At 70.1% G+C, this 57,234-nt stretch carries 49 protein-coding genes and 1 pseudogene (2 of these 50 only partly in view); 44 read left to right on the forward strand and 6 right to left on the reverse strand.

Annotated features, from left to right (window positions below; genetic code table 11):
- The 4 genes from flgK to H9L41_RS09715 all read left to right on the forward strand — a co-directional run.
- A protein-coding gene (flgK, locus tag H9L41_RS09700) for a flagellar hook-associated protein FlgK (protein WP_028446750.1) crosses the window boundary here: on the forward strand, positions 1–2,294 show its 3' portion. Its footprint begins 166 nt before the window's first position; only the last 2,294 of its 2,460 coding nucleotides appear in the window; the start codon falls outside the window, past its left edge; the stop codon is at positions 2,292–2,294.
- Between the two features lie 31 nt (positions 2,295–2,325).
- Positions 2,326–3,720, forward strand: a complete 1,395-nt coding sequence (flgL, locus tag H9L41_RS09705; protein WP_028446751.1) for a flagellar hook-associated protein FlgL — start codon at positions 2,326–2,328, stop codon at positions 3,718–3,720.
- Between the two features lie 682 nt (positions 3,721–4,402).
- Positions 4,403–5,014 (forward strand): TetR/AcrR family transcriptional regulator, encoded by a 612-nt coding sequence (locus H9L41_RS09710; RefSeq protein WP_034607152.1) that lies wholly within the window; start codon positions 4,403–4,405, stop codon positions 5,012–5,014.
- 53 nt (positions 5,015–5,067) lie between these two features.
- A complete protein-coding gene (locus tag H9L41_RS09715; RefSeq protein WP_169730199.1) occupies positions 5,068–5,946 on the forward strand; it encodes an alpha/beta hydrolase in 879 nt (292 codons plus the stop codon).
- Positions 5,947–6,138: 192 nt separating this feature from the next.
- Here H9L41_RS09715 and H9L41_RS09720 read toward each other — a convergent pair whose 3' ends face one another.
- The gene (locus H9L41_RS09720) at positions 6,139–6,741 is read right to left on the reverse strand and encodes an arylesterase (RefSeq protein ID WP_028446753.1); all 603 of its coding nucleotides are present in this window, start codon (positions 6,739–6,741) and stop codon (positions 6,139–6,141) included.
- Between the two features lie 91 nt (positions 6,742–6,832).
- Here H9L41_RS09720 and smc point away from each other — a divergent pair, with 91 nt between their 5' ends.
- The 4 genes from smc to H9L41_RS09740 all read left to right on the forward strand — a co-directional run bounded on the left by smc (position 6,833) and on the right by H9L41_RS09740 (position 13,508).
- Positions 6,833–10,354, forward strand: a complete 3,522-nt coding sequence (smc, locus tag H9L41_RS09725; RefSeq protein ID WP_028446754.1) for a chromosome segregation protein SMC — start codon at positions 6,833–6,835, stop codon at positions 10,352–10,354.
- Between the two features lie 572 nt (positions 10,355–10,926).
- Positions 10,927–11,667: a substrate-binding periplasmic protein gene (locus tag H9L41_RS09730; protein WP_028446755.1), complete on the forward strand. Its 741-nt coding sequence runs from the start codon at positions 10,927–10,929 to the stop codon at positions 11,665–11,667.
- Between the two features lie 126 nt (positions 11,668–11,793).
- Positions 11,794–12,726 carry a substrate-binding domain-containing protein gene (locus tag H9L41_RS09735; protein ID WP_028446756.1) on the forward strand — a complete coding sequence of 311 codons (933 nt, stop codon included), beginning with the start codon at positions 11,794–11,796 and terminating at the stop codon, positions 12,724–12,726.
- Positions 12,723–13,508, forward strand: a complete 786-nt coding sequence (locus H9L41_RS09740) for a transporter substrate-binding domain-containing protein (protein WP_028446757.1) — start codon at positions 12,723–12,725, stop codon at positions 13,506–13,508. Before H9L41_RS09735 ends, H9L41_RS09740 begins: the two co-directional genes overlap by 4 nt.
- A gap of 122 nt (positions 13,509–13,630) precedes the next feature.
- On the opposite strand, the gene H9L41_RS09745 is transcribed toward H9L41_RS09740, so the two are convergent.
- Complete coding sequence (locus H9L41_RS09745) at positions 13,631–13,798, reverse strand: hypothetical protein (RefSeq protein WP_157462014.1); 168 nt, start codon at positions 13,796–13,798, stop codon at positions 13,631–13,633.
- Positions 13,799–14,499: 701 nt separating this feature from the next.
- Here H9L41_RS09745 and H9L41_RS09750 point away from each other — a divergent pair.
- The 9 genes from H9L41_RS09750 (at position 14,500) to H9L41_RS09790 (ending at position 23,528) form a co-directional block, all read left to right on the forward strand.
- Entirely contained in the window at positions 14,500–15,129 is a 630-nt protein-coding gene (locus H9L41_RS09750) for a chemotaxis protein CheC (protein ID WP_187523779.1), read from the forward strand.
- Complete coding sequence (locus H9L41_RS24530) at positions 15,126–15,458, forward strand: PAS domain-containing protein (protein ID WP_265583981.1); 333 nt, start codon at positions 15,126–15,128, stop codon at positions 15,456–15,458. Before H9L41_RS09750 ends, H9L41_RS24530 begins: the two co-directional genes overlap by 4 nt.
- Before the next feature lie 311 nt (positions 15,459–15,769).
- A complete protein-coding gene (locus tag H9L41_RS24535; protein ID WP_265584034.1) occupies positions 15,770–16,318 on the forward strand; it encodes a sensor histidine kinase in 549 nt (182 codons plus the stop codon).
- 159 nt (positions 16,319–16,477) lie between these two features.
- Positions 16,478–16,825 carry a helix-turn-helix domain-containing protein gene (locus tag H9L41_RS25690; protein ID WP_051319115.1) on the forward strand — a complete coding sequence of 116 codons (348 nt, stop codon included), beginning with the start codon at positions 16,478–16,480 and terminating at the stop codon, positions 16,823–16,825.
- A 16-nt stretch (positions 16,826–16,841) separates the two neighbouring features.
- A complete protein-coding gene (locus H9L41_RS09765) occupies positions 16,842–18,059 on the forward strand; it encodes a type II toxin-antitoxin system HipA family toxin (RefSeq protein WP_169730200.1) in 1,218 nt (405 codons plus the stop codon).
- A 251-nt stretch (positions 18,060–18,310) separates the two neighbouring features.
- Entirely contained in the window at positions 18,311–19,375 is a 1,065-nt protein-coding gene (locus H9L41_RS09770; RefSeq protein ID WP_028446759.1) for a cell division protein ZipA C-terminal FtsZ-binding domain-containing protein, read from the forward strand.
- Between the two features lie 461 nt (positions 19,376–19,836).
- Positions 19,837–22,092, forward strand: coding sequence for an NAD-dependent DNA ligase LigA (gene ligA / locus H9L41_RS24545; RefSeq protein WP_245589220.1), 2,256 nt, complete (start codon positions 19,837–19,839; stop codon positions 22,090–22,092).
- A 111-nt stretch (positions 22,093–22,203) separates the two neighbouring features.
- Entirely contained in the window at positions 22,204–23,088 is an 885-nt protein-coding gene (gene galU / locus H9L41_RS09785; RefSeq protein ID WP_028446761.1) for a UTP--glucose-1-phosphate uridylyltransferase GalU, read from the forward strand.
- Positions 23,085–23,528, forward strand: coding sequence for a GNAT family N-acetyltransferase (locus H9L41_RS09790; protein WP_028446762.1), 444 nt, complete (start codon positions 23,085–23,087; stop codon positions 23,526–23,528). Before galU ends, H9L41_RS09790 begins: the two co-directional genes overlap by 4 nt.
- A gap of 500 nt (positions 23,529–24,028) precedes the next feature.
- Here H9L41_RS09790 and H9L41_RS24550 read toward each other — a convergent pair whose 3' ends face one another.
- Positions 24,029–24,268, reverse strand: coding sequence for a hypothetical protein (locus H9L41_RS24550; RefSeq protein WP_265584087.1), 240 nt, complete (start codon positions 24,266–24,268; stop codon positions 24,029–24,031).
- 71 nt (positions 24,269–24,339) lie between these two features.
- Here H9L41_RS24550 and H9L41_RS09795 point away from each other — a divergent pair, with 71 nt between their 5' ends.
- The 15 genes from H9L41_RS09795 (at position 24,340) to H9L41_RS09865 (ending at position 37,710) form a co-directional block, all read left to right on the forward strand.
- Positions 24,340–24,861 (forward strand): S-methyl-5'-thioinosine phosphorylase, encoded by a 522-nt coding sequence (locus H9L41_RS09795; protein ID WP_265584035.1) that lies wholly within the window; start codon positions 24,340–24,342, stop codon positions 24,859–24,861.
- A gap of 275 nt (positions 24,862–25,136) precedes the next feature.
- Positions 25,137–25,652, forward strand: coding sequence for a peptide deformylase (locus H9L41_RS09800; protein WP_308419634.1), 516 nt, complete (start codon positions 25,137–25,139; stop codon positions 25,650–25,652).
- 3 nt (positions 25,653–25,655) lie between these two features.
- A complete protein-coding gene (locus tag H9L41_RS09805; protein ID WP_051319116.1) occupies positions 25,656–27,131 on the forward strand; it encodes a tetratricopeptide repeat protein in 1,476 nt (491 codons plus the stop codon).
- A gap of 56 nt (positions 27,132–27,187) precedes the next feature.
- A complete protein-coding gene (gene pseB / locus H9L41_RS09810) occupies positions 27,188–28,192 on the forward strand; it encodes a UDP-N-acetylglucosamine 4,6-dehydratase (inverting) (RefSeq protein ID WP_028446765.1) in 1,005 nt (334 codons plus the stop codon).
- A 167-nt stretch (positions 28,193–28,359) separates the two neighbouring features.
- On the forward strand, positions 28,360–29,532 hold the full coding sequence (pseC, locus tag H9L41_RS09815; RefSeq protein WP_028446766.1) for a UDP-4-amino-4,6-dideoxy-N-acetyl-beta-L-altrosamine transaminase: 1,173 nt from the start codon (positions 28,360–28,362) through the stop codon (positions 29,530–29,532).
- A 74-nt stretch (positions 29,533–29,606) separates the two neighbouring features.
- Positions 29,607–30,317 carry a pseudaminic acid cytidylyltransferase gene (gene pseF, locus H9L41_RS09820; protein ID WP_028446767.1) on the forward strand — a complete coding sequence of 237 codons (711 nt, stop codon included), beginning with the start codon at positions 29,607–29,609 and terminating at the stop codon, positions 30,315–30,317.
- The gene (gene pseG / locus H9L41_RS09825) at positions 30,314–31,375 is read left to right on the forward strand and encodes a UDP-2,4-diacetamido-2,4,6-trideoxy-beta-L-altropyranose hydrolase (protein WP_028446768.1); all 1,062 of its coding nucleotides are present in this window, start codon (positions 30,314–30,316) and stop codon (positions 31,373–31,375) included. Before pseF ends, pseG begins: the two co-directional genes overlap by 4 nt.
- Before the next feature lies 1 nt (position 31,376).
- Positions 31,377–31,943 carry a UDP-4-amino-4,6-dideoxy-N-acetyl-beta-L-altrosamine N-acetyltransferase gene (gene pseH / locus H9L41_RS09830; protein WP_084300386.1) on the forward strand — a complete coding sequence of 189 codons (567 nt, stop codon included), beginning with the start codon at positions 31,377–31,379 and terminating at the stop codon, positions 31,941–31,943.
- A gap of 51 nt (positions 31,944–31,994) precedes the next feature.
- Positions 31,995–33,047, forward strand: a complete 1,053-nt coding sequence (gene pseI, locus H9L41_RS09835) for a pseudaminic acid synthase (protein ID WP_028446770.1) — start codon at positions 31,995–31,997, stop codon at positions 33,045–33,047.
- Positions 33,044–34,039 (forward strand): Gfo/Idh/MocA family protein, encoded by a 996-nt coding sequence (locus tag H9L41_RS09840; RefSeq protein WP_028446771.1) that lies wholly within the window; start codon positions 33,044–33,046, stop codon positions 34,037–34,039. Before pseI ends, H9L41_RS09840 begins: the two co-directional genes overlap by 4 nt.
- Positions 34,032–35,114, forward strand: coding sequence for a glycosyltransferase family protein (locus tag H9L41_RS09845; RefSeq protein ID WP_028446772.1), 1,083 nt, complete (start codon positions 34,032–34,034; stop codon positions 35,112–35,114). Before H9L41_RS09840 ends, H9L41_RS09845 begins: the two co-directional genes overlap by 8 nt.
- Before the next feature lie 80 nt (positions 35,115–35,194).
- Entirely contained in the window at positions 35,195–35,485 is a 291-nt protein-coding gene (locus H9L41_RS09850; protein WP_028446773.1) for a plasmid mobilization protein, read from the forward strand.
- Positions 35,485–35,703 carry a hypothetical protein gene (locus tag H9L41_RS09855; RefSeq protein WP_028446774.1) on the forward strand — a complete coding sequence of 73 codons (219 nt, stop codon included), beginning with the start codon at positions 35,485–35,487 and terminating at the stop codon, positions 35,701–35,703. The genes H9L41_RS09850 and H9L41_RS09855 overlap by 1 nt, the downstream gene beginning before the upstream one ends.
- Positions 35,704–35,845: 142 nt before the next feature.
- Positions 35,846–37,144, forward strand: a complete 1,299-nt coding sequence (locus H9L41_RS09860; RefSeq protein WP_028446775.1) for a DegT/DnrJ/EryC1/StrS family aminotransferase — start codon at positions 35,846–35,848, stop codon at positions 37,142–37,144.
- Entirely contained in the window at positions 37,141–37,710 is a 570-nt protein-coding gene (locus H9L41_RS09865) for a GNAT family N-acetyltransferase (RefSeq protein ID WP_028446776.1), read from the forward strand. The genes H9L41_RS09860 and H9L41_RS09865 overlap by 4 nt, the downstream gene beginning before the upstream one ends.
- Here H9L41_RS09865 and H9L41_RS09870 read toward each other — a convergent pair.
- Complete coding sequence (locus H9L41_RS09870; RefSeq protein ID WP_187523781.1) at positions 37,620–38,651, reverse strand: hypothetical protein; 1,032 nt, start codon at positions 38,649–38,651, stop codon at positions 37,620–37,622. The genes H9L41_RS09865 and H9L41_RS09870 overlap by 91 nt on opposite strands.
- 94 nt (positions 38,652–38,745) lie before the next feature.
- On the opposite strand from H9L41_RS09870, the gene H9L41_RS09875 reads away from it, so the two are divergent.
- The 10 genes from H9L41_RS09875 to H9L41_RS09920 all read left to right on the forward strand — a co-directional run bounded on the left by H9L41_RS09875 (position 38,746) and on the right by H9L41_RS09920 (position 52,850).
- On the forward strand, positions 38,746–43,476 hold the full coding sequence (locus H9L41_RS09875; protein WP_157462016.1) for a methyltransferase domain-containing protein: 4,731 nt from the start codon (positions 38,746–38,748) through the stop codon (positions 43,474–43,476).
- Positions 43,477–43,823: 347 nt separating this feature from the next.
- Positions 43,824–45,290, forward strand: coding sequence for a flagellin N-terminal helical domain-containing protein (locus tag H9L41_RS09880; RefSeq protein WP_308419635.1), 1,467 nt, complete (start codon positions 43,824–43,826; stop codon positions 45,288–45,290).
- Between the two features lie 77 nt (positions 45,291–45,367).
- On the forward strand, positions 45,368–45,763 hold the full coding sequence (locus H9L41_RS09885) for a flagellar protein FlaG (RefSeq protein ID WP_051319070.1): 396 nt from the start codon (positions 45,368–45,370) through the stop codon (positions 45,761–45,763).
- A gap of 34 nt (positions 45,764–45,797) precedes the next feature.
- Positions 45,798–47,786, forward strand: coding sequence for a flagellar filament capping protein FliD (gene fliD, locus H9L41_RS09890; RefSeq protein ID WP_028446522.1), 1,989 nt, complete (start codon positions 45,798–45,800; stop codon positions 47,784–47,786).
- Between the two features lie 37 nt (positions 47,787–47,823).
- Entirely contained in the window at positions 47,824–48,306 is a 483-nt protein-coding gene (gene fliS / locus H9L41_RS09895) for a flagellar export chaperone FliS (RefSeq protein WP_084300314.1), read from the forward strand.
- Positions 48,293–48,634 (forward strand): flagellar protein FliT, encoded by a 342-nt coding sequence (fliT, locus tag H9L41_RS09900; protein WP_028446521.1) that lies wholly within the window; start codon positions 48,293–48,295, stop codon positions 48,632–48,634. The genes fliS and fliT overlap by 14 nt, the downstream gene beginning before the upstream one ends.
- A 68-nt stretch (positions 48,635–48,702) precedes the next feature.
- Positions 48,703–49,047, forward strand: a complete 345-nt coding sequence (locus tag H9L41_RS09905) for a DUF2802 domain-containing protein (protein ID WP_187523782.1) — start codon at positions 48,703–48,705, stop codon at positions 49,045–49,047.
- A 10-nt stretch (positions 49,048–49,057) separates the two neighbouring features.
- Positions 49,058–50,254, forward strand: coding sequence for a flagellar hook-length control protein FliK (fliK, locus tag H9L41_RS09910; RefSeq protein WP_028446519.1), 1,197 nt, complete (start codon positions 49,058–49,060; stop codon positions 50,252–50,254).
- Positions 50,254–50,589, forward strand: a complete 336-nt coding sequence (locus H9L41_RS09915; protein WP_051319068.1) for an EscU/YscU/HrcU family type III secretion system export apparatus switch protein — start codon at positions 50,254–50,256, stop codon at positions 50,587–50,589. Before fliK ends, H9L41_RS09915 begins: the two co-directional genes overlap by 1 nt.
- A 776-nt stretch (positions 50,590–51,365) precedes the next feature.
- Positions 51,366–52,850: a flagellin N-terminal helical domain-containing protein gene (locus H9L41_RS09920; RefSeq protein WP_028446518.1), complete on the forward strand. Its 1,485-nt coding sequence runs from the start codon at positions 51,366–51,368 to the stop codon at positions 52,848–52,850.
- A 414-nt stretch (positions 52,851–53,264) separates the two neighbouring features.
- Here the strand turns inward: H9L41_RS09920 and H9L41_RS09925 are convergent.
- A pseudogene (locus tag H9L41_RS09925) lies at positions 53,265–54,109 on the reverse strand (23S rRNA (adenine(2030)-N(6))-methyltransferase RlmJ).
- A 156-nt stretch (positions 54,110–54,265) separates the two neighbouring features.
- Between H9L41_RS09925 and cysD the strand changes: the two are divergent.
- Together cysD and cysN are read left to right on the forward strand one after the other, a co-directional pair.
- A complete protein-coding gene (gene cysD, locus H9L41_RS09930; RefSeq protein ID WP_028446516.1) occupies positions 54,266–55,189 on the forward strand; it encodes a sulfate adenylyltransferase subunit CysD in 924 nt (307 codons plus the stop codon).
- Between the two features lie 108 nt (positions 55,190–55,297).
- Positions 55,298–56,752 carry a sulfate adenylyltransferase subunit CysN gene (cysN, locus tag H9L41_RS09935; RefSeq protein WP_028446515.1) on the forward strand — a complete coding sequence of 485 codons (1,455 nt, stop codon included), beginning with the start codon at positions 55,298–55,300 and terminating at the stop codon, positions 56,750–56,752.
- Between the two features lie 348 nt (positions 56,753–57,100).
- Here cysN and H9L41_RS09940 read toward each other — a convergent pair whose 3' ends face one another.
- Positions 57,101–57,234, reverse strand: the final stretch of a protein-coding gene (locus tag H9L41_RS09940) for a DMT family transporter (RefSeq protein ID WP_028446514.1). 754 nt of this gene lie beyond the right edge of the window; 134 of the gene's 888 nt are visible here — the last part of the coding sequence; its start codon lies off the right edge, out of view; it ends in the stop codon at positions 57,101–57,103.

The following is a 57,234-nucleotide window of genomic DNA, read 5'->3' on the forward strand; positions in this document are numbered from 1 at the left end:
GCCGCGGCGTGCAGGTCACCTCGATCACCCGCGTCTACAACGAATTCCTCGCCCGCCAGGTGCAGACCGCCAAGTCGCAGGACGGCTACCTGTCCAACCTGCAGTCGCACATCGCCGACCTCGACAACCTGCTGGCCGACCCGACCGCCGGCCTGTCGCCCTCGCTGCAGGATTTCTTCCGCGGCGTGCAGACCGTCGCCAACAATCCGCAGGACACCACCGCGCGCCAGTCGCTGCTGGGCCTGTCGGAATCGATGATCACCAAGCTCAAGACCGTCAACGAGCGCATGACCACGCTGCGCAACGACGTCAATACCGAGATCCGTTCGTCGGTGGCCAGCATCAACTCGATCACCAGCCAGATCGCCAAGCTCAACGAGCAGATCAACCTGGCCAAGGGCAGCAGCGACGGCCAGGCGCCGAACGACCTGCTCGACCGCCGCGACCAGCTGGTCAAGGACCTGAACGGCTACGTCAAGTCGACCGTGATCAAGCAGACCGACGGCAGCTACAACATCTTCATCGGCAACGGCCAGAACCTGGTGGTCGGCACCCAGTCGTTCACGCTCGGCGCGGTGCAGGCGCCCGACGATCCGAGCCGGCTCGACGTGGCCTACCAGCAGTTCGGCTCGACCACGGTGATCCCGAGCAACCTGATCACCGGCGGCTCGCTCGGCGGCGTGCTCGAATTCCGCACCGATGTGCTCGACGAGGCGCAGAGCTCGCTCGGCCGGGTGGCGGCCGCGCTGGCGCAGACGGTGAACGCCCAGCACCGCCGCGGCCAGGATCTGAACGGCCAGTTCGGCGGCAATTTCTTCCAGATCCCGGTCGAGCAGACCAGCGCGCAATACCGGATCGGCGCCAACAGCCGCACGCTGACCGCCGAGCTGACCTCGGACCAGCCCTTCATCGAGAGCGATTTCAACGTCGCCTTCGATGGCACCAACTACACCATCACCCGTCTGACCGACGGCCAGACCGCCACCGCCACGCCGGCTGCGATCCAGAGCGCCGGCGGCCAGGTCGCCTTCGGCGTGCGCTTCAGGCTCGACGGCGACCTGGCCGCCGGCGAGGACTTCGGCGTGAGCTTCCTGCCGGCCGCCTCGCACGTGCTCAAGAACGCCAACAACAAGGGCGACGGCGAGTTGCAGGTCTCGATCAAGGATTCGAACCAGCTGGCCACCAGCGACTACGAATTCATCTACGACGGTCCCGACTACCGCGTGGTGCGCAAGGAAGACGGCACCACCTTCAATATCAACGCCTCGACCTGGAATACCCCGCCGGTGGTGATCGACGGCCTGCAGTTCCGCCTCAACAGCGGCACCATGCAGCCGGGCGACCGCTACACCATCCAGCCCACGCGCGATTTCGCCGACAACATGTCGGTGATGATCAAGGACACCGCCAAGGTGGCCGCGGCCGCGCCGATCCGCACCTCGAGCGACACCGCCAGCATCGCGGTGAGCAAGACGCCGACCTCGGCCGGCACCATCGCCGCCGTCACCGGGGTGATCAACGCCCAGGGCGGCGCGGCGGCCAAGAAGATCGAGCTGGTGTTCACCTCGGCCAGCACCTACGACGTGATCGACAGCACCACCGGCAATACGGTCGCCAGCGGCCAGTCGCTGGTCGGTGGCCAGGCCACCTACAACGGCTGGACCGTCAGCATCGCCGGCGCCGCCTCGGGCGACCGCTACGTGGTCGATCCGCGCCGCAACACCGGCTCGGCCACCATCTCGGCCGGCACCGTCACCTCCTCGCCGGTCGACATCGACCTGAAGGACCCGGTCTCGCTGGTGTTCACCTCGCCGACCACCTTCGAATTGCGCGACCCGGCCACCGGCAACGTGCTGCAGGCCGCCCAGCCCTATACCGCCGGCGGCGACATCAGCTTCAACGGCTGGACCGTCAAGGTCTCGGGCGTGCCCTCGCCCGGCGACGGCTTCCTGGTCGAGCCCAATGCCGGCGGCAAGGCCGACGCCCGCAACATGCTGGCGATGGGCGAACTGCAGACCAAGAACACCCTGGCCGGCGGCACCGCCAGCTACCAGGGCGCCTACAGCAAGCTGGTGGCCGACGTCGGCGTGCGCGCCAACCAGGTCAACATCAACCAGGAAGCGCAGGCACAACTCTTGCAACAGGCCGAGACGAAGCTGTCCGAATCGTCGGGCGTGAACCTCGACGAAGAAGCGGCCAACCTGCTGATCTTCCAGCAGGCCTACCTTGCCTCGAGCCGTACCATCCAGATCGCCCAGCGGGCGTTCGAAGAAGTCCTGACCATCGGCCGCTGAGGCCGGCGACCGGGCTTAGGAGCACTGCACCATGCGCATCGCGACCAGTTCCATCTACAACAGCGGCGTGTTCAGCATGAACAACCGCCAGGCCGACCTGTACAAGCTGCAGAACCAGCTGTCGACCGGCCGCCGCATCCTCACGCCGGCGGACGATCCGGTGGCGGCCGCGCGCTCGCTCGACCTGTCGCAGGCCACCCAGGTCAACGAGCAGTACATCGACAACGTCAAGTACGCCAACAGCACGCTGGCGCTGACCGAGGACAATCTGCAGCAGGTCACCGCGGTGATTCAGGACATCCAGGAACTGGCGGTGCAATCGGGCAATCCGGCGCTGACCAGCAGCGAAAAGAAGATGCTGGAGTCGGACATCCGCGGCAAATACCAGCAACTGATCGGCCTGGCCAACACCACCGACGGCAACGGCCTCTACCTGTTCTCGGGCTACAAGGGCGACACCAAGCCGTTCAACGAGCAGAGCTACGGCAACGTGCGCTACGACGGCGACCAGGGCCAGCGCTCGGTGCAGGTCTCGCCGTCGCGGCAGATCCCGGTGTCCGATTCGGGCGCCGACGTGTTCGTCAAGATCAAGACCGGCAACGGCACCTTCACCACCGGCACGGGCGGCAACGCCGCCGGCGGCGCCAACCAGGGCACCGGCATCGTCAGCCCCGGCGTGGTCAGCGATCCGGTCAAGTGGGCCAACGCCAACAACAACGACACCTACCGCGTGCAGTTCCACGTCGTGCCGGACCCGACCGACCCGACCAAGACCGTCACGCGCTACGACATCATCGACAACGACACCAACTCGGCGAACTACAACCGTTCGCTGATCGACGGCTACGACTACACCAACGACGTGCCGGCCGGCGGCCGCACCGACGGCGCCGGCAACCCGAACGCCTATCCGCGCAGCTACACCGCCGGCGGCGACATCACCTTCGCCCAGCAGCCGGGCGAGACCTCGGCGCTGTATCCCAACTGGGACTTCGGCGGCAAGATCTCGGTCGACGGCGTGCCGAAGGATGGCGACAGCTTCAAGCTCGAAGGCAGCCGCGACCAGGATCTGTTCAGCACGATCGGCGACTTCGCCGCCGCGCTGACCAACTACGCCGACAACAGCACCTCCGGCGCCGACTTCCAGAACCGGCTCAACGCCACGCTCTCGAACCTCAACAACGCGCTCAGCAACGTGCTGACGGTGCAGGCCAACGTCGGCTCGCGCATGAAGGAGGGCGATTCGGTGCAGACCACCACCGAGGATCTGAACGTGCAGTTCAAGACCACGCTGTCCAAGCTGACCGACCTGGACTACGTGAAGGCGATCAGCGATTTCTCGGTGACGCAGACCTATCTGGATGCGGCGCGGCAGTCGTTCTCCAAGGTGCAGGGCTTGTCCTTGTTCCAGTACATCGGCGGGTAAAAGCCTTGTGAGCTTGCCGGTGTTCGTGATGGCCTGATCCTGCAATGAAGCGCCCGGCAAAGCCGGGCGTTTGCGTTCAGTGCGGCTTGAAACTCCGGCTTTCCCTGATTCATCCCGACTCCCCCGCCCTCGCCGCCGCGAGGGAGCCTCGCTAGCGCTCGTTCGTGTCTTTTTCGACCGATTCGTCATCCTCGCGCTGCCGCTGCTGCTAGTGCCGTCGGTCGGGATTTACTCCCGACAGCGGCGGCAGATTCATGCGTTGCCGGCGGCAATTCCTGCCTGCCGTAGGAGCGGCTTCAACCGCGAATGGCCGGAATATGGCTACGGCCTGAGTACCCACCGGCCCGCTCCCTCTCCCACCGGGAGAGGGCTGGGGTGAGGGAGCGCCGGTCGAGTGCCCATTAACCGGCGAATGTTCTCCATCAGCCGAGTAGGTCGGACTTCAGTCCGACGGCGATCTTCCTCACTGGCGCTGTCGGACTGAAGTCCGACCTACCGGATTGCATCGCACGACGTGGAGAACGCAGGCGCGGCCTCAGCTGCGGATCGCCCGGCTGCGCCACGGCCTGTCCGCGGTTGAAACCGCTCCTGCAGATGCCGTCCCGCCATCGCCGCGACGAGCGGCTTTTCATAACACGAACGATCGTGCTATTTTGCTTGCAATCCACTGCGAGACCGACCGATGCCCCGCACCGCCAGCAAGGGTGAAGCCACCCGCGAAGCCATCCTCGACGCCGCCATCGACCTGGCGCGCGAGGTCGGGCTGTCGGCGCTGACCATCGGTGCGCTGGCCGAGCGGGCCGGCATGAGCAAGAGCGGACTGTTCGCCCACTTCGGCGCCAAGGAGGAGCTGCAGCTGGCCGTGCTGCGCGCTGCCCAGAGCCGCTTCGACGACGAGGTGTCGCGCATCGCCTTCCAGGCGCCGCGCGGCTTGCCACGGCTGCGCGAATTGTTCGAGCGCTGGCTCGGCTGGGCCGCCGCGCAGCGCCAGCCCGGCGGCTGCCTGATGATCGCGGCCGCCAGCGAATTCGACGACCGGCCCGGCCCGGTACGCGACTTCCTGGCCTCGCAGCAGCAGGGCTGGCTGCTCGGCCTGGGCCGCACCGTCCAGTTCGCGGTGGAGACCGGCGAACTGCCGGCCGACACCGATACCGAGCAGTTCGCCTTCGAATTGTTCGGCCTGATCCTGTCGACCCATCACCACGTCCGCCTGCTGTCCGATTCGCGCTTCGTCGCCCGCGCCCGCCAGGGCCTGGAACGCCTGATCTCGGCCCCGCCGCGCCAACCGTCCTGAAACCCAACTGATCCCCGACCGAGGAGTCCGCCATGAACACCGCCAGTTTGCCCATGAATAGCACGAACGTTCGTAAATTTATCGCCCTCAATTCGCTGCGCACCGGCCTGGGCCTCGCCGCGCGGCTGTCGCGGCCGTTGGCGCTGGCCTGGGCCGAGCGGCTGTTCCTCACTCCGCCGCGGCACGATTGGCCGGCGGCCGAGCAGGGCTGGCGCGACCGCGCCGAGCAGGGCGTGCTGCACACCGCCGGCCTGCCGCAGCCCGAATGGGACGGCAAGCCGATGCGCACCTACCGCTGGGGCGAGGCGCGCCGCGGCAAGGTGGCGGTGCTGCACGGCTGGGGCGGCAGGGCGACGCAGTTCCACGCCTTCGTCGCGCCGCTGGTGGCGGCCGGCTACCAGGTGATCGGCATCGATGCGCCGGCCCATGGCGCCAGCGCCGGCCGCCAGGCCTCGGTGCTGCATTTCGCCCATGCGCTGGAACGGCTGCTGCGCAACGAAGGCCATGTCGACGCGCTGATCGCCCATTCGCTCGGCGGCCCGGCCGCGATCTACGCGCTGGCGACCGCGCGGCTGGACGTCGACCGCGTCGCGCTGATCGCGCCGGCCATCGACGTGGCCGCCTATGCGCGCCAGGTGGCGCGCCTGCTGGGCCTGGACGACGGCCTGCGCGACGCGATGCAGCTGCGCATGGAGACCCGCTTCGGCATCCAGTGGCGCGAGCTGCACGGCGCCGCCCGCGCCGCCCAACTGCGCCAGCCGGCGCTGATCGTGCACGACCGCGGCGACCGCGAAGTGCCGAGCGCGGCCGGCGTCGCCATCGCCGAAGCCTGGCCGGGCGCGCAGCTCCAGCTCACCGACGGCCTCGGCCATAACCGCATCCTGCGCGACGCGGCGGTGGTGGAGCGGGTGATCGAGTTCGTGCGCGGCTGATGTGCGGGGCCGGGTAGGTCGGGCTTCATGCCCGACCGCGATTTGAATTCACGGCGCTGTCGGGCATGAAGCCCGGCCTACCTTGCCGCGCAGCTGGGTAGGGACGGCTGGCTTCGTAGGCTGGTTGAGGTGCTGCAGGAGCGGCTGAAGCCGCTCCTGCAGGGTTTTCCATCAGGCCGGGCAGCGAGCGGCTCACACGGCGCCGCTGTCGCGCAGCGCCTCGGCCACCGCCTCCGCCATCTGGCGGTAGCCCTCGGCGTTCGGGTGGATCGGGTCGCTCTTGAGCGCGCGCTGGCCGAGGATGTCGGCCAGCGCCTCGTCCTCCAGCGGCAGCCGGTATTCCTTGGCCAGCTCGGCATAGAACGGCGGCACCGCGATGCCGAGGCCGGGCCGCGGCGTGGCCACCAGCAGCACCGGCAGGCGGCGCTGGCGCGCCAGGTCGAGCATCGCGCGCAGATTGGCCACCGTCTCCGGCTCGGGCTTGTGCTGCAGGAAGTCGTTGCCGCCCAGGCACAGCAGCACCAGCGCCGGCTTGTGCTCGTCGAGCGCCTCGGCAAATCTTGCCGCGCCGTCGGCGGTGGTGTTGCCCGGGATGCCGGCGTTCTCGACCCGGCGCTGGACCAGCCCGGCCAGCACGGCCGGGTAGCTGGTCTCCGGCGTCGCGCCGGTGCCGTAGGTCAGGCTGTCGCCGAAGGCCAGGATCACCGCGTCGGGCGGCAGGCGCTGCAACTTGGGCTGGCCGCCGCAGGCGGCGAGCAGCAGGGCGAGGAGGCAGGCGAGGGCAAGGCGGAACATGGCGTCACTCCGGGCGATGGCGCGATCCTGGCAGCAGGCCGCATCGATTACAATCCGCCGGTTTCCGCCACCCTCCGCCGCCTCCCGCCCCGTGCGCCTCACCCACGTCCGCCTCGCCGGTTTCAAGAGCTTCGTCGACCCCACCGCCATTCCGGTGCCGGGCCAGCTGGTGGCCGTCTGCGGCCCCAACGGCTGCGGCAAGTCCAACGTGATCGACGCGGTGCGCTGGGTGCTGGGCGAATCGAGCGCCAAGCAGCTGCGCGGCGAATCGATGCAGGACGTGATCTTCAACGGCTCGACCACGCGCAAGCCGGTCGGCCGCGCCTCGGTCGAGCTGGTGTTCGACAACGCCGAGGGCCGCGCCGCCGGCGCCTGGTCGCAGTACGCCGAGATCAGCATCAAGCGGCTGCTCACCCGCCAGGGCGAGTCGTCCTATTTCATCAACAACCTGCAATGCCGCCGCCGCGACATCGCCGACCTGTTCCTCGGCACCGGCGTCGGCACGCGCGGCTATGCGGTGATCGAGCAGGGCATGATCAGCCGCATCATCGAGGCGCGGCCGGAGGAGTTGCGCGCCTTTCTCGAAGAGGCCGCCGGCGTCTCCAAGTACAAGGAACGCCGCAAGGAGACCGAGGCGCGCATCGCCGACACCCGCGAGAACCTGGCGCGCGTCGACGACATCCGCCAGGAGCTGGCCGGCCAGCTCGACAAGCTCGAAGTGCAGGCCGGCGTGGCGGCGCGCTTCCACGAGCTCAAGCAGCAGGTCACCGAGAAGCAGAACCTGCTGGCGCTGCAGCGCAAGCTCGACGCCGAGCGCGACGAGGCGCAGGCGCGCGCCGCGATCGCCGCCGCCCAGACCGCGCTGGAATCGCAGACCGGCCGGCTGCGCGAGATCGAGGCCGCCATCGAGACGCTGCGCGAAACCCACTACGACGCCACCGACCGGGTCGGCGAGGCGCAGACCGCGCTGGCCGACGCCAGCGCCAGCGTGGCCCGGCTCGAACAGAAGCTGCTGCACCTGCGCGAGACGCGGCAGCGGCTGACCCAGCAGCAACAGCAGGCGCGCCAGCGGCTCGACGAGATCGGCCGCCAGGCCCAGGCGCTCGAAGCCGAGCGCGAGGAGTGGCAATACCGCCGCGACGAGGGCGCGATCGGTCACGAGGACGCGCAGGCCGCGCTGCTGGCCGAACAGGACGCCGCGCCGCGGCTGGAGGCCGCCTACAAGCAATGCGAGGCGGCGATGGCCGAGGCGCAGCTTGCGTTCTCGCATGCGCGGCAGACGCGCCAGCTGGCCGAGCAGCAATTGCAGCATCTCGAGCGCTCGCTGGGCCAGCTGCAGCAGCGGCGCGAGCGGCTGGAGGGCGAACAGCGCAGCCTGCCGCGTCCCGATGCCGAGGCGCTCGACGACAAGCGGCTGGAGCTGGAGGAACTGACGCTGGCGCTGGACGAGCAGCAAGGCCGGCTGGCGGCGCTGGACGAGGCATTGCACCAGGCCGAGGAAGCGCGCGGCGGCCATCGCCGCGAGGTGGAACGGCTGCGCGCCGAGCGGGCCGAGGCGACCGCGCGGCGCGATGCGCTGGCCAAGCTGCAGGCCCAGGCCGCCGCCGACAAGTCGCTCGACGCCTGGCTGGCGCGCCAGGGCCTGGCCGAGGCGCCGCGGCTGTTCAAGCTGCTCGACATCGCGCCGGGCTGGGAGACCGCGGTCGAGGCGGTGTTGCGCGAACGGATGAACGCGGTGCTGGGCGGGGCGCGCGAGGACGGCCCGGCGCCGGCCCGGCTGACGCTGCTCGCACCGGATGCCGCGGCGGCCGATGCCGCGGCGCGAGGCGAGGGCGCCGCTGCGGCAGCGGCCGTGGCCTTGGTGCCGCTGGGCGAGCATGTCGGCTCTACCCATCCGGCGGTGGCGGCGGCCTTGCGCGACTGGCTGGCGCAGGTCTGGTGCGTCGACGACGCGGCCGGCCTGCCGGCGGCGCAGCCGCTGCTGCCGCCGGGCGGCCTGGCGGTCAGCCCGGCCGGCCATGCCGCCAGCCGACACGCGCTGCATTTCCATGCGCCCGACAATGCGCTGGCCGGCGTATTGCAGCGCGAACGCGAACTGGGCGAGCTGAACCGCCTGCTCGAACAGGCCGGCCCGGCGCTCGAGGCCGAGAGCGCCGCGCTGCACGCGGCCGAGCAGCGGCTCGGCGAGCTGCATGCCGAGCTCAAGCACGCGCGGCAGAAGCTCGACGCCCTGCGCCAGCAGCGCGGCGAGCGCCAGGTCGAGGTGGCGCGGCTGACCCAGGCGCAGGAGCAGGCGCGCTCGCGCGCCGAGGCGCTGGCGCGCGAGCTGGCCGAGCTGGCCGACGAGGCGGCCGAGCTGGCGCTCGAGCGCGAGAAAGTGCGGACCGAGATGGAGACTGCGGCAGCCGAATTGCCGGCGCTGGAACGCGCGGTCGACGGCGCCAAGCTGGCCCGGGTCGAGGCCGAGACCGCGCTCGACATCCAGCGCAGCCGGCTGCGCCAGGCCGAGCGCCAGGCGCAGGAAGCCGGCTTCGCCCGGCAATCGGCCGAGGCGCGGCTGAACGAGCTGGCGCGGCGCGGCGAGGACCTGGCCGGCCAGCGCGAGGAGGCGCGGCTGCGGCTGGAGGAAGCCAGCTTCGACCTCGAAGGCATCGACGAGGGCGAATTCGACGTCGGCTTCCAGGACGCGGTGAACCGCCGCGCCGAGATGGAACGCGCGCTGGCCGCCATGCGCGACGCGCTCAACGCGGCGACCAATGCGCTGCGCGAGAAGGAAGCCGAGAAGCAGCAGGTCGAGCAGGGCTTCGACCCGCTGCGCGACAAGGTCGGCGAGTTGCGGCTGAAGGAACAGGAGGCGCGGCTGGCGCTCGAGCGCTTCAGCCAGGAGCTCGACGAGGCCGGCGCCGACGTCGCCGCGCTGATGCCGCTGATCGGCGCCGGGCTCAAGGTGCAGTCGCTGGTCGGCGAGATCGGCCGGCTCAGCCAGGCGATCAACGCGCTGGGCAACGTCAACCTGGCGGCGCTGGAAGAGCTCAACGCCGCGCGCGAGCGCAAGACCTACCTCGACGGCCAGGCGGCCGACCTGACCGAGGCGATGGAGACGCTGGAAAGCGCGATCCGCAAGATCGACCGCGAGACGCGGGCGATGCTGCAGGAGACCTTCGACGCGGTGAACGGCAGCCTGCAGGAGCTGTTCCCGGCGCTGTTCGGCGGCGGCCATGCCGAGCTGATCCTGACCGGCGAGGAGATCCTCGACGCCGGCATCCAGATCATGGCCCAGCCGCCGGGCAAGAAGAACGCCACCATCCACCTGCTGTCGGGCGGCGAGAAGGCGCTGACCGCGCTGAGCCTGGTGTTCTCGCTGTTCCGCCTCAACCCGGCGCCGTTCTGCCTGCTGGACGAGGTCGACGCGCCGCTGGACGACGCCAATACCGCGCGCTTCTGCGAGATGGTGAAGCGGATGGCCGAGAAGACCCAGTTCCTCTATATCAGCCACAACAAGATCACCATGGAGATGGCCGACCAGTTGGTCGGCATCACCATGCAGGAGCAGGGCGTGAGCCGGGTGGTGGCGGTGGATATCGAGCAGGCGCTGCAGATGCGCGAGGCGTGAGGCGCGAGGCTACGAAGATGGGATGGCTTGCGGTTGCTGATCAGCGCCGGCGGCTGCCGACGCGACAGGGGCGGCGCCGATGCCTTGGTGCTGGTCGGGGCGATCAAGTGAGATTGCGGGCGCGCTCGATGAAATTCCGGCTAGCAGGCGGGTGGGACAGTCCCCATTTCCTGCGGATTATCGTCTTCCGTCCCATTTTTTCGGCGCCGTAAATCCGCCATGGCCCACTTCCCGGGCATTTCACCCTCGCTGCCCGCCGGTCGCCAGCTGGCGGACGGATCGATGCCCATACCGTCTCCGCCTGCATCAGATCCAGCAGCCGCGCCAGGTTGTCGGCAGCGAAGGTAAACAAGGCCTGTCTCCGTAGATCGCGCTCGTCGTTGGCGACTGGAGCGGGGGGCCGGCCTGCAGGGTCTTGTCGCGGCTTTCGCCTTCTGCTGGGCTTGCGGGCGCATCCGGTCCGCCGGTGGGCGATTCCTGCCGTAACGGCGCCCGTGGTCTAGTCTCAAGCGGACTGCCCCATCGGCGGTCACGCTTCCGGCAAACCACAACAGACAACAAGGATATTTCCAATGCGCCAACCGACGCTCGCCGCCGCCCTTGCATTGTCCCTCGCGCTGGCCTGCCAGGCCGACTCCCTGTCGCTGGTCACCGGCAACGACTACGCGCCCTTCGCCGACAGCAAGCTGCCCAACGGCGGCCTGGCGGCCGAGGTGGCCGTGAAGGCGTTCGCCGAGTCCAAGACCGAAGTGAAACTCGACTGGTCGCCCTGGGCCAGGGGCTATGAAGAAGCCAAGTCTGGGCGCTATGCGGCGACCTTCCCCTACGTGAAGTCGGCCGAGCGCGAGAAGGATTTCATCTACTCGGCACCGATCTACGAAATCCAGCAGCGCGCGTTCGCCAAGCCGGGCAGCAAGTTCGACTTCGGCCATGTCGCCAGCCTGGCCGGCAGCACGGTCTGCGTCCCGCTGGGCTGGGCGCCGTCCGCGTCGCTGCTGCCGCTGATCAAGAGCGGGCAGATCAAGAAGAGCGAGCCCAAGGACATCTCGACCTGCGCCCAGATGGTGGCGGCCGGCCGCGCCGACTATTTCGTCACCGACCAGTTCCAGGGCCGGACGGCCATCAAGGGCGCCAATCTGCCGGCGGATGCGCTGACCGCTTCGTCGGTGGTGCTGGAGTCGGAGACCCTGCACCTGATCGCGGGCCGGGCGACGCCGCAGGGCAGGAGCGTGATCGCCGCGTTCGACAAGGGCCTCGAGACCTTGCGGAAGAACGGCGGATACGACCGGATCGTGGCGGCCCATACCCGCTGAAAGCGCGCGGCCGCCGGCCGATGTCCGGCGGCCGCGACCCGTCTGCCGTTCGTACCCTGATGCGGCGCCGTCCCCATATGGGCTATGTTGGATTCACGAATCCATCGGTAGGCATGAGGTGACGCGATGAATCGACGCCAGTTTGGCCAGGCTGCGCTGTGCCTGGCCTTGCCGTCCCTGCCTCTGGCCGCGCCGGCCCGGCCGCTGGTCGGCATGGTGCTCAAATCCATGCGCAACGAGTTCTTCGTGCAGATGGCCGACGGCGCCCGTGCGCACCAGCGCCGGCGGCAGGCCGACTACGAACTTGCGGTGGCCGGCGTGCAGGAAGAGACCGATGTCAAGGGCCAGGAAACGATCGTCCAGCAACTGCTGGCCCGCCGCGCCGGCGCCCTGGTGGTGGTGCCGGCCGATTCGGTCGCCATGCTGCCGATCCTGATCCGAGCGGTGGCGGCGGGCACCCTGGTCATCAACATGGACAACAAGCTGGACGACCGGGCGCTGGCTGCGGCGCAGCTGAACATCCCCTTCGTCGGTCCGAGCAATTTCGCCGGCGCCCGCAGCGTCGGCGCCCAGGTCGCCCAGGGCCTGCCGCCGGGCAGCCGGATCGGGCTGGTCGAAGGACCGCCCGGCTCGATCAATGCCAAAGCGCGCAGCGACGGCTTCCGCGAGGCGATACGGGCCGCCGGCATGGAGATCGCCGGTATCCGCTCCGGCTTCTGGGAGGTGGCCGGCGGCGAGAAAGCCGCCCGCGAACTGCTGGAAGCCGAACCGAAGCTGCGGGCCTTGCTCTGCGGCAACGACAACATGGCGATCGGCGCGGTGAAGGCGGTCGAAGCGATGGGTCTGCACGGCAAGGTCGCCATCGCCGGCTACGACAACATCCCGGCGATCCGGCCCTATATCGCCGACGGCCGCGTGGTGGCGACGGCCGACCAATATCCGGCCAAGCAGGCGGAATACGCGCTGGAGCTGGCGATCAAGTCATTGGCCAGCGGCGCCCGCCAGGAAGACCTGCCCGGCATCGTCCCCACGCCGGTCCAGCTGGTCACGCGCAAATGAGCGGGACGCGCCACCTGCGCCGCGGCCTGCTCGCGCTGGCGGCGGCCGCGACCTTGGGCCGGGCTGCGGCGGCCGAACGGCTGGACGTCTACGGCGAGCCCTACCCGCCGTTTCTGCTCGATCGGCAAGGCACGCTTGCCGGCCCCTATGCCGAGGCGTTCGCCGCCCTGCTGCGGCAGCAGGGCATCGAGGCCCGTTTCGTCTCGATGCCCGTCAAGCGATTGATGCTGCAGCTCGAAAGCCAGCCCAACAGCTGCGGGCTTGCGCTGAACTTCGCGCCCGGCGCGGCCGAGACGCTGAACTACCTGGGCCGGGTGGCGCCGATCACCGTATCGGTCTACGCCAATGCCGGCCAGTCGGTCAGGCTCAGCAACATCGAGGATCTCCGCCGCTACCGGGTCGGCGCGATCGATATCGCCGAGCTGCGCGACCTGCTCGACACGGCCGGCATCGCCTACGAGCCGTTGGCGCAGTCGAGCCGGGGGTTTTCGATGCTCGGCGCGCATCGCTTCGACCTCTTGCTGAGCGATCTGCTGCCCGAGCTCGACGCCGGCGGTGCCGGCATCGTGCGGGTGTTCACGCTGGCCCGATTCGAACGCTGGGTCGCCTGCAACAGCGGCATCGCGCCGGCTACCGCCGGCAAGCTGCGCAAGGCGCTGGCGGAAGGCCTGTTCGCCCAGTCCGTCCAGCCCATCTGGGCGCGCTACCGCCTGCAGGCCTACTACGACGATGTGCGTGACGGCTGGGTAGCGATCCCCAAGGCCCGCTCCGGCAGGAAATGAGGCGGGCGCCGGCGGCGCCTGCCGGCCGTCCCGGTCCCCGGGACGGGGACTCGCGGCAAGCTCCGCCGGTCATGCTCGCTCGGTCTTCATCCCCTCGGCTCCACCCGGTCGATGACCCGCCCCTAATTGGCCGCGAGGCTCGGCTGCCGCGCCTTGCCCAGCCGGCCGGTGGTCGCTCCGGACACCACGTCGACATCGCTCAGGTCGGCGTTCGCACCGGCCAGGCTGCGCTGGGCATCGGTCGCGTCGAAGACCTTGTCCGACAGGCCGTCCATCGTGTGGCCCGGCATCGCCGTCTCGTCGGCGAAGACCTTCAGCGTGCCGACGAAGGCGCGGCCCTTCTTGCCGTCGCGGCGGATCGAGGTCGGCGACGGCAGCGGCGGCGTCGAGGTCGGGCGGGTGCGCCGGCGCGCGCGAATGCGGGCTGCTGGGCGAGGCCGGGCGGCTGGACGACGCGGAAGCGGTGCAACCGATCTTCCTCCCGGGATTTTCGAGCGCCGACGCGCTGTCCGACATCTCGGGCCGCGGCGTAGGCTTGCCGACACCCTGCCGTGGCGCGGCGAGGTGCTGCCGGGCGCCGGCCCGGCCCATACCACCCCTACTCGAAGGAGGAATGCCATGAGCGCCCACAAGCGCGCCCTGATCGTCGACGACAGCTCGATTTCGCGGCCGATGCTGAAGGACCTGCCGCGGGCCCCGCGCCCGGACCGGGAGGCCTGGCAGGCTGGCAGCGGCGCCGAGGCGCTGCTGCGCGTGCGCGAGGTGCCGCCGGACCTGATCACGCTCGACCTGAACATGCCCGGGATGGACCGCCTCGAAGCCGCCCGCCTGCTGCACGACGCCTGCCCGACGCCAAGATCGCCATCGTCGCCGCCCACATCCGGGACCGCGTGCGGCGCAAGGTGCAGCCGCTCGGCATCCTGTCCGGGGCGATGGCGGAAAAGCCGATCAACCAAGCCGGGGTCCGCAAGATCCTGTTCGGGCTGTGATCATGGATACCCGTTTCAGCGATCTGCACAGGGAGCCCCTGGCCGAGGTGTTCGACATCGCCATGGGCTGCGCCGCGCCGGCCATGGGCCGCATCGTCAACGCGGAGGTGAAGCTCGGCGTGCCGCAGGTCAGGCTGGTGCCGCGGCAGGCCGTCGCGGCCCTGCTGGGCGGGACGGAGCAGAAGGTCTACAGCATCACCCAGGTGCTCGAAGGCGATTTCGACGCCTTCGCGATGCTGGTCTTCCCCGAGGCCAACGGCCTGGAACTGGTGCGGCTGACGGTGGGCGAGATCGCCGACGGCGAGTCGATCACCGAGCTCGAGCGCGAGGCGCTGACCGAGATCGGCAACCTCATCCTCAATGCCTGCACCGGCACCGTGACCAAGCTGCTGAAGGGCGAATTCCACGTCTCGCTGCCAGTGTTCAGGGCCAGCACCTACGGCGACCTGCTGGCCCGCAGGACGGCGGCCGGCTGGCCGACGACGTGGTGGTGCTGCTGCACATCGATTTCTGCGTCGAGCAGCATTCGATCAACGGCCATCTGGCCTTCGTCCAGGACATCGTGTCGTTCCCGGCCTGGTCGAGCGGATCGACCGCTTCATCGCCGAAGCCCGGCAGGGCTGACGGCATGAGCAGCGCCGATCGCATCGCCGCGGCGCCCGACACTTCGGTCGCCACGCTGTTGTCGAGCCTGTCGCTGGGCATCGTGGTGCTGGACCAGGCGGCCAACGTGCTGCACTGGAACGATTGGGTCGCCAAGCGCGCCGGCATCGCCGCCGCCGAGGCCTGCGGCCGGCCGCTGTACGCGCTATGGCCCTCGCTCGAGGGGGCCGGGTGCAGGCCGGCATCGAGCAGGCGCTGCAGCTGGGCCAGCCCACGCTGCTGTCCGGCTCGCTCAACCGCGACCTGCTGCCGCTGTACGCCGATCCCTCGCGGCGGCCGCAGGGCCTGCTGCGGCTGACCATCAGCATCACCGCCTTCACCTCCGAGCCGCACGGCCGGCAGTGCCTGATCCAGATCACCGACGTCTCGGCCGCGGTCGAGCGCGAGGCCGCGCTGCGGCGCAAGGCCCAGCTGCTGCGCGACAGCCTGGCGCAGCAGGCCAGCATGCTGCGCCAGCTCGAGACCCACAACGACCAGCTCGACCTGCTGGTGCGCGAGCGCACCGCCCAGCTCAACGAGCTGGCCAAGTACCTGCAGGACGTGTCCGAGCAGGAGAAGGCGATGCTGGCGCGCGAGCTGCACGACGAGCTCGGCGGGCTGATGACCGCCATGCGGATCGACCTCCACAGCTCGATCAAGCTGATCAAGGACAGCAACCCGACCGTGCACCACAAGCTGTCGCGCGCGCTCGAGTACCTGGACTCCAGCATCAACATCAAGCGCAGCATCATCGAAGGCATGCGGCCCACCACGCTGACCCACCTGGGCCTGGCGACCGCGCTGCGCTTCCTGGCCGACGAGATGTCGCAGGTCAACGGCTGGCGGCTGGAGCTCGACCTGGACGAGGATATCTGCGCGCTGCCCGAGGATGCCTCGCTGGCGCTGTACCGGGTGGCGCAGGAGTCGCTGACCAATATCGCCAAGTACGCCGGCGCCGGCCACGTCTCGATCGGGCTGTTCCGCAGCGGCCGCATGATCCGTCTGGCGATCCGCGACGACGGCAAGGGTTTCAACCTGCAGGAGATCGACAGGCCGCGCAGCCACGGCCTGGCCGGCATGCGCAGCCGCATCGAGGCGCGCGGCGGCCGCTTCGAGATTTCGACCACCGAAGGGCAGGGCGTCGCCATCCAGGTGTCCCTGCCGGTCGAGACGGCCTGACGACGTGCCGCCCTGGACCGGCGCTGCGCCGCCGAATCGCTCCGGCCCGGCGCCGTTGCACCGGCTTGCCATATGGAAAGTTCATAAATGATCTTTTTTATAAAAAAAACATCGTTTATGATTTCTGACAGGTGCAATGGCTTGGAAACGGGGGCGGAAATGGTGCGCAAGGCACGCGAGGGATTCCTGAGCGAGGAGGCGAACGCCATGCTGCGCACGCTGGGCGAGCACATCCGCCTGGCCCGCAAGCGGCGGCGCTGGACGCGGCCGGAGCTGGCCAGCCGCACCGGCGTCTCGGTGCCCACGCTGGCGCGGCTGGAGAGCGGCTCGGCCAATATCGGCATGCACCAGCTGATGGCGGTGCTCACCGCCTTCGGCCTGGTCGCCGACGTCGCCGCGCTGGCCAACCCGGCGACCGACGCCGAGGGCGCCCGGCTGGAAGCGCTGGCGCGGGGCCGCGCCGCGGCCGGCGTAGCGGCGCAGCCGCCGATCGACACTGATTTCTGAGCCGATGGCGGCGCCGTTGACCCAAGCCTATGTATTCGCCCAACTGGCCGGCGATCCGCGTCCGGTCGGTACCGTGCGGCTGACGCCGGGCGGCTACGAGTTCGGCTATGCCCGCAGCTGGCTCGGCCGCAGCGATGCGTTCGCGCTCGACCCGATCCACCTGCCGCTGCGCGAGCAATCGTTTCTCGGCACGCAGCTGTTTTCGGCGCTGGCCGATTCGCTGCCGGACGACTGGGGCCGCCGGGTGTTCGCAGCGATCCACCGCCAGCAGCCGGCCAACGAGGTCGAGGCGCTGCTGGTCACCCGCGGCACCGGCGTGGGCTGCCTGCTGTATTCGGGTTCGAAGGAGCGGGTCAAGCCGCCGGCGGCGGTGCCGGCCTTCGCCGACCTGGCGCGCATCGCCCAGGCCGCCAGCGAGGTCGAGGCGCGCCGGGTGGTGCAGGACGAGGGCCTGGTGCGGCTGCTGTGGTTCGGCTCCAGCATGGGCGGCGCGCGGCCCAAGGCGACCGTGGCGCACGAAGGGCGCGAATGGATCGCCAAGTTCGCCCGCGAGGGCGACCTGTTCGACCACGCCCTGGCCGAGAAGGCCTTCCAGCTGATGGCCGCCGACGCCGGCCTGCCGGTGATGGAAAGCCGGGTGGTGGCGGTGGCCGGCGGCAACGTGCTGCTGATCGAGCGCTTCGACCGCCGCCCCGGCGGCGAGCGGCTGCACTACATCAGCGCGCGCACGCTGCTGTCGATGTACCGCATCGGCGCGGCCGACGAGCGCGGCGACTTCAGCTACGCCGGCATCGCCGACGGCCTCAAGCGCTGCGCCTTCGAGGCGGTGGCCCAGCTGCGCCAGCTCTATCGCCGCATGGCCTTCAACCTGGCCATCGCCAATACCGACGACCACTTGCTCAACCACGGCCTGCTCTACCTGCCGGGCCGCGGCTATGGCCTGGCGCCGGTGTTCGACGTGGTGCCCAATCCGCGCCAGCCCGAGCTGCACGCGATCGGCCTGGGCAGCGACGGCCGCCGCGCCTCGCTGGCCAACCTGTTGAGCCGGCACGCGAAGTTCGGCCTGGACCGGCATGCGGCGGTCGAGGAAATCGCCGCGGTGCTCGCGGTGGTGGGACGCTGCGACGAATATTTCGAACGCGTCGGCATGGCGGCGGTCGATCGGGTCATGCACGGCGCCCTGTGCCGCCGCTACGGCCAGGCCGAGCTCGACGCCGCGGCCGCGGCGGCATGACGACTTGGCTTGCGCGCGCGCCATCCGCTAAGCTCGGCGCTGGCCGGGCCTTGCCCGCCCAGCGCCGGTGAAAGGTGAAACGTGAAAAGTGAAACGTGGTGATCGGCCGCGTTTCGTTGCCGCTCCGGCCGGCGGCACGTTTCACCCGGAATCGATCTGCCGGAAGTTAAGAAGCGCGGAAGGCGGCAATGCGCCACGTTTCACGTTTCACCGCCGCGCAGCGGCATCACGTTTCACGGACTTTCATATACATGAGCGAATTCCACTGGATCACCCTCGGCCTCGGCGCCGCCCTCGTCGGCGCGGTCTGGGGCTTCAACGCCTGGCAGGAATGGCGCTTCAAGAAGCGCGCCGCCGCCGCGTTCGCGCGCAGCCATCCGGACGTGCTGCTCGATACGCCGAAGAACATGGTGCGCCAGGGCGAGACCGGCATGCGGCTGGAGCCGACGCTGGAGCCGGCCGCCACGGTGCTGGGCGAGCCGCTGGCGCCGGTGCCGGAGATGGTCGACCTGGCCGACAGCGTCGCGCTGGCGGTCGCCATCCTCGATCCGGCGCTCGACTACGTCGCCGAGGTCCACCCGGGCGACCTGGTCGACTACGCTGCGGTGCCGTCGATCGAGGTCGGCAAGCGGGTGCGGGTGCTCGGGCTGTCCGACGCCGACGAGTGGGAAGTGATCCGCCCCGGCCACCGCTACCAGGAATTTCGCATCGGCCTGCAGCTGGTCGACCGCCAGGGGCCGGTCAGCGAGGCGCAGCTGGTGATGTTCTGCGAGCAGGTCAACGCCTTCGCCGACGCCCAGGGCGGCGTCGCCACCTTCCCGCGCCGCGAGGACAAGCTGCGCGTGGCGCAGCAGCTCGACGGCTTCTGCGCCGAGGTCGACATGCTGATCGGCCTCAACGTGGTGTCCAGCCGCAACCCGTTCGCGCTGAGCCGGGTGGTGGCGATGGCCGAGGCGGCCGGCCTGGTGCTCGAGACCGACGGCGTGTTCCATGCGCGCTCCGATTCGGGCAAGCCGCTGTTCACGCTGGCCGATCGCCATCACCGGCCGCTCGACGCGCTCGACGACACGCCCTCGGTCACGCTGTTGCTCGACGTGCCGCGCGTGGCCGGCGGCGAGCAGGCCTTCGACCGGATGGCCGACCTGGCGCAGCAGATGGCGCTGACGCTCGGCGGCGACCTGGTCGACGACGACAACCGTTCGCTCAAGCCGGCCGACCTAGCGGCGATCCGCAAGCAGCTGGTGTCGATCTACGCCAAGATGGACGACCGCGGCATTCCGGGCGGCGGGGTCGCGGCGCTGCGGCTGTTCGCGTAGGGCCCGGCGGGCGCATCGAGTTTGGCCTGGGCTCGATCTGTTGCGCGGCTCCCGGCGGAGCCGGGAGTTCGAGGGCGGTGAGTGCTCGACCTCAGGCCCTACCCTGATCGATTCCTGCTCCCCCGCCCTCGCCGCCGCGAGGGGCCTCGCTGGCGCTCGTCAGCGCTTCGTAGATAATTTCGTTTTCGTACATGGTTGGCAAATGACCGACCGGGTAGGTCGGGCTTTATGCCCGACGGCGCCGCCGATCGAGGTCGCTGTCGGGCATAAAGCCCGACCTGCAAGGCTCGCCGATCCGGTGCAGCCTGGAGTCGATCCCGGCCGTTTCCAGGTCGGTCGGAATTCATTCCGACGGCGACCTAGGCCAAGCGTGTCGTCGGAATGGATTCCGACCAACTCTGCAACAATTCATCGACCGGTTCCATCGCGTGGCCGGCGCATTTCCTCTGAGTGAACTGACCGTGTCCCAAGTTACAGAACGCGCCGCCGAGCTGCGCACCCTGCTCAACCGCTACGCCCGCGAGTACTACCTGCTCGACGCGCCCAGCGTGCCCGATGCCGAGTACGACCGGCTGTTCCGCGAACTCGAGGCGATCGAGACCGAACACCCCGAGCTGAAGACCGCCGATTCGCCGACCCAGCGCGTCGGCGCGCGGCCGCTGACCGGTTTCACGCCGGTGCGCCATGCGGTGCCGATGCTGTCGATCCGCACCGAGACCGACTCCGGCCCCGGCGGCGCGGCCAATTTCGACGCCCGCGTGCGGCGCGAGCTCGGCCTCGGCGAGACCGACCCGCCGGTGCGCTACGCCGCCGAGCTCAAGTTCGACGGCCTGGCCATCAGCCTGCGCTACGAGCACGGCGTGCTGGTGCGCGCCGCCACCCGCGGCGACGGCGAGACCGGCGAGGAGGTCACCCAGAACATCCGCACCATCGGCCAGATCCCGCTGCGGCTGGCCGGCGTCGAGGCGCCGGTGCTCGAGGTGCGCGGCGAGGTCTACATCCGCCGCGACGCCTTCGAGGCGCTCAACGCGCGCCAGCGCGAGGCCGGCGAGAAGACCTTCGTCAATCCGCGCAACGCGGCGGCCGGCGCGGTGCGCCAGCTCGATCCGCGCATCGCGGCGAAACGGCCGCTGAGCTTCTTCGCCTATGGCCTGGGCGAGGTCGTCGGCTGGCCGCTGCCCGACAGCCACGGCGGCATGCTCGACGCGCTGGCGGCGATGGGCCTGCCGGTCTGCGCCGACCGCGCGGTGGTCGAGGGCGCCGACGGCCTGGTCGAATTCCACCAGGCGATCGCCGCCCGGCGCGACGCGCTGCCGTTCGACATCGACGGCGTGGTCTACAAGGTCGACGAGCTGGCGCTGCAGGCGCGGCTCGGCTTCGTCACCCGCGAACCGCGTTGGGCGGTGGCGCACAAATACCCGGCGCAGGAGATGCTGACCACGGTCGAATCGATCGGCGTGCAGGTCGGCCGCACCGGCGCCATCACGCCGGTGGCGCGGCTGGCGCCGGTGTTCGTCGGCGGCGTCACCGTCACCAACGCCACGCTGCACAACATCGACCGCATCCGCCAGCTCGACGTGCGCGCCGGCGACACGGTGATCGTGCGGCGCGCCGGCGACGTGATCCCGGAGATCGTCGACGTGGTGCTCGAGCGGCGGCCGCTGGTCGACGCCGTCGAGGCGCGCCGGCGCGGCCTGCGCGGCGGCTCCTCGCGCGCCAAGCAGGATCGCTGCCGCCGCGTCGGCCCGCGCTTGCGCGGTCTGCTGGCCGAACGCGGCGCCGGCCGCGTCCTCAGCCGCGACGGCGAGACCGGCAAGGCCGCCTGCCTGGTGCCGCGCCATGCACCGTTCAAGATGCCGCGCGCCTGCCCGGTCTGCGGCTCGCACGTGGCGCGCGAGCCGGGCGAGGCGGCCTACCGCTGCACCGGCGGGCTGGTCTGCCCGGCCCAGCGCAAGCAGGCGCTGCTGCACTTCGCCGGCCGCCGCGCGATGGATATCGAGGGCCTGGGCGACAAGCTGGTCGAGCAGCTGGTCGACGTCGGCCTGGTGCGCAGCCCGGCCGATTTCTACAGGCTCGGCGTGCTCAAGCTGGTCGAGCTCGACCGGATGGCCGAGAAATCGGCCGTCAACGTGCTCGACGCGATCGAGAAGAGCAAGGCCACCACGCTGGCGCGCTTCATCTACGCGCTCGGCATCCGCAACGTCGGCGAGGCGACGGCCAAGGATCTGGCGCGCCACTTCGGCAAGCTCGACGGCCTGATCGAGGCGGCCGGCCAGGACGACGAGGCGGCCGCGCTGGCGGCGCTGCAGGCGGTGCCCGAGATCGGCCCGATCGTGGCGCGCTCGCTGCGCGACTTCCTGCTCGAGCCACATAATCGCGAAGCGATCGAACAATTGCGCGCGGCCGGTGTCCATTGGCCCGAGTCCGACCCGAGCGAGGCGGCGCTGGCAGGCCCCTTGCTCGGCAAGACGCTGGTGATCACCGGCACGCTGCCGACGCTGGGCCGCGACGACACCAAGGCGCTGATCGAGGAAGCAGGCGGCAAGGTGGCCGGTTCGGTATCGAAGAAGACCGACTACCTGGTGGCCGGCGAGGCAGCCGGTTCCAAGCTCGACAAGGCACGCGAGCTCGGTATCGCGATCCTCGACGAGGCCGGCCTGTTCGCCCTGCTGGGCAAGCCGGCCCCGGCCGTCACCGGCGATCTCTTGTCGGATTGATCCCGGCGAAGGCGCGAGGGACCGCCGCCGGCGTACGTAGTCCGCCGGTTTGCGCTACCATCGCGCGCCTTTCGCAATCGAAGCCATTTCAAGATCCCGCGAGCCCAAGCCATGCAAAAAGTCACCAAGGCAGTCTTCCCCGTCGCCGGCCTCGGCACCCGCTTCCTGCCGGCCACCAAGGCCAGCCCGAAGGAGATGCTCAACGTCGTCGACAAGCCGCTGATCCAGTACGCGGTCGAGGAGGCGGTCGCCGCCGGCATCACCGACCTGATCTTCGTCACCGGCCGCAACAAGCGCGCGATCGAGGACCACTTCGACAAGGCCTACGAACTCGAGACCGAGCTCGAAGCCAAGGGCAAGAAGGCGCTGCTCGACGTCGTGCGCAACATCCTGCCGCGCAACGTGAGTTGCGCCTACATCCGCCAGCCCGAGGCGCTGGGCCTGGGCCATGCCGTGGCCTGCGCGCGGCCGCTGGTGGGGGACGAGCCGTTCGCGGTGATCCTGGCCGACGACCTGATCGACGCCGAGGTGCCGGTGATGCGGCAGATGGTCGACGTCTACGACAGCACCCAAAGCTCGGTGATCGGCGTGCAGGAAGTGCCGCGCTCGGAGACCGGTTCCTACGGCATCGTGGTGGCCGACGGCAACAGCGAGGGCTATCCCAAGCTCACCGGCATCGTCGAGAAGCCCAAGCCCGAGGAGGCGCCGTCGACGCTGGCGGTGGTCGGCCGCTACATCCTCAGCCCGCGCATCTTCCGCCACCTGGCCAAGGCCGCGCCGGGCAAGGGCGGCGAGATCCAGCTGACCGACGCGATCGCCGCGCTGCTGGAAGAGGAGCGGGTGCTGGCGCTGCCCTTCACCGGCACGCGCTACGACTGCGGCTCCAAGCTCGGCTACCTGCAGGCCACGCTGGCCTACGCGGCGCGCCACGCCGAGATCGGCGCCGATTTCCGCGCCTACCTGCAGCAGTTCTGCGAGACGGGGAAGCTGCCATGAACCTGCGCACCCTGCAGCCCGGCGAAGACCTGGACCAGGCTGCGCGCCTGTTCGACGCCTATCGCCAGTTCTACGGCCAGCCGAGCGACCTGACCGCGGTGCGCACCTGGCTCAACATGCGGCTGGCGGCCGGCCAGTCGGTGGTGATGCTGGCCGAGGAAGCGGGCAGGGCGGTCGGTTTCATGCAGCTCTACCCGACCTTCTGCTCGGTCGCGCTGGCGCCGATCTGGGTGCTGTACGACCTCTACGTGGCGCCCGAGGCCCGCGGCCTCGGCGTGGCCGACGCCCTGCTGCAGGCCGCCGCGCGCCATGGCCGCGAGCACGGCGCGGCCTACCTGCAGCTCAGTACCGCGCACGACAACGCGGTCGCCCAGGCGGTCTACCGCCGCAACGGCTGGCAGCACGACGAAGTGTTCAGAACGTATACGCTTGCTTTGTAGAACCGTCCGTTCAGGTCTGCCTGCTGCTCAGGCGCCCGGCAAAGCCGGGCGCTCGCCGTTTGTGCAGGCTGAACCGGCAGGCGCGTCCCTGCTTCATCCCAACTCCCCCGCCCTCGCCGCAGCGAGGGAGCCTCGCTGACGCTCGTCAGCGTCCATTTCGATCCTCCGCGCACCTCGGCGCGAGTCCCCGCTTTTGTAGGAGCGGCTTTAGCCGCGAATGGCCGAGGTGGGCGCGGCCGCGTTTCGCGGCTAAAGCCGCTCCTACCCAACCCCTCGAACCCCCTCGATTGCGGCGTCGGCAACCGGCATGAGCGCAGCGACATGCCTAGCCGCAGGCTCGACGGAGCGCGAACGAGCGTCAGCGAGGCTCCCTCGCGGCAGCGAGGGCGGGGGGAGTAGGGATGGATTAGGAAAAGCGCGCACGTCGGTCGAGCACTCTCGGATCGCGAGCACCCGGCTCCGCCGGGGGCCTGAACCGCCCGTTCAAATTTCCATCAAATTCAGCTCAAAGCCAGCGCGCTTGCCGGTTCCAGGGGTTTCGCGCCTACAATGGCAGCGACGACATTCATTACAAAGGGATAGGGCGCATGCTCGCCATCATCGGCGGAACCGGACTCACCCGGCTCAAGAACCTGCAGATCACCCACCGTCAAGTCATCCGCACGCCCTACGGCGAGCCTTCGGGCGCGCTGACTTTCGGCGAGATCAACGGCCACCAGGTGGTCTTTCTCGCCCGCCATGGCTACGGCCACACCATCCCCCGCATGAGATCAACTACCGCGCCAACATCTGGGCGCTGGCCGAGCAGAAGATCAAGCGGGTGGTCTCGGTCTGTACCGTCGGCGGCATCCGCGACGACCTGCCGCCGGGCGCGCTGGCGGTGCCGGACCAGATCATCGACTACACCTACGGCCGCAAGCACACCTTCTTCGAAGGCGGCGACAAGCCGGTCACCCACATCGACTTCACCGAGCCGTACTGCCCCAAGCTGCGCGCGCGCATCCTGCGGGCCGCCAAGCTCAGCCACCAGCCGATCGTCGACGGCGGCTGCTACGGCGCGACCCAGGGGCCTCGGCTGGAGACGGCGGCCGAGATCCGCCGCATCGCCCAGGACGGCGGCGACATGGTCGGCATGACCGGCATGCCCGAAGCCGCGCTGGCGCGCGAGGCGGGCCTCAGCTACGCCGCCGTCGCGGTGGTGTCGAACTGGGCGGCCGGCCGCGGCGACAGCGCCCACCAGGTCGACCTGGCCGCCGCCGAGGGCGTGTTCCACGAGGCGATCGAACACGTGCACCGCGTGCTTGAAGCGCTGGTCAAGGTCGACGGCGACTGAATGAACTCTCGACTGGCCTGTTCCAACGCACTGGTGAGCGTAAGCGGAGCCCCCTCTGGACCACCCCACGAGGTCTCCGACTTCGCGGGGGACCGCCGCCGGGGGACCGCCATCGGGGTCCGACGGCGGCGAGGGCGGCGAGGGCGGGGGGATGGATCAGCGAATCGATTGATTTGGCACGGATGGGTGGCACCCGGCTTCGCCGGGTGTTGAACTGAACGTTGGGCACCGGAAATATTCAGAGCTTCCACATGGCAATCAGACCGATCACGAGAATGGGTGACCCGCTGCTGCTGCGCGTGGCCGACCCGATCGAACCGGAGGAATTCGGTTCGGCCGAACTGCTGGCGCTGATCCAGGATCTCAAGGACACCATGGTGGCGCAGAACGGCGCCGGCATCGCCGCGCCGCAGATCGGGGTGTCCAAGCAATTGACCATCTTCGGCGGCTTTAAGAGCCCGCGCTACCCGGACGCCGAGCCGGTGCCCTTCACCATCCTGTGCAACCCGCTGCTGACGCCGATCGGCGAGCAGATGGAAGACGACTGGGAAGGCTGCCTGTCGGTGCCCGGCATGCGCGGCGTGGTGCCGCGCCACACCCAGCTGCGCTACCAGGGCTTCGACGAGCGCGGCCAGCCGATCGACCGCACGGTGTCGGGCTTTCACGCGCGGGTGGCGCAGCACGAGTGCGACCACCTGTTCGGCATCCTCTACCCGATGCGGATCCGCGACATGAGCCGCTTCGGCTTCACCGACGTGCTCTTCCCCAACCAGCTGCCGCCGGAGGACTGAACCATGAATCCCGCCTTCGATGCCGCCATCGCCGCCTACAACGAACGGCGCTGGCAGGACACCATCGGCCACGCCACGGCTGCGCTCAACGTCGAGCCGCACAATCTCGACGCGCTCGAAGTGTTCGGCCTCGCCTGGTTCCGCCTGGGCGAGGTGCGCAACGCCATCGAGGCGCTCGAGTACTGCCACCAGAAGGAACCGGACAATCCGCGCTACGCCAGCAACCTCGGCGAGCTCTACCGCGCCGCCGGCCGCTACGACGAATCGGTCGCCATGCTGTCGCGCGCGGCGCAGAACGCGCCCGACGCGCTCGAGGTGCTCGAACGCGCCGGCCTGACCTGCCTCGACCTGGGCGAGATCGACGGCGCGATCAAGGCGCTGGCCAAGGTCGCCGAGCTCAAGCCCGGCATCGCGGTCACCCACTTCAACCTGGCCGAGGCCTACCGCCGCGCCGGCCGCTACGGCGAGGCGGCGGCCGGCTACCGGCGCGCGCTGGCGCTCGATCCCGGGCTGCTGGAGGCGCAGCAGCAGCTGGCGCTGAGCCTGCTGGCGGACGGCGACTACCCGGCCGGCTGGCAGGCCTTCGAATGGCGGCTCGACCCGGCGCTCAGCGTGCAGCCGGACCTGGCCGAGCCGCGCTGGCAGGGCCAGATCGAGGCCGGCCGCAAGGTCTTCGTCTACAGCGACCAGGGCCTGGGCGACGCCATCCTGTTCGCCCGCTACCTGCCGCTGATCGCCGACCAGGGCGTGGCGCTGGTGGCGGAAGTGCCGGCGCCGCTGCTGAGCCTGTTCCGCGCCAGCTTCGCCGGCATCGAATTCGTCGCCGCCGGTGCCGAACGGCCGGCCTGCGACTGGCAGATCGCGCTGGGCAGCCTGCCCGGCCTGTTCGGCACCACCGTCGACAGCGTGCCCAACATCACGCCCTACCTGCGCGCCGGCGAGGCCCGGCTGGCGGCCTGGAAGGCCCGGCTCGACCCGTACCGCGACTCGATCCGCGTCGCGGTGCGCTGGGCCGGCAACCCCGATGCGGCCGGCGTGCGCCAGCGCGACTGCCCGATCGAGCGCTTCGCCGAACAGTTCGCCGACGTGCCGCACCTGACCTTCGTCAACCTGCAGCTCGACCGCCGCGACGAGTTCGCCACGCTGGCGCGCTACGGCCGCACGGTCGACCTGTGCGACGAGATCGCCGATTTCGAGGACACCGCCGCGCTGCTGGCCAACGTCGAGCTGGTGATCTCGGTCGACACCGCGGTGCTGAACCTGGCCGGCGCGCTCGACGTGCCGGCCTGGGGCCTCTTGCCGCACGCGCCCGAATGGCGCTGGCACGGCGTCGACCGGCGCTCGCGCTGGTACCCGGGCGTGGTGATCCATCCTCAGGCGCGCGTCGGCGACTGGACCGCATCGCTGGCGGCGACGCGGCACGCGCTGCTGGCCCACCTCAACGCGGCGCTGACGCCGGCGCCGGACGCGGCCCAGTAGGGCCGCCCGCGCGGTCGGCCCGATTCGGCAGGACCACTCAGACAGAGGACGGAGCGATGTTCGACAACAAGGCGATCCTGATCACCGGCGGCACCGGCTCGTTCGGCCGCAAGTTCATCCGCACGCTGCTGGCGAGCGAACGGCCGCCGCGCCGGGTGGTGGTGTTCTCGCGCGACGAGCTCAAGCAGTTCGAGATGCAGCAGGAATTCAACGCGCCGAGCATGCGCTACTTCCTCGGCGACGTGCGCGACGGTGACCGGCTGCGCCAAGCCATGCGCGGCATCGACTTCGTGGTGCACGCCGCCGCGCTCAAGCAGGTGCCGGCGGCCGAGTACAACCCGACCGAATGCATCCGCACCAACGTCTCGGGCGCCGAGAACGTGATCAACGCGGCGATCGAGAACGGCGTCGAGAAGGTGATCGCGCTGTCGACCGACAAGGCGGCCAGCCCGATCAACCTGTACGGCGCCACCAAGCTGCTGTCGGACAAGCTGTTCGTGGCCGCCAACAACATCGCCGGCGGTCAACGCACGCGCTTCGCCGTGGTGCGCTACGGCAACGTGGTCGGCTCGCGCGGCTCGGTGGTGCCGTTCTTCGAACGGCTGATCCGCGACGGCGCGACCGAGCTGCCGATCACCGACGCGCGCATGACGCGCTTCTGGATCACGCTGGAACAGGGCGTCGACTTCGTGCTGAAGAACTTCGTGCGCATGCGCGGCGGCGAGGTGTTCGTGCCCAAGATCCCGTCGATCCGCATCGTCGACCTGGCCTGCGCGATGGCGCCCGGCCTGCCGCACAAGCTGGTCGGCATCCGCCCCGGCGAGAAGCTGCACGAGCTGATGGTGCCGCTGGACGATGCGCGGATGACGCTGGAGTTCGCCGACCATTACGTGATCCAGCCGTCGGCGCGCTTCACCAACGTCGACGTCGACTTCGCGCTCGACGGCGCCGGCGAGCAGGGCCGGCCGGTGGGCGAGGAGTTCGAATACCGCTCGGACACCAATCCGCACTTCCTGGGGCTCGACGAGATCGCCGCGCTGAACAATCCGGACGTCCCGTGATGCGGAACCTGCAGTACAGGCGCCCGGCCGAGCCGGGCGCTCGCGGTCAGTGCGTGCCCGGACGGGCTCTCGCTGATCTGTCCCGACTCCTCCCGCCCTCGCCGCCCCGGGTCCCCGCAAAGTCGGAGACTTGACGGGGTGGGCCAGAGGGCGCTTTTGAGAATGCGATGATTCCCTACGGCCGCCAGCAGATCGACCAGGACGACATCGACGCGGTGGTGGCGGTGCTGCAGTCGGACTGGCTCACCCAGGGCCCGACCATCGGCCGCTTCGAGGCCGCGCTGGCGGCGCGCTGCGGCGCGGCCCACGGCGTGGCGGTGTGCAATGCCACCGCCGCGCTGCACCTCGCCTGCCTGGCCGCCGGCCTCGGTCCGGGCGACCGGCTGTGGACCAGCCCCAACACCTTCCTCGCCTCGGCCAACTGCGGCCGCTACTGCGGCGCCGAGGTCGATTTCGTCGACATCGACCCGGCCACCTGGAACATGGACGCGGACCTGCTGGAGGCCAAGCTCGAAGCCGCCGACCGGCTCGGCCGGCTGCCCCGCGTGGTGGTGCCGGTGGCCTTCTCCGGCCAGAGCTGCGACATGGCGCGCATCCACGCGCTGTCGCGCCGCTATGGCTTCAGCGTGATCGAGGACGCCTCGCACGCGGTCGGCGCCAGCTACCTGGGCCGGCCGGTCGGCTCGGGCGACCATGCCGACATGACGGTGTTCAGCTTCCACCCGGTCAAGATCGTCACCACCGGCGAGGGCGGCATGGTGCTGACCAACCGGCCCGAGCTGGCCGCGCGGCTCGAGCAGCTGCGCAGCCACGGCATGACGCGCGACCCGGCCCGCATGACCGAGCCGAGCCACGGCCCGTGGTACTACCAGCAGACCGAGCTCGGCTTCAACTACCGCATCACCGACCTGCAGGCCGCGCTGGGCCTGTCGCAGCTGGGCAAGCTCGACGCCTTCCTGGCCCGCCGCCGCGCGCTGGCGGCGCGCTACGACGCGCTGCTGGCCGATCTGCCGCTGACGCTGCCGACCCGCCAGCCCGGCGCCGAATCGGCCTGGCATCTCTACGTGGTGCGGCTGCGGCTGGGCGAGATCGGCCGCGGCCACCGCGAGGTGTTCGAGGCACTGCGCGCGTCCGGCATCGGCGTCAACCTGCACTACATCCCGGTCCACCTGCAGCCCTACTATCGCGCGCTGGGCTTCGCGCCCGGCGACTTCCCCGAGGCCGAGCGCTACTACGGCGAGGCGATCAGCCTGCCGCTGTACGCCGGCCTGACCGATGCCGAGCAGGACCAGGTGGTCGGCGCGCTGCACGCTGCGCTGCGCAAGGCGCCGGCAGCCTAGGCGCAAGGATCGCCGGCCCGGCCGGCGGTGTGTCCAATCCGGCCGCCATCGGCGGCCCAGCAGGCGGCAACCGCATGAGCAAGATCGCCCTGATTCCCGCGCGCGGCGGCAGCAAGCGCATCCCGCGCAAGAACGTCAAGCCGTTCCACGGCCTGCCGATGATCGCCCACTCGATCCGTGCCGCGCTGCGCTCGGGCCTGTTCGACCGGGTGGTGGTCAGTACCGAGGACGCCGAGATCGCGGCGGTGGCGCGCGCCCACGGCGCCGAGACGCCGTTCGAGCGGCCGCAGGCGCTCGCCGGCGACCATGCCGGCACGGTGCCGGTGATCCAGCACGCGATCGAGGCGCTGCGCCGCCAGGGCGATGCGCCCGAATACCTGTGCTGCCTCTACGCCACCGCGCCCTTCGTGCAGCCGGTCTATCTGCGCCAGGGCTTCGAGGCGCTGGCGGCGCGGCCCGACAAGTCCTACGCCTTCCCGGTCACCACCTTCGCCTTCCCGGTGCAGCGCGCGGTGCGCATCGACGCCGCCGGCTGCATCGACGCGCTCTACCCGGAATACCGCGACACCCGCTCGCAGGACCTGGAGGAGGCCTACCACGACGCCGGCCAGTTCTACTGGGGCCGCAGCGAGGCCTGGCTGCGCGGCGACGTGGTGTTCTCGCCGTGCGCGCTGCCGATCGTGCTGCCGCGCTACCTGGTGCAGGACATCGACACCGCCGAGGACTGGCAGCGCGCCGAGCTGATGTACGCCGCGCTGCTGCGCACCGGCGAGATCGACGGATGAGGCTGCTGTTCCGCGCCGACGCCTCGCGCCGGATCGGCAGCGGCCACGCGATGCGCTGCCTGACGCTGGCGCGCGCGCTGCGCGGCCAGGGCGCCGAGCCGTGCTTCGCCAGCCGCCTGCTCGACGGCCACCTGGGCGAGGCGATCGCCGCCGAATTCCCCTTCGTTCCCTTGCCGGCGACTTATCCGGGCGACGACCCGGCCGGCGCCGCCGAAGCCGCCATCGACGGGCAGGCCGACCTGGCCGCTCTGGCCGGGGCGCTCGACGGCCGCCGCTTCGATTGCTGCGTGGTCGACCACTACGGCCTCGACGCGCGCTGGGAGCGCGGGGCGCAGGCCTTCGCCGACCGGCTGATGGCGATCGACGACCTGGCCAACCGGCCGCACGCGGCGCGACTGCTGCTCGACCAGAACCTGACCGCCACGCCGGCCGCCTATGCCGGCCTGCTGCCGCCCGATTGCCGCAGCCTGCTCGGCCCTGGCTACGCCCTGCTGCGCGAGGAGTTCGCCGACGCCGGCGAGCGCGCCTTCGCCGCGCAGGCACGCCGCGTGCTCGTCAGCTTCGGCGGCGCCGATCCGACCGGCGAGACGCGCAAGGCGCTGCGCGCGCTGGCTACGCTGGACGGTCTCGAGGTCGAGGTGATCGCCGGTGCAGCCAACCCCGCCTTCGAGGCGATCGCGGCCGACTGCGCGGCGCACGGCTGGCGGCTGGAGCGGCAGGTGAACGACATGGCCGCGCGCATGCGCGCGGCCGAGATCTTCGTCGGCGCCGGCGGCGCGACCAGCTGGGAGCGCGCCGCGCTGGGCCTGCCGACGGTCTGCATCGCGGTAGCCGACAACCAGCGCGCCAACGCCGAGCTGCTGGCGGCACGCGGCGCGCAGGTCTACCTGGGCCCGGCCGATGCGGTCGACGAGGCCGCCATCGCGCAGGCGGTGGCGGAACTGGCCGCCGACCGCGGCCGCCGCGCCGCGATGGCGAGCGCCGCGCGGGCGCTGGTGGACGGGCAGGGCACGGCGCGCGTCTGCGCCGCGCTATGGGCGATGAACGGGGAGCATTGAAATGGGCAAGGCCAATGTCGACGAAGTGCGCTTCGAGCCGCTGACCGAGCAGCCGGCCGAGGTGATCGAGCGGATCCGCCAGCTGCGCAACGCCGAGGGCGTGCGCCGCTACATGTACAACGACCACCTGATCTCGGCCGAGGAGCACGCCGGCTGGATCGCCGGCCTGCAGGGCAATGCGCGCGAGCGGGTGATGGTGGTGCGCTACCACGGCGAAGTGGTCGGCCTGGTCGCGCTGCGCGCCATCCGCTGGCCCGACAAGGCCGCCGACTGGGCCTTCTACCTGAGCGAGGAGATGCAGGGCAAAGGCGTCGGCGGCGTGGTCGAATTCAAGCTGCTCGACCTCGCGCTGATCGAGCTGGGGCTGGAGAAGCTCAACTGCGAAGTGCTCGAGACCAATCCCAAGGTGATCGAGATGCACCAGAAATTCGGCTTCGTCGCCGAGGGCGTGCGTCGCGCCAACGTGGTCAAGGACGGTGGCCGGCTCGACGTGCACCTGCTCGGCATCACCGCCGGCGAATGGCAGGCCGCGCGGCCGCGCTTCGCCAAGCTGTTCGGCGCCGGCTGACGCGCCGGCCTTTTCCGAGTCCAAAGAATCGAGTCTCACCGGAGCATCGCCATGCCCAGCTTCCACATCGGCCCCCGCCCCATCGGCCAGGACGCGCCCCCGTTCGTGATCGCCGAGATGAGCGGCAACCACAACCAGTCGCTCGACCGCGCGCTGGCCATCGTCGAGGCGGCGGCCCGCAGCGGCGCGCATGCGCTCAAGCTGCAGACCTATACCGCCGACACCATGACGCTCGACCTCGACGAGGGCGAGTTCCACATCGGCGACCCGGCCAGCCTGTGGGCCGGCACCTCGCTGTACAAGCTCTACCAGGAGGCCTACACGCCGTGGGAATGGCATGCGCCGATCTTCGCGCGCGCCGCCGAGCTCGGCATGCTGGCCTTCTCCACCCCGTTCGACGAGAGCGCGGTCGACTTCCTCGAAACGCTCGGCGTGCCGGCCTACAAGATCGCCAGCTTCGAGAACACCGACCTGCCGCTGATCCGCAAGGTGGCCGCCACCGGCAAGCCGATGATCATCTCGACCGGCATGGCCACGGTGGCCGAGCTCGACGAGAGCGTGCGCGCCGCGCGCGCCGCCGGCTGCCGCGACCTGGTGCTGCTCAAGTGCACCAGCACCTATCCGGCCTCGCCCGAGAACACCCACCTGCGCACCATTCCGCACCTGCGCGAGCTGTTCGGCTGCGAGGTCGGGCTGTCGGACCACACCATGGGCGTCGGCGCCGCGGTGGCGGCGGTGGCGCTCGGCGCCACGGTGGTGGAGAAGCACTTCACCCTGCGCCGCGCCGACGGCGGCGTCGATTCGACCTTCTCGCTCGAGCCCGAGGAGATGGCCAGCCTGGTGACCGAGACCGGCCGCGCCTGGCAGGCGCTGGGCCAGGTGCGCTACGGCGCCACCGCGGCCGAGCAGAAATCGCTGGTCTATCGCCGCTCGCTCTACGTGGTGCGCGACATGGCCGCGGGCGAGGCCTTCGGCCCCGACAACGTGCGGGCGATCCGGCCGGGCCTCGGCCTCGCGCCCAAGCATCTCGAACTGGTGCTCGGCCGCCGCGCGCGCACCGCGCTCAAGCGCGGCACGCCGCTGAGCTGGGATTGCCTGGCATGACGCTGACTGCGGCGGTGATCGGCTGCGGCCGCATCGGCGCCGGCTTCGCCGCCGCCTCGGCGCGCGTCGGCGTGGCCAGCCATGCGGCGGCCTATGCCGCGACCGCCGGGGTGCAACTGGTTGGCTTGTCCGATCCGTCGGCGCCGGCGCGCGGCGAGGCGGCCGCGCGCTTCGGCGTGCCGGCCTGGGCCGACCATCGCGAGATGCTGGCGGCCGTGCGGCCGGCGCTGGTCAGCGTGGCTTCGCCCGACGCCACCCATGCGCAGGTGCTGGCCGAAGTGCTCGACGCGCCCGGCGTGCGCGGCGTGCTGGCCGAGAAGCCGCTGGCCGCCACGCCGGCCGAAGCTGCGGCGCTGGTGGCGCAGGCGCGCGCGCGCGGCGTCGTGCTGGCGGTCAATTACGGCCGCCGCTATTCGGCGCCGATGCAGGCGCTGGCGGCGCGGCTGCGCGGCGGCGAATTCGGCCGGCTGCGCGCGCTGACCGGCCATTACACCAAGGGCGTGGCCCACAACGGCAGCCACTGGTTCGACTGGGCCCGGCTGCTGGCCGGCGAGATCGCGCGGGTGCAGGCCTTCGACGACGGCATGCCGGCTTTCGAGGGCGACCCGACGCCATCGCTGCGGCTGGAATTCGCCGGCGGCTGCGGCGGTTGGCTGCAGGCGCTGTCGTTCGAGGACTACGCGCCGTTCGAGCTCGACCTGTTGACCGAGCGGGCGCGGCTGCGCTTCGGCGAATCGGGCCATGTGGTCGAGATTTCGGCCACCGGCGCCAGCCCCGACTATCCCGGTTACCGGCAACTGTTGCCGCTCGAGCGGCAGGACGGCCTGCTGACCGACGTGCTGCTGCACGCGGTGGCCGACCTGGCCGCGGCGGTGGCCGGCGGCCGGCCGCCGCTGTGCAGCGGCGCGGACGGCCTGGCCGCGCTGCGGGTGGCCGCGGCGGCGGTCGACAGCCTGGACCGCGGCGCCGCGGTCGAGGTGGAAGGTGACTGAAGCCGCCGTGCTGGCCGTGGCCGGCGACCCGGGCGGCGCCAATGCGCTGGCGCCGGTGCTGGACTGGCTGCAGGGGCAGGGCGTGCGGCTGCATTGCGCCGGCTACCGCCAGGCGCCGGCGCTGTGGACCGCGCGCGGCCTGGCGGTCGAGACGCTGGCCGAGGCCGGCTTCGACCCGGCCGCCTGGCTGGTCGCCCGGCGGCGCGAGCAGGGTGCCGCGCTGCTGCTGACCACCACCTCGGCCAACGGGCTCGACTACGAGCGCGCGCTGTGGGACGCGGCGCGGGCGGACGGCCTGCCCAGCCTGGCGCTGCTCGACTTCTGGTCCAACTACCCCTTGCGTTTCCGCGATCCGGCCGGCGCCTGGCACTGGCCCGACTGCATCGCCGCCATGGACCAGGCCAGCGCCGAGGCGCTGCGTGCGCTCGGCGCGCCGCAGGCGGCGGCGACCGGCCAGCCCGCGCTCGACCGGCTGGCCGCATTGCGCGCCGGCTTCGACCCGGCGCGGCGCGCTGCGCTGCGGCAGCAGGCCGGCGCGGCCGGCACCGCGCTGCTGTATGCCTCGCAGCCGCTGGCCGAGCTGCACGGCGGCGAAGCGGCGGCGCGCGCGGCGCTCGGCTTTTCGGAACGGGATGCCTGGCGCGACCTGGCCGCGCAGTTCGACGCCATGCCGGCGCCGCCGACGGTATGGCTGCGGCCGCATCCGCGCGAGCGCGCCGACGACTGGCGGGCCGAAGCCGCGCGCCATCCCTGGGCCCGCCTGCTCGAAGGCGGCGACAGCCATGAATGGGCGCTGGCGGCCGACGGCGTGCTCGGCATGGGTTCGATGCTGCTGCTCGAGGCCTGCCTGCTCGGCCGGCCGGTGCTCAGCTACCAGCCGGGCCTGCCGGGCGAGGACGCGCTGCCGTCCAACCGGCTCGGCTGGAGCCGGGCGGTGTATCGGCGCGACCAACTGGCCGCGGCCTTGTCCGACTGGCTGGCACGGCTGCCGGCGCCGCAGCTGGCGCCGCCCGACGGACTGGCGGCCGAGCGGGTCGGCCGGCTGGCGCTGCGCCTCGGCGGCATGGCCGTCTGAAACGACAGGCGCGCACCCCTTGCGGCGGCGGTCGTTTGCCCTATAGTGGACATGTGCAGCACATGTGCAGGAGAACTAGCATGGCAACCGCAACCGAACGCATCCCGGTCCTGGTCACCGCCCAGGAGAAGCAGCGCATCGCCAGCCTGGCCAAGGCCTCGGGCGTGTCGATGGGCGAATACCTGCGCCGCGCCGCCGACCGCTACGCGCCGGCCGAGGAAGAGGCGCTGCTGGACGGCATGATCGACCAGGTGGTCAAGGCCACCGAGCAGGCCGGCGCCGCGATCGACGAGGCGCTGCGCTTCGTCGACGAATCGGACCGCCGCATCGCCGCGCTCGAAGCCGCGCCCGCCGCCCGGAAGGCCGCCTGATGAGCATCGCCGACAAGATGTGGGACGCGCTGGCGACCGTGATCAAGATGAACGACAAGGTCGAGCGCATGGCCGGCGCGATGAAGCACCAGCAGACGCGGATCGAGCAGCTGACCGAGCGGGTGATCCGGCTCGAGGCGATGCTCGAGATCGCGCTGGCGCAGCAGGGCGTGCGCGCGCCGCAGCCGCCGCGCCAGCAGCTCGAGGACCGGCCCTGAATGGACCTGGACAACCGACCGGTAGGAGCGGCTTCAGCCGCGAATGGGCATTCGTGCGAGCCTGGCCGGCTCGCGGCCGAAGCCGCTCCTACCGGAGCATGCGGGCCGTTGGCGGCTGCGCGGACACGCTAGAGGAGCGAAGATGGAACGATTGGCGCTATTGGGCGGCCAGCCGGTGCGCAGCGCACCGCTGCCGCAGTACCGGACGATCGGCGAGGAGGAGAAGCAGGCCGTCATGGCGGTGCTCGACAGCGGCGTGCTGTCGCAATTCCTCGGCACCTGGTCGATGGATTTCTACGGCGGCCAGCGCGTTCAGGCGCTCGAACGCGCCTGGGAGGCCTTCTTCGGCACCGCCCACGCGGTCAGCCTCAACTCGGCCACCTCGGGCCTGTTCGCCGCGGTCGGCGCGGCCGGCGTCGGCCCCGGCGACGAGGTCATCGTCTCGCCCTACACCATGAGCGCCTCGGCAGTGGCGGCGGTGGTCTACGGCGGCATCCCGGTGTTCGCCGACATCGATCCCGACCACTTCTGCCTGACGCCCGCCACCATCCGGCCGCTGATCACGCCGCGCACGCGGGCGATCATCGTGGTCGACCTGTTCGGCTACCCGGCCGACATCCCGGCCATCGTGGCGCTGGCGCGCGAGCACGGCATCGTGGTGATCGAGGACAACGCCCAAGGCCCCGGCGCGCGGCGCGACGGCCGCTACGCCGGCAGCCGGGCCGACATGGCGGTGTTCAGCCTCAACTACCACAAGACCATCCACTCGGGCGAAGGCGGCGTGGTCACCACCGACGACGCGCGGCTGGCCGAGCGGCTGCAGCTGATCCGCAACCACGCCGAGGTGGTGGTGCAGCAGAAGTCGCCCGACATCGCGGCCGAGGAGCTGGTCAACCTGGTCGGCTACAACTACCGCATGACCGAGATCGAGGCCGCCATCGCCGCCGAGCAGCTGAAGAAGCTGCCGGCGCTGGTGGCCGCCCGCCAGGCCAACGCGGCGCGGCTGGCGGCGGCGATCGAGGGCCTGCCGGGGCTGACGCCGCCGCGGCCCGGGGCGGAGGTCGAGCACGGCTGGTACGTGTTCCCGTTCAAGTACGACGCGGCCGCCACCGGCGTGCCGCGCGCAAAGGTGGCCGCTGCGCTGCGGGCCGAGGGCTTCCCGGTCGGCGAGGGCTACGTCAAGCCGCTCTACACCCAGCCGATCTACCGCAAGGGCATCGCCCTCGGCCGCGACGGCTTCCCGTTCGCCCAGGCGCGCGCGGCCGGCACGCTGCCCGACTACGGCTCGGCGCTGTGCCCGGTGACCGAGCGCATGCATGCCGCCGAACTGCTGACCGGCGACTTCTGCCACGCCGGCTGGAGTACGGCCGACCTCGACCAGCTGATCGCCGCCTTCCGCAAGGTGTTCGGCCAGCTCGACGCGCTGCGGGAGGCCGCATGAGCCTGCCGCCGCTCCTGACCGGGCCGCGGCTGGCGCTGCGCGCGCTGTGCCCGGCCGACGCCGACGGCCCCTACCCGGGCTGGCTCAACGACGGCCAGGTCTGCGCCGGCAATTCGCACGGCGTCTGGCCCTACGGCCGCGAGCAGGCGCGTGACTTCATCGCCCGCGCCGCGACCGCGCGCGACGCGCTGACGCTGGCGATCACGCTGCGCAGCGACGGCCGTCACGTCGGCAACGTCGGCCTGCAGGGCATCCATCCGATCTACCGCAGCGCCGAGTTCGCCATCCTGCTCGGCGACCGCGCCGCCTGGGGCCAGGGCTACGGCCTGGAGGCCGCCCGGCTGATCGTGGCGCACGGCTTCGCCGCGCTCAACCTGCACCGCATCCACTGCGGCACCTTCGCCGACAACGCCGGCATGCTCGCGCTGGCGGCGCGGCTCGGCATGCGCGAGGAGGGCCGCCGCGTCGAGGCCGCCTACAAGAACGGCCGTTTCGTCGACGTGATCGAATTCGGCCTGCTGCGCGACCAGTTCGTCGCGTCCGCAGCCGCAACGGGGAATTCCTGATGAGCGCACACGCATCCCTGCCGGCCGAAAGGCCGGTGTTGGCCGAAAGGCCGGCGTCGGCCGACAGCCTCGCCGACCTGCTGGCCCTGCTCGACGGCCGGCGGCCGCCGCTGGCCCGCCAGCTCGCGATCCTGGCGATCGAGCGGGCCTGCCAAGGCCGGCCGCTCCGCCACGCCGATCCTGACGCCGATCCCGCCGCCACGGCGCCGGTCGCCGCCGGCGAATGCCTGGCGCTGGCCAGCAGCGCGGCCGACTGGCCCGAGCGGCTGGCCCGGCTCGACCCGCAGCTGGAAGCGGGCGCCTGGCTGCTGTTCGAGCTGGCCGCGCCGGACGACGGCGCCGACCGCCGCAGCACCGAGCTGGCCTGGTGGGCCGACCGCCACGGCTACCGGGTGATCGCGGCCACGCCGTTCGATGGCGTCGGCAGCGGTGCCGCCAACCGCTGGCTCGGCGCGCTCGGCCAGCGCCATGCCTGGCAGCGGCTGCTGGGCTGGGCGATGGCCGATGCGCGGCTGGCCGACTTCATCGGCTGGCTCGAACGCGAGCTGGTCTGGCCGATGCCGATCGAGGCGACCGGCCGTTGCCTGGCGGTGCTGCAGAAGGGCGCCGACCGTGCCGCCAACGCCGACTGGCTGGCGCGCCAGCAGGCGAGGGCGGCCGACCTGGCCGCCGGCCTGCCGGCCGCGCTGCCGCCGGCCTTCGGCGAGGAACAATGGGCGGTGCTCGACGCCGCGCTGGCGCGGGTGCGCAACGCCAGCCTGTTCGACCAGCTGCTCGGCGCGCTGCGCGCGCGCTGGCCCGGCTTCGACGCCGCGCCGTGGCTGTCGCCGGCGGCGCAGGCCCTGCTCGACCACTGGGACGCGCAGGCAGCGCTCGACGACGAGGCGCTGCGGATCGCCGCCGACTGGTACCGCGGCGGCGAATTCGCGGCGGCCTTCCATGCGCGCGAAGTGCCGCTCGGGCCGGGCTTCGAATACAACATGGTGCGCGGCCTGCTGGTCGAGTACCTGGACGCCTTCGGCGGGAGATGCAGCAATGAGGCAGGGGGCGATCGTTTCGCTGTTGTGGCCGCGCTATCACGGCGCGCTCGAGGCGCTGTGCCGGCGCGAGCCGGGCCTGGTGGTGCTGGCGCCCGACTTCTGCCACGACGCCACGCTGGCCGCCCGGATCGAGGCGGCCGGCGGCAAGCTCGGCCGGCTCGAGGGCGTGCTCGACGAGCAGGCGCGCGAGCGGGCGCGGCACGAGACCGACCACGTGCTCGGCAAGGTCGGGGAATACCTGGCCTCGCCGGCCTGGGCGGCGCAGCGCGAGCAGCTCGGCCTCGACGCCGCCCGCTTCGTGCCGCTGGCGCAGTCGCGGGTGGCGGCCGAGCTCGGCGGCCAGCTGCAGCTGATCGACGCGCTGGAGATGGCGGCGACGCTGTTCGACCTGCGCCTGCTGGTGCTCAGCGAGGACGTCACGCTGCTGTCCAAGACCGCCGTGCTGTGGGCGCGCCAGCGCCAGCTGCCGAGCCTGCAGCTGATGCACGGCGTGGCGCTGAGCCGGCCCTACACGGTGCACGGCGCGCTGCATGCCGACCAGCTGGCGGTCTACGGCGAGCGCGGGCTGGAGAGCTATCTCGACATCGGCGTCGAGCCCGAGCGCTGCCACGTGACCGGCAACCCGGCCTGGGACCGCTATGCCGATCCCGCCGAAACCCGCGAGGAACGCCGCGCCCGGCTGGCGGCGCGCTACGGCCTCGACCCGGCCAAGCCCTGGCTGGTGCATGCCACCACCTGGTCGGCGCGGCTGACCGCGCTCAACGACCGGCAGGCCTTCTCGATCGGCCTGCGCGATTTCGTCGCCGCGGTGGCCGTATTGCACCGCGCCGGCGTCGACGCCGAATTCGTGGTCAAGGACCGGCCCGGCACCCATGCCGATCCGCAGGCCGAGCTGGCCCGCTTCACGGCCGGCTGCGGCCTGCCGGCCGGCACGCTGCACTACAGCATCAGCGACGCCGAGGACTGGGTGGTCGCCGCCGACGTGCTGGTCGGCGTCGATTCGAACATGCAGGTCGAGGCGATGCAGGCCGGCACGCCGGTGATCAATATGCTGACCGCCTGCGGCACCCGGCTCGGGCCGAGCTTCGACGCCGACAGCGGCGTGCTCGAGGTCGACGCCGCCGAGCTGCCGGCCGTGCTGGCGCGGCTGGTGGCCGAGCCGGCGCTGCGCGAGCGGCTCGCGGTGGCGCTGCGGGCCGCCGCGCCGCGCTACAACATCGGCTGCGACGGCCAGGCCGGCGAGCGCGTCGGCCAACTGATGCGCCGGCTGCTGCGGCCGGCGGCGCCCAAGCTCTACGTCTGGCAGCAATACCTCGACGTCGAGGAGATCGACGCCACCGGCTACCACGCCGGCGCGCGCGCCGACCTGGTCGAGATGTTCAGCAACAATCCCAAGCTGGTGCTCGACATCGGCTGCGCCTCGGGCGGCACCGGCGAGCTGCTCAAGCGCAAGTTCCCCGAATGCCAGGTGTGGGGCGTCGAGACCAACCGGGCGGCGGCCCGGATCGCCGCCGGCCGGCTCGACCGCGTGCTGGTCGGCATGTTCGAGGACTTCGACCTGGAGAAGGAGGGCATCGCCAAGGGTTCGCTCGACGGCGTGATCCTGGCCGACGTGCTCGAGCACATGTACAACCCGTGGGCGGTGATGACGGCGCTGCAGCCCTACCTGTCGACCGCGGCCCAGGTGATCGTCAGCATCCCCAACGTGCGCAACCTCAAGCTGATGGAGGACCTGGCGGCCGGCTTCTGGCGCTACGACGCCGCCGGCCTGCTCGACATCACCCACATCCGCTTCTTCACGCTCAAGGAATTCCGCCGCTTCCTGCACGAGACCGGCTTCCATGTGAACTTCATGCACTACGGCATCGACCAGCGCCTGGCGGCGTTCTTCGAGGCCAACAAGGGCCACGACAAGCTCGACATCGAGCTCGGCCGCATGAAGCTGGCCGGCGTCGGCCGGGAAGAGCTGATGGAGCTGTGCTCGCTGCAGTTCTACATCAACGCCGGCGTCGGCGCGCTGGGCGAGGACGTGCGCGCCTACCATGCCGACGACCCGTACGCCGACTACCTCAAGCGCTGCCGCCTGACCGAGCCCGAGGCGCGCCAGTACGACCTGCTGATCGAAAGCTGGCCGCAGCCGCCGCGCATCGCGCTGGCGGTCTACCTGCCGGCCGGCGCCGAATCGCGGCTGGCCGCCACGGTGCAGAGCCTCGGCGCCCAGCTCTACCAGCACATCGCCATCTGGGTGCTGTCGCCGCAGCCGCTGCCGGCCGGGGTGCCGGTCGGCGAGCGCTTCCACTGGCTCACCGTCAACGGCCCGCTGGCCACCGGCCTCGCCACCATCGCCGGCCGCAGCGACGCCGACTGGATCGGCTGGATCAACGCCGGCGACCAGCTCGAAGGCCAGGCGCTGCTGCGGGTGGCCGAGGCGGCCCGGCGCAATCCGGACTGGCGCTTCGTCTACACCGACGAGGACACGCTGCTGGCCGAGGGCGCCTGCGGCGACGCGGTGTTCAAGCCCGATTTCGATCCCAACTACCTGCTGTCGATGCCCTATATCGGCGGCCTGGCGCTGGTGCGGCGCGATGCGCTGCTGGCGCTCGGCGGCGTACCGGCCGAGCTGGCCGGCGCCGAGTACGTCGACCTGGCGCTGCGCACCTGGCAGCGCTGGGGCGTCCAGGCGGTCGGCCACCTGCCGTCGGTGCTCTACCACCGCCATCCCGAGGCGATCCTGCCGCTGGCCGAGCAGGTCGCGGCCGCCCGCCGCGCCGGTGCCAACGCGCTGGCCCGCGCCGGCCTGCCGGCCCGGCTCGAGCCCGGCTGGCGGCCCGGCAGCTTCCGCTGGCAGTGGGACGGCCCGGCGGCCGGCCTGGTGTCGCTGCTGATCCCGGTGCGCGACGACCTGCCGCGGCTGCAGCGCTGCATCGAAGGCCTGTTCGCCCACACCCGCTACCCCGAGTTCGAGATCCTGCTGCTCGACAGCGGCAGCACCGACGCGGCGGTGATGGCCTTCCTGCAGGGGCTGGACGCGATGGGCGATCCGCGCCTCAGGGTGTTCCGCTACGCCGAGCCGGCGCCCTTGCCGGTGCTCTACAACCTGCTGGCGCGCGAGGCGCGCGGCGGCTTGCTGGGGCTGATGCACTTCGACTGCACGCCGCTCGACGCCGGCTGGCTCGACGGCCTGGTCGGCGAGCTGCAGCGGCCCGGCATCGCCGCCGCGGCGCCGCGCCTCCTGGACGGCCAGGGCAAGCTGCAGGGCGGCGGGCTGATCCTCGGCATCGACGGCGGCCATGCGCCTGCCTTCGCCGGCCTGTCGCACGACGATGCCGGTCCGCTCGGCCGCGCCCATGTCGCCCAGCGCTTCTCGGCGGTCGGCGGCGGCATGCTGCTGCTGCGGCGCGACCGCTTCGAGCGGCTCGGCGGCTTCGACGCCGCGCTCGGCGTCGCGGCCGAGGTCGATTTCCAGCTGCGGCTGGGCGAGACCGGCGAGGGCGTGCTGTGGACGCCGTTCGTCAGCCTGATGTGCGAAGGCGTGGCGGCGCGGCTGGACTGGACCGGCAGCGGCCAGCCGCTCCCCGGCGCCAAGGTCGGCATCGAGGACCGCGCCGCGGTCGAGCCGCTGCTGGAGCGCTGGCTGCCGAGCTATGCCGCCGATCCGGCCTACAACCCGAACTTCGTCAGCGTCGGCCAGCCGTTCGCGGTCGAGCACCGGCCGGTGCTGCAGCACCCGGTGCTCGGCTGGAAGCCGCTGCCGCGCGTGATGGTGCATCCGGCCGACGCCACCGGCTGCGGCCACTACCGCATCATCCAGCCGGCCAGCGCGATGGCGCGCGCCGGCCTGGCCGAGACGCTGATCAGCTACGACCTGCTGCACCCGGGCGAGCGCCGCCGGCTCGACGCCGACAGCGTGGTCTACCAGCGCCAGATCTACGAGCACCAGGTGCGCCGCATGCAGGAGACGCGCCGCTTCGTCGACCCGTTCATGGTCTACGAGCTCGACGACCTGGTCACCAACGTGCCGGTCAAGAGCCTGCACCGCAACGAGATGCCGGCCGAGATGGGCCGCTGCCTGCGCGAGGCGATCGCCCTGTGCGACCGCTTCGTGGTTTCGACCGAGCCGCTGGCGCAGGCCATGCGCGACTATCACGACGACATCCGGGTGATGCCCAACCGCATCGACGGCTCGCGCTGGCTCGACCTGGCGCCGCTGCGGCGGCAGGGCGGCAAGCCGCGCATCGGCTGGGCCGGCGGGGTCAGCCATACCGGCGACCTCGAGCTGATCGCCGACGTGGTCAAGGAACTGGCCGACGAGGTCGAGTGGGTGTTCCTCGGCATGTGCCCCGAGGCCCTGCGCGCCTATGTCGCCGACTTCCAGCCCGGGGTGCCGATCGACAAGTACCCGGCCAAGCTCGCCGGCCTGGGGCTGGACCTGGCGCTGGCGCCGCTGGAGATCAACGCTTTCAACGAGGCCAAGTCCAATCTCAAGCTGCTCGAATACGGCGTGCTCGGCTACCCGGTGATCTGCACCGACATCGTGCCCTACCAGTGCAGCCTGCCGGTCACCCGGGTGAAGAACCGCTTCCGCGACTGGACCGGCGCGATCCGCGAGCACCTGGCCGACCGCGCCGAGCTGGCCCGCCGCGGCGATGCGCTGCGCGAGGCGGTGATCCGCGACTGGCTGCTGGAGAACCATCTGGAGGCCTGGCTGGCGGCGTGGACGCGCTGACGGACGGGAACGGCGCAGGAGGGACAGGAGCGGCTCCAGCCGCGAATGGCGAGGGTGGGAGCCCCGGCCGTTCGCGGCTGATGCCGCGCCTGCGGATAGCTGGAAACCGGGCCATGGGCTGCGATGGCCATGCCGAACGAAAAAAATCGTTCAAATGGCTAAAGTTGCCGGCCGAGTTGCCGATGTCACGGTTGCGCCCAGGGTATTGGGCCGAGAAATACGGGAAAGTAAGTTAGCGTTCGCTAAAGTTTTCCCGAAACGGTTCGATATTAGGCTCAAGTTTCAGCGACTACCGTTGCATGGCGTAGATCTGAGACCCCAGCTAACTGACCAGTAGGAGTCAAATCATGCAAGTCATCAACACCAACGTTGCGTCGTTGAATTCCCAACGCAACTTGACGGCTTCATCGTCGAGCCTGAGCACCTCGCTGCAGCGCCTGTCTTCCGGCCTGCGCATCAATTCCGCCAAGGACGACGCCGCCGGCCTGGCGATCTCGGAGCGCTTCAGCGCCCAGATCCGCGGCATGGACCAGGCCCGCCGCAACGCCAACGACGGCGTGTCGCTGACCCAGACCGCCGAAGGCGCCCTGAGCAAGATGGGCGACATCCTGCAACGGATCCGCGAACTGGCGGTGCAGTCGTCCAACGCCACCAATTCCTCGTCCGACCGCCTGGCGATCAACGCCGAAGTCGGCCAGCTGACCGCCGAGCTCGACCGCTTCTCGACCACCACCGAGTTCAACGGCCTCAAGCTGCTCGACGGTTCGCAAGCGTCGTCGGTGTTCCAGGTCGGCGCCAACGCCAACCAGACCGTGACGGCGACCACCGCCAACTTCCGCACCTCGGCCTACGGCACCAACCAGGTCGGCTCGATCACCGCGACCTCGTCGGGCGCCGCGGTCACCGGCGGCGTAGCCGTGACGGCCTCGGGCAGCATCATCATCCGCGGCGGCGCCGCCAGCGGCTCGATCAGCGTCGGCACCACCGACTCGGCCAAGTCGATCGCCGACAAGATCAACGCCCAGACCCAGACCGGCGTGCGCGCCGCGGCCCGCACCGAGACCACGCTGACCTTCGGCGCCACCGGCAGCTACACGCTGAGCGCCTTCGGCAGCAACACCACCGGCCAGACGGTGACCTTCAACATCACCAACGCCACCACGTCGGCCGGCCTGGCCGACGCGGTGACGGCGTTCAACAACCAGTCGTCCAAGACCGGCGTGACCGCCAAGCTCAACAGCACCGGTACCGGCGTGGTGCTGACCTCGGACGCGGGCGACAACATCAAGCTCACGGTGGCCGCCAGCGGCAACGCGGGCGCGGTGTCGGGCGGGGGCGCGGCGCTGGCCACCGGTGCCTCGGGCACGCTGATGATCGCCGGCCAGATCATGCTGGACTCGGACAAGTCGTACACGATCGAAAGCTCGGGCGCGGCGCTGACCACCTCGATCTTCGGTACCGCGGTGGCGGCCGGCGACCAGCTGACCTCGAGCCTCAAGACGGTGTCGACGCTGGACGTGACCAGCTTCGACAACGCCACGCAAGCCCTGCGCATCGTCGACAGCGCGCTGGCGGTGGTGAACGGTCAGCGCGCCAACTTCGGCGCCCTGCAGAGCCGGTTCGAATCGACGATCTCCAACCTGGAAATCTCGTCCGAGAACATGAACGCGGCGCGGTCGCGGATCAAGGACGCGGACTTCGCCGCGGAAACGGCGAACCTGACCCGGGCACAGATCTTGCAACAGGCGGGTACGGCGATGTTGGCGCAGGCGAACGCGCTCCCGAACAATGTCTTGTCTCTGCTGCGTGGCTAAGACTAGGCTGATCGAGTGAGTCGTACGCCCCGGCAGCCTGCAGCAGGTTGCCGGGGCATTCGTCCAGGAGAGGGATCATGATGATTCAATCCATACAAACGGGTGCCACCACCGCCCTGCCGGCGCAGCAAACCACCGATTCGTCGGCGGGCCGCGCCCAGCAGGCCGCCAAGGAAACCTCGAAGACCGATGCCCAGGCAGTCAAGGTATCGGCCGACGCGGTCCAGGCGGCCAAAGCCAACGACAACCCCGACTCGCTGCGCGAGACGGTCAAGCAGATGAACAAGTTCCTGGAATCCATGAACAACCGTTCGCTGCAGTTCAGCATCGACGAGGACACCAACATCAAGCTGGTGAAGCTCGTGGATGTGCAATCGAAGGAAGTGATCCGGCAATTCCCGTCGGAAGAACTGCTGACGATCGCCCGCGCGATCGACAAGTTCCAGGGACTGCTGATCAAGGATACGGCCTGACCGGCAAGAATTGCCGGCCAGCAAGGAGAGCGTCATGGCAATTACTTCCTCAGGTCTAGGTTCCGGGCTCGACATCAACGGGATCATCAGCCAGCTGATGCTCAACGAGCAGCAGCCGCTGACCAAGCTGGCGACCCAGGAAGCGAGCTACCAGTCGACGCTCTCCAGCCTCGGTTCGGTCCGCGGCGCGCTGTCGGCATTCCAGGGCGCGGTGTCGGGCCTGACCGACGTATCCAAGTTCAACAGCGTCGGCGCCTCGGCGAGCGACGCTTCGGTCGCTTCCGCCTCCGCCAGCAGCATCGCCGTGCCGGGCAGCTACAGCCTCAAGGTCAACGCGCTGGCGCAGAACCAGAAGCTCAAGAGCGGCCTGTTCAACAGCGTCAACGACACCTTCGGCACCGGCAAGATCACCATCCAGTTCGGCAAGTACGACAGCGGCAGTTTCACCGCCAATGCCGACAAGGCCGCCGTCACCATCGACATCGACTCGAGCAAGAACTCGCTGGCCGGCGTGCGCGACGCGATCAACGCCGCCAAGGCCGGCGTCACCGCTTCGATCGTCAACGACGGCAGCGGCAACCGGCTGGTGCTGTCGTCCAACGACAGCGGCGTGCAGAACGCGCTCAAGGTCTCGGTCGACGACGACGACGCGAACGACACCGACACCGCCGGCCTGTCGCGGCTCGCCTACGACGCCTCGACCGGCGGCACGCAGAACCTGACGCAGACCCAGGCCGCGCTCAATGCCGACTTCCTGGTCGACGGCATCCCGATCAGCAAGTCGTCCAATACCGTCACCGACGCCATCCAGGGCGTCACGCTCAAGCTGCAGAAGGCGCAGGACAGCGGTGCGGCCCCGATCACCGTGTCGGTCAGCCGCGACAGCGGCACCCTGGTCTCGGCGGTCGACAGCTTCGTCAAGGGCTACAACGACCTCGCGAAGGTGCTCGGCGACATGACCGCCTACAACGCCGAGACCAAGGCCGCCGGCCCGCTGCAGGGCGATGCCACGGTACGCGGTCTGCAGAGCCAGCTGCGGGCGGTGCTCAACGGCAAGCTGCCCAACAACACCTTCTCGACCCTGTCGCAGCTCGGCATCGCCTTCAACAAGGAGGGCGCGCTGCAACTGGACAAGACCAAGCTGCAGAAGGCCATCGACACCGATTCGGCCAGCGTGCTGGCGGCCTTCGGCGCGTATGGCGTGACCACCAACAGCAAGGTGCAGTACGTCAGCGCCGGCAAGAACGCGATCGACGGCAGCTATGCGGTCAGCGTCACTCAGCCTGCCACGCGCGGCCAGCTGACCGGCGCCGCCGTCTCGGTGCCGACCGTCACCGCCTCGAACAACACCTTCAATATCAAGGTCGACGGCACCGTCTCCGGCACCATCACGCTGGCGGCCGGCACCTATACCTCGGATCAGCTCGCCGCCGAGATGCAGTCCAAGATCAACGGCGACAACACCCTCAAGAACGCCGGCAAGGAAGTGTCGGTGACCTACGAGGGCGGCCAGTTCGTGATCAGCTCGAAGCGCTACGGCGACGAATCGAAGGTCGACATGGGAACCGGCGCGGCCGGCTTCTTCACCGATTTCGGCTTCACCGCCTCGCAGGCCGGCGTGGCCGGTCTCGACGTCGCGGGCACGGTCGGTGGCCAGGCCGCCACCGGCGATGGCCAGTATCTGACCGCCAAGGGCGGCGCCGACGGCATCAAGCTGCTGGTCAGCACCGATACGGCGGGCGAGTACGGCAACCTGAACTTCAGCAAGGGCTTTGCTTTCCAACTCAACAAGACCCTGGACGACATGCTGTCGACCAAGGGTTCGCTGGCCGCGCGCACCGACGGGGTGAACCGCAGCATCAAGGACATCGACAAGCAGCGTGATACCCTCAACACCCGGTTGACCGCGACCGAAGCGCGTTACCGCGCCGAATTCACCGCGCTCGACACGCTGATCAGCGGCATGAAGCAGACCAGCACCTACCTGTCGCAGCAACTGGCCAATCTGCCCAAGGTCAGCTGAGGCACCGGGATCCGTCGAGGGATTGGAGTAGCAAGACATGGCGAACGCCAATATCCGCAAGGCACTGAACAGCTACGACCAGGGCGGGGTCGAGCAGCTGGTCGACACGGCGAGCCCGCACAAGCTGATCTGCATGCTGTACGAAGGCGCGCTGAAGGCGGTGATGATGGCGCGCTTCCACATGCAGAACAACGAAGTGGCGGCCAAGGGCGCAGCCATCTCCAAAGCCATCTCGATCATCGAGGAAGGGCTGCGCGTCAGCCTGGACAAGGGCGGCGCCGGCGGCGAGCTGGCGGGCAACCTCGATGCGCTCTATGAATACATGAGCTCGCGCCTGTTGCTGGCCAATCTACGCAACGACATGGTCGCGCTCGACGAAGTGCAGGGCCTGATGTCGCAGCTGCGCGACGCCTGGGTCGCCATCGACCAGCCGCAGGCGGCCGCGGCGACCGGCACCGGCACCGGCACCGGCGCCGCGCCCGAACAACGCAACTCGCCGCTCAGCTATGGCCGCGTTTGAGTCCATCCTGACCGCCTACCGGGCGCTGCACGACCTGACCGTGCAACTGCGCGACGCCACCCGCAGCGAACGGTGGAACGATGCCCAGGCGTTGATGGAAGAGCAGAGCCGCATCGTCTCCGCGCTGTCCGGACTCGATTCTCCGCTGGACAGCCTGTCGCCCCAGCAGCGGCGCGAAGTAGAATCGTTGCTGCAGGAGACCGACCAGGCCAACCGCGAGGCGCTGAGCCGCGCGGAGGCCTGGAGGAACGAAGTGGGCGGCATCGTGGGCGAAATCGGGGCCGCCCAGGTCAACAGCAACCGCCTGGCACGCGCCTATCGCGGCTGATCGCCCCGCTCACACTGCCAGAGGGACCGGCGATGAATGGCATCCTGATAACGTGGCAGCAGCTCTTCGTGGCGGGCCTGACGGTCGTGGTGCTGCCGCTCCTGTTCTGTTTCCTGGCCTTGCGCCGCATGCGCCCGCCGGCTCCGGCGGTGGCCGCCACCCTCGGCATCGAACTCGACTCCCTGCGCGACGAAGTCAGCGTGCTGCGCCGCGAGCTGGCTGCACTGCGCGCCCGGCTCGACGACGAGCACCCGGCCGAAGTGCCGGCGGCGCCGGTCGAGTCGGCCTACAGCCAGGCGCTCAAGCTGGCCCAGCAGGGGCTCGATTCGAGCGCCGTGGCGGCCAACTGCGGCATCTCGCGCGGCGAGGCCGAGCTGATCGTGGCGCTGTACCGGGCGTCGCAACGACCGTGAGCGGCGCGCCATGATCCCCGCCAACGCCCTGGTCGCGCAGCTGCAGGCCTATGTCCGCGGCGGCAACGAAGCGCCGCTGATCCAGATCGTCGATGCGCTGCAGGACATCCGGCAGCTGTTCACCGTCGGCGAGCAGGTGCGGGCCCAGGTCACCAGCCAGCTGCCCGGCGGCCGCTACGCGGTGATGGTGAAGGATCAACTGCTCGACCTGAACCTGCCGCGCAATACCCAGCCCGGCGAAGAATTCGACATGCAGGTGGTGGCCAACTCGCCGCGCCTGGCCTTCCTGCTGCAACGCCAGCCGGCTGCCGGGCCGCAGCAGCAGCCGGCGCCGACCGGCGGCGGCGCCTCGACCGAGGTCGAACTCAGCGACACCGCGCGTTTCATCGGCAGCGTGCTGACCGGCGCCGGCGAGGCCGACGGCGATCCCGCCGCGGCCCAATCCGGCCCGCTGGTGCGCGCCCAGCCCTTGTTCGGCGCCGCGCTGCCCGAGCCGGCCCGCATGGCCGACACGCTGCGCCAGGCGCTCAGCGAGAGCGGCACCTTCTATGAATCCCACCTGGCCGAATGGGCCGGCGGCGAACGGCCGCTCGAGCAGCTGCTGCGCGAACCGCCGGCGCGCTGGAGCAATCCGGCCGCGGCCGATGCGCGGCCCGATGCGCGCCAGACCGAGCAACGGCCGGGCGAGGCGCGCACGAGCGATGCGCGCGGCGCCGATGCGGCCCGCCAGGCGCAGCAGCCCTGGCCGGCACGCGAAGCCGAGCGGGCGGCCGCATCCGATCAGTTGTCGTTCACCGGCGCGACGCGCGGCAGCGAAGTCGATGCCCTGCCGCCCGGCGCGCGCCAGCTGGTGCAGCAGCAGTTGCAGGCGCTCGATCAGCGCCAGGTGGTCTGGCTGGGCCAGGCCTGGCCGGGCCAGCCGATGCGCTGGGAGGTCGAGGAGGACCGCAGTGGCCAGTCCGGCGAGCTCGAAGCTGCGCCGACCGTGTGGCGGACCCGGCTGACCATGGACCTGCCCAAGCTCGGCCACGTCGAGGCGGTGATCGGCCTGTTCGAGCGCACCCGCATCGAGATGGGTTTCCGCGTGGCCGATCCGGCGGTGGCCGAGCGCATTCGCGCCGAACAGGGCCGGCTGCAGTCCAGCCTCGACGCGGCCGGCCTCGAGCTGGTCGCCAACCAGGTCACGCTGGCCGGGGACGAGCGCTGATGGCGCTGCATCCGCGTCGCCCGATGGCGCAGGAAGCCGTCGCGCTGGCCTACCGCGAGGGCAGCAGCGCGCCGCGCGTGGTGGCCAAGGGGCGCGGCCTGATCGCCGAGCACATCATCGAGCGCGCGCGCGAAGCCGGCGTGTTCGTCCACGAATCGCCCGAACTGGTCGCGCTGCTGATGCAGGTCGACCTCGACCAGCACATCCCGCCCGAGCTCTACCGCGCGGTGGCCGAGCTGCTGGCCTTCATCCATTTCCTCGAGCAGGGCATGACGGCCGACGCGCCGCGTTTCGATCTCTCCAGCCTGGCCGCCGGCGCTTCCGGCGCGGCCTAGCCTTCCGGCCACCTCCGGCCACTTTTCCTGTTCATCCGAATGATCCGCCGGTCCGGGCAGGCCGGCCTGCGCCCGTTCCCGGCACGATCGCTGCGTCGGTCCGACCGGTGCGGGTTTGCCGGGCGGCGGCGGAGGGCATCGGCGGCGGCGGAGGGCATCGGCGGCGGCGGAGGGCATCGGCGGCGGCGGAGGGCATCGGCGGCGAGCGGAGAACTGCATGGATTGCCGCCCGCCTGCCGCCCGGGCGGCAAAGCCGGCAAGCGTTTGCCGGGCTGCTTGCCGATCGTCGGAGCGTTTTGCCGGCTTGCCGCCCCGGACAGACGAAATTGCCGCCCGGCCGGCAAAACCGGCGCCCTTATCGGCCGTTCCGGCGGTTTCTTGAGTGCGGAAGTGCCTGTTCGGCCGGACAAAGTACCAAAACAGACCTGGCACACCCCTTGCTCTAGGTACCTCGTCCGAACCGTCAGGAGCGAGGTCAGAAATGACCACCCTTCGACCGAATCAAATACAGGAGCTTCGCCATGCCTGCCGTAATCGCGGCGGCGCGGGGTACGGGCAGGACGCGAAAGCGAGGTGGGGTATGGATGCGTAATCCACATCCCCCGCCAGGACCGACATCGTTCAGTCCGGCGCGTTCCATGTAGTCGGTTTGTTGCCCGGGGCATGGGTAGCAACCGTAGGGAAACGGCAAGCAGCCAACAAAAGCGTCGTTTCCAATCGGTGATCGACATTGTCCGCGTCCCGCTACCCAGGGCACACGGCGAAGGAGAGCAGTCATGCAAGTAATCAACACCAATATTCCGTCGCTCAATGCGCAACGGAACCTGGATACCTCCCTGGGCAGCCTCAACACTTCGTTGCAGCGCCTGTCTTCGGGTCTGCGTATCAACTCGGCCAAGGACGACGCCGCCGGCCTCGCGATCTCGGAGCGTTTCACCGCCCAGATTCGCGGCAGCGAGCAGGCCCGCCGCAACGCCAACGACGGGGTTTCGATGACCCAGGTCGGCGAAGGCGCCCTGACCAAGATGGGCGACATCCTGCAGCGGATTCGCGAACTCTCGGTGCAGTCGGCCAACGCCAGCAACTCGGCTTCCGACCGCCTGGCGCTGAACGCCGAAGTGACCCAGCTCACCGCCGAGCTCGACCGCTTCGCCCAGCAGACCGAATTCAACGGCCTCAAGCTGCTCGACGGTACCTTCACCTCGTCGGTGTTCCAGATCGGTGCCAACGCCAACCAGACGGTGACGGCGACCACGGCGAACTTCCGTACCACCGCCTACGGCACCCAGCAGGTCGGCTCGATCACGCCGGTCTCCTCGGGCGTCTACAGCACGACTACCACCGGGCCGGTGACCGGCGCGGCGGTGACCGCCTCGGGCACGGTGCTGATCCGCGGCGGCGCGGCCAGCGGCAAGATCAGCGTGCTGCCGACCGATTCGGCCAAGGACATCGCCGACAAGATCAACGGCCAGTCGCAGACCGGCATCCGGGCCCAGTCGCGCACCGAGACGACGCTGACCTTCGGCGCGACCGGCAGCTACACGATCCGGGCCTACGGCAACAATGCGACCGGCCAGACGGTGACCTTCAACATCACCGACACCAGCACCTCGCAGGGCCTGACCGACGTGGTCACCCAGTTCAACAACCAGACGTCCAAGACCGGCGTCACGGCCAAGCTCAATACCACGGGCACCGGCGTGATCCTGGTGTCCGACACCGGCGACAACATTTCGCTGTCGGCGACGTCCGGCTCGATCGCCGGGGCGATCTCGGGCGGCGGCGTGGCGCTGGCGACCGGGGCCTCGGGCGCGATGACCATCGCCGGCCAGGTGATCCTGGATTCGGACAAGTCCTACACCATCACCACCTCGGGTGCGGCGCTGTCCACCTCGATCTTCGGCCAGCCGCTGGCGGCGGGCGGGCAGGTGGTGTCGCAACTGCAATCGGTCGCCTCGCTCGACATCACCAACTTCGACAACGCGACGCAGGCGATCCGCATCGTCGACAGCGCGCTGGCGGTGGTGAACGGGCAACGCGCCAACTTCGGTGCCCTGCAGAGCCGGTTCGAGGCCACGATCGGCAACCTGCAGATCACCTCCGAGAACTTGTCGGCCTCGCGTTCGCGGATCCGCGACGCGGACTTCGCGGCGGAAACCGCGAACCTGACACGGGCTCAGATCCTTCAACAAGCGGGTACCGCGATGCTGGCCCAAGCCAACGCGATTCCCAATCAGGTCCTGTCACTGCTGCGAGGTTAAGCCCCCGGATACTGAGCAGCAGATCTTCGAGCCAGCGGCTAACCCCGCTGGCTTTTTTTGCTTGGTGGAGGCGGGAGTGAGGATGAAACAGAACGCGATGTAGGTCGGAATTCATTCCGACAGCGTCTTCGATCGAGGGCGTTGTCGGAATGAATTCCGACCGGTCTTGGGACGGCGGCGAGCGCTGCCGCCGGCCGCTTGGCTGCTGTCGCCAGGCCGCTCGCCAGGCAGGTCGGGCTTTATGCCCGGCAGCGCCGCCGGAAAGATCGTGTCGGGCGTAGAGCCCGACCTACGGCAAGCTGCGGTAGGAGCGGCTTCAGCGCCGCGAATGGTGGGGCAGGGCGCTTCCGCCATTCGCGGCCGAAGCCGCTCCTACGGATGGAATGGCGGACATGGCGACGAAGGCGGCGCGCCTCAGGCCGCCTGCTGCTCGAGCACGAAGCTCGCGCCGGCGTCGAGCGCCAGCGCGTCGCGCAGCCAGGGCAGGGTGGTCGCCAGCTCGTCGTGCAGCAGCCAGGGCGGGTTGAGGATGAACAGGCCGCTGCCGTGCATGCCGAAGCCGTCGTCGCGCGGCCGGTGCACGGTCAGGCTGGCGTGCAGCCAGCTCTTGGCCGGCAATTGCTTGAGCTCGCGCGGCAGCTGACGCGATTCGGCCCGCTGCAGCAGCGGATACCACACCGCGTAGACGCCGGTGGCGAAGCGCTTGAGCGCGTCCTCCAGGCTGGCCACCACGCGCGCGTAATCGTCCTTCTGCTCGTAGGGCGGGTCGATCAGCGTCAGCGCGCGGCGCGGCGGCGGCGGCAGCAGCGCCTTGAGGCCGGCGAAGCCGTCGCCCTTGACCAGCTTGGCCTGGCGGCCGGCCCGGCCAGGTTGGCCTCCAGCAGCGGGAAATCGGTCGGGTGCAGCTCGAACAGCCGCAGCTTGTCGTCGGCGCGCAGGTGCTCGAGCGCGACCAGCGGCGAGCCGGGGTAGAGCCGCGGCTGGCCGTCGGGATTGAGCGCCTTCACCTGCGCGACATAGTCGGCGAGGCCGGCCGGCAAGTCTTGCCGCTGCCACAGCCGGCCGATGCCGCCGGCGTACTCGGCGTTCTTGGCGGCATAGCCCTGGTCGAGCTGGTAGCAGCCGGCGCCGGCGTGGGTATCGATGTACCAGTAGGGCTTGTCCTTCTGGTTCAGATGCGCGAGCAGGCGGGTGAGCAGGTAGTGCTTGAGCACGTCGGCGTGGTTGCCGGCATGGAAGGCGTGGCGGTAGCTGAGCATGGCGTCGGGTCGGGCGGATCAGGGCCGGATTGTAGCGCCGTGGCGGCGGCCTGCTATCCATATGCCTATCGGTTTATTCAGCGCGCGTTCGCCTTCTGGTAAAACACCGGCTTCGCTGGCCCTTCGTCGGCCGCCACTTCCCGAAGCCGCAACCGTATGTCTCTTCCCGAACACCGTCTGACCCACCTCAAGCAGCTCGAGGCCGAGTCCATCCACATCATCCGCGAGGTCGCCGCCGAGTTCGACAAGCCGGTGATGCTCTATTCGATCGGCAAGGATTCGGCCGTGATGCTGCACCTGGCGAAGAAGGCCTTCGCGCCGGGCAAGCCGCCGTTCCCGCTGATGCACGTCGACACCACCTGGAAATTCCAGGAGATGTACAAGCTGCGCGACAAGCAGAAGGCCGAGGGCTGGAACCTGCTGACCCACGTCAACGAGGACGGCGTGAAGGCCGGCATTAATCCCTTCACCGCCGGCAGTGCCAAGCACACCGACGTGATGAAGACCGAGGGCCTCAAGCAGGCGCTCAACAAGCACGGCTTCGACGCGGCCTTCGGCGGCGCGCGGCGCGACGAGGAGAAGAGCCGCGCCAAGGAGCGCGTCTATTCGTTCCGCGACCGCAACCACCGCTGGGATCCGAAGAACCAGCGGCCCGAGCTGTGGAACATCTACAACTCGCGCGTCGACAAGGGCGAGAGCATCCGCGTGTTCCCGCTGTCGAACTGGACCGAGCTTGACATCTGGCAATACATCTACCTCGAGAACATCGAGATCGTGCCGCTGTACTTCGCGGCCGAGCGGCCGGTGGTGAACCTGAACGGCACGCTGGTGATGATCGACGACGACCGCATTCTCGAGTACCTGACGCCGGAGCAGAAGGCGAGCATCGCGACCCGCTCGGTGCGCTTCCGCACGCTGGGCTGCTACCCGCTGACCGGCGCGGTCGAATCGACCGCCGCCACGCTGCCCGAGATCATCCAGGAAATGCTGCTGACCACCACCAGCGAACGCCAGGGCCGCGTGATCGACCACGATTCGAGCGGGTCGATGGAGAAGAAGAAGATGGAAGGCTACTTCTGATGTGAGGTGCGAGGCGTGAGGGGTGAGGTGTAGAACCCCGTCGCGCTTTCCGCCTCTCGCCGCCCCGGGTTTAACCCCTCACGCCTCACACCTGACTCCTCACACATCATGTCCCACCAGTCCGACCTGATCGCCAGCGACATCCTGGCCTACCTCAAGCAGCACGAGAACAAGGATCTGCTGCGCTTCATCACCTGCGGCAACGTCGACGACGGCAAGTCCACGCTGATCGGCCGGCTGCTGCACGATTCCAAGCTGATCTTCGAGGACCAGCTGGCGGCGATCCAGCGCGATTCGCAGAAGTACAACACCACCGACGACGAGATCGACCTCGCGCTGCTGGTCGACGGCCTGCAGGCCGAACGCGAGCAGGGCATCACCATCGACGTCGCCTACCGCTACTTCAGCACCGACCGGCGCAAGTTCATCATCGCCGACTGCCCGGGCCACGAGCAGTACACCCGCAACATGGCGACCGGCGCCTCGACCAGCAACCTGGCGGTGATCCTGATCGACGCGCGCCGCGGCGTGCAGACCCAGACCCGGCGCCACAGCTTCATCGTCAGCCTGCTCGGCATCCGCCACGTGATCGTGGCGGTCAACAAGATGGACCTGGTCGATTTCGATCCGGCGGTGTTCGAGCGCATCCGCGCCGATTACCTGGCCTTCGCCGAGCAACTCGGCATCCCCGACATCCGCTTCGTGCCGATCTCGGCCCTGCGCGGCGACAACGTGGTCACGGCCAGCGAGCGCGCGCCGTGGTACGACGGCCCGACGCTGATGAAGCTGCTGGAAACGGTCGAGATCGATCACGACGTGCATCTGGACGCCTTCCGCCTGCCGGTGCAGTACGTCAACCGGCCCAACCTCGATTTCCGCGGCTTCTGCGGCACGGTGGCGGCCGGCGAGATCAAGCCCGGCGACGCCGTGGTGGCGCTGCCCTCGGGCAAGCAGAGCCGCGTGCGCGCCGTGGTCAGCTACGAGGGCGAGCAGCCGGCGGCCTTCGCCGGCCAGGCGATCACGCTGACGCTGGCCGACGAGATCGACATCTCGCGCGGCGACATGATCGTGAAGGTCGGCGAGACACGGCCCAACGTCTCGACCAGCTTCGATGCCCACATCGTCTGGATGAACGAGCAGCCGCTCGAGGCCGGCCGAGAATACGCGTTCAAGCTCGGCGGCAAGCAGGTCTACGGCCGCGTCGCGCGCATCCTCGAACGCATCGACGTCAATTCGCTGGCCGCCTCGGAGGCGGACCGGCTCGGCCTCAACGAGATCGGCCTGTGCCGCGTGGCGCTGACCGCGCCGGTGGCCTTCGACGCCTACCGCGAGTGCCGCGGCACCGGCAGCTTCATCGTGATCGATCGGCTCAGCAACGCCACCGCCGGCGCCGGCATGATCGCGGCGGCCGCAGTGGCGGACGAGGCGGCGCCGGCCGAGCTCGACGAACTGGCGCGGCTGCGGGCCTTCGAAGTCGAGCTGAATGCGCTGGTGCGCAAGTATTTCCCGCATTGGGAAGCGAAGGACATCGGCGCAGCGCTGCGCGCCTCGGGTGAAGAGTGAGGGCCGTCGCGCGGCCGTGAAGCGTGATAGCGCTGGCGCGCCTGGTGAGAGCACTACGAAGCGGGTGCCGCGCGTTTCCGGCACGCGGCACGGCCGGCGGCCGGCCTGACCGTAGCCGCAGACCGGGTAGAACGGCTCGGTCAGCCGCCGTACCGCGTTGCTGAAGCGGGCCGGCAGCACCGCCTGCAGGGAGCGCTGGTCCTGGATGACGGAGCACAGCGTGGGCCGGCGCGGTGCTGCGCGAGCTGAGACTGTCGGCCTGGCAGGTCGGGCTTTATGCCCGGCAGCGACCTCGGCCGGCAGCACTGCCGGGCATAAAGCCCGGCCTACACATGAACCGCGCGGCGTCTACGCCGCCGCTCGCCGCCCCAGCGGCGTCTTCCAGCGTTCGGTCAGCAGCACGCCGGCCAGGATCAGCAGGCCGCCGAGCAGGTGATGCGGCCCCAGCCGCTCGCCCAGGATCGGCGTGGCGGCGATCAGCG

Origin of the sequence: Chitinimonas koreensis, assembly GCF_014353015.1 — a bacterium.
GTDB lineage: Bacteria > Pseudomonadota > Gammaproteobacteria > Burkholderiales > Chitinimonadaceae > Chitinimonas > Chitinimonas koreensis.

Bases quoted from the DNA above. Each gene is read 5' to 3' on its own strand.
- flgL (WP_028446751.1), top strand. From the start codon at position 2,326: ATGCGCATCGCGACCAGTTCCATCTACAACAGCGGCGTGTTCAGCATG.
- H9L41_RS09710 (WP_034607152.1), top strand. From the start codon at position 4,403: ATGCCCCGCACCGCCAGCAAGGGTGAAGCCACCCGCGAAGCCATCCTC.
- H9L41_RS09715 (WP_169730199.1), top strand. From the start codon at position 5,068: ATGAATAGCACGAACGTTCGTAAATTTATCGCCCTCAATTCGCTGCGC.
- H9L41_RS09720 (WP_028446753.1), bottom strand. From the start codon at position 6,741: ATGTTCCGCCTTGCCCTCGCCTGCCTCCTCGCCCTGCTGCTCGCCGCC.
- H9L41_RS09730 (WP_028446755.1), top strand. From the start codon at position 10,927: ATGCGCCAACCGACGCTCGCCGCCGCCCTTGCATTGTCCCTCGCGCTG.
- H9L41_RS09735 (WP_028446756.1), top strand. From the start codon at position 11,794: ATGAATCGACGCCAGTTTGGCCAGGCTGCGCTGTGCCTGGCCTTGCCG.
- H9L41_RS09740 (WP_028446757.1), top strand. From the start codon at position 12,723: ATGAGCGGGACGCGCCACCTGCGCCGCGGCCTGCTCGCGCTGGCGGCG.
- H9L41_RS09745 (WP_157462014.1), bottom strand. From the start codon at position 13,798: ATGCCGGGCCACACGATGGACGGCCTGTCGGACAAGGTCTTCGACGCG.
- H9L41_RS09750 (WP_187523779.1), top strand. From the start codon at position 14,500: ATGGATACCCGTTTCAGCGATCTGCACAGGGAGCCCCTGGCCGAGGTG.
- H9L41_RS24530 (WP_265583981.1), top strand. From the start codon at position 15,126: ATGAGCAGCGCCGATCGCATCGCCGCGGCGCCCGACACTTCGGTCGCC.
- H9L41_RS24535 (WP_265584034.1), top strand. From the start codon at position 15,770: ATGCGGATCGACCTCCACAGCTCGATCAAGCTGATCAAGGACAGCAAC.
- H9L41_RS25690 (WP_051319115.1), top strand. From the start codon at position 16,478: ATGGTGCGCAAGGCACGCGAGGGATTCCTGAGCGAGGAGGCGAACGCC.
- H9L41_RS09770 (WP_028446759.1), top strand. From the start codon at position 18,311: ATGAGCGAATTCCACTGGATCACCCTCGGCCTCGGCGCCGCCCTCGTC.
- galU (WP_028446761.1), top strand. From the start codon at position 22,204: ATGCAAAAAGTCACCAAGGCAGTCTTCCCCGTCGCCGGCCTCGGCACC.
- H9L41_RS09790 (WP_028446762.1), top strand. From the start codon at position 23,085: ATGAACCTGCGCACCCTGCAGCCCGGCGAAGACCTGGACCAGGCTGCG.
- H9L41_RS24550 (WP_265584087.1), bottom strand. From the start codon at position 24,268: ATGGCGGGCGAGAAAGACCACCTGGTGGCCGTTGATCTCGCCGAAAGT.
- H9L41_RS09800 (WP_308419634.1), top strand. From the start codon at position 25,137: ATGGGTGACCCGCTGCTGCTGCGCGTGGCCGACCCGATCGAACCGGAG.
- H9L41_RS09805 (WP_051319116.1), top strand. From the start codon at position 25,656: ATGAATCCCGCCTTCGATGCCGCCATCGCCGCCTACAACGAACGGCGC.
- pseB (WP_028446765.1), top strand. From the start codon at position 27,188: ATGTTCGACAACAAGGCGATCCTGATCACCGGCGGCACCGGCTCGTTC.
- pseC (WP_028446766.1), top strand. From the start codon at position 28,360: ATGATTCCCTACGGCCGCCAGCAGATCGACCAGGACGACATCGACGCG.
- pseF (WP_028446767.1), top strand. From the start codon at position 29,607: ATGAGCAAGATCGCCCTGATTCCCGCGCGCGGCGGCAGCAAGCGCATC.
- pseG (WP_028446768.1), top strand. From the start codon at position 30,314: ATGAGGCTGCTGTTCCGCGCCGACGCCTCGCGCCGGATCGGCAGCGGC.
- pseH (WP_084300386.1), top strand. From the start codon at position 31,377: ATGGGCAAGGCCAATGTCGACGAAGTGCGCTTCGAGCCGCTGACCGAG.
- pseI (WP_028446770.1), top strand. From the start codon at position 31,995: ATGCCCAGCTTCCACATCGGCCCCCGCCCCATCGGCCAGGACGCGCCC.
- H9L41_RS09840 (WP_028446771.1), top strand. From the start codon at position 33,044: ATGACGCTGACTGCGGCGGTGATCGGCTGCGGCCGCATCGGCGCCGGC.
- H9L41_RS09850 (WP_028446773.1), top strand. From the start codon at position 35,195: ATGGCAACCGCAACCGAACGCATCCCGGTCCTGGTCACCGCCCAGGAG.
- H9L41_RS09855 (WP_028446774.1), top strand. From the start codon at position 35,485: ATGAGCATCGCCGACAAGATGTGGGACGCGCTGGCGACCGTGATCAAG.
- H9L41_RS09860 (WP_028446775.1), top strand. From the start codon at position 35,846: ATGGAACGATTGGCGCTATTGGGCGGCCAGCCGGTGCGCAGCGCACCG.
- H9L41_RS09865 (WP_028446776.1), top strand. From the start codon at position 37,141: ATGAGCCTGCCGCCGCTCCTGACCGGGCCGCGGCTGGCGCTGCGCGCG.
- H9L41_RS09870 (WP_187523781.1), bottom strand. From the start codon at position 38,651: ATGGAAGGCCGCCGCGAATTCGCCGCCGCGGTACCAGTCGGCGGCGAT.
- H9L41_RS09875 (WP_157462016.1), top strand. From the start codon at position 38,746: ATGAGGCAGGGGGCGATCGTTTCGCTGTTGTGGCCGCGCTATCACGGC.
- H9L41_RS09880 (WP_308419635.1), top strand. From the start codon at position 43,824: ATGCAAGTCATCAACACCAACGTTGCGTCGTTGAATTCCCAACGCAAC.
- H9L41_RS09885 (WP_051319070.1), top strand. From the start codon at position 45,368: ATGATGATTCAATCCATACAAACGGGTGCCACCACCGCCCTGCCGGCG.
- fliD (WP_028446522.1), top strand. From the start codon at position 45,798: ATGGCAATTACTTCCTCAGGTCTAGGTTCCGGGCTCGACATCAACGGG.
- fliS (WP_084300314.1), top strand. From the start codon at position 47,824: ATGGCGAACGCCAATATCCGCAAGGCACTGAACAGCTACGACCAGGGC.
- fliT (WP_028446521.1), top strand. From the start codon at position 48,293: ATGGCCGCGTTTGAGTCCATCCTGACCGCCTACCGGGCGCTGCACGAC.
- fliK (WP_028446519.1), top strand. From the start codon at position 49,058: ATGATCCCCGCCAACGCCCTGGTCGCGCAGCTGCAGGCCTATGTCCGC.
- H9L41_RS09915 (WP_051319068.1), top strand. From the start codon at position 50,254: ATGGCGCTGCATCCGCGTCGCCCGATGGCGCAGGAAGCCGTCGCGCTG.
- H9L41_RS09920 (WP_028446518.1), top strand. From the start codon at position 51,366: ATGCAAGTAATCAACACCAATATTCCGTCGCTCAATGCGCAACGGAAC.
- cysD (WP_028446516.1), top strand. From the start codon at position 54,266: ATGTCTCTTCCCGAACACCGTCTGACCCACCTCAAGCAGCTCGAGGCC.
- cysN (WP_028446515.1), top strand. From the start codon at position 55,298: ATGTCCCACCAGTCCGACCTGATCGCCAGCGACATCCTGGCCTACCTC.